At 64.1% G+C, this 56,320-nt stretch carries 53 protein-coding genes and 1 rRNA gene (1 of these 54 cut by a window edge); 23 read left to right on the top strand and 31 right to left on the bottom strand.

Annotated features, from left to right (window positions below; translation table 11 throughout):
* The 3 genes in view from CCOS865_RS00360 to CCOS865_RS00350 are tightly spaced (each overlapping or abutting the next) and all read left to right on the top strand, a layout consistent with a single transcriptional unit that may run on beyond the window.
* Positions 1-468, top strand: the 3' end of a protein-coding gene (locus CCOS865_RS00360; RefSeq protein WP_119137016.1) for a COX15/CtaA family protein. Its footprint begins 600 nt before the window's first position; the window shows 468 of its 1,068 coding nt (coding positions 601-1,068); its start codon lies beyond the left edge, outside the window; its stop codon occupies positions 466-468.
* A complete protein-coding gene (cyoE, locus tag CCOS865_RS00355; protein ID WP_119137015.1) occupies positions 453-1,352 on the top strand; it encodes a heme o synthase in 900 nt (299 codons plus the stop codon). Before CCOS865_RS00360 ends, cyoE begins: the two co-directional genes overlap by 16 nt.
* A complete protein-coding gene (locus CCOS865_RS00350) occupies positions 1,349-1,981 on the top strand; it encodes an SCO family protein (protein ID WP_119137014.1) in 633 nt (210 codons plus the stop codon). The genes cyoE and CCOS865_RS00350 overlap by 4 nt, the downstream gene beginning before the upstream one ends.
* A 117-nt stretch (positions 1,982-2,098) precedes the next feature.
* Here the strand turns inward: CCOS865_RS00350 and CCOS865_RS00345 are convergent, their stop codons facing one another.
* From CCOS865_RS00345 to CCOS865_RS00335, 3 genes are all read right to left on the bottom strand, one after another.
* Positions 2,099-2,869: a MetQ/NlpA family ABC transporter substrate-binding protein gene (locus tag CCOS865_RS00345; protein WP_119137013.1), complete on the bottom strand. Its 771-nt coding sequence runs from the start codon at positions 2,867-2,869 to the stop codon at positions 2,099-2,101.
* A gap of 64 nt (positions 2,870-2,933) precedes the next feature.
* On the bottom strand, positions 2,934-3,605 hold the full coding sequence (locus CCOS865_RS00340) for a methionine ABC transporter permease (RefSeq protein ID WP_119137012.1): 672 nt from the start codon (positions 3,603-3,605) through the stop codon (positions 2,934-2,936).
* The gene (locus tag CCOS865_RS00335; RefSeq protein WP_119137011.1) at positions 3,605-4,612 is read right to left on the bottom strand and encodes a methionine ABC transporter ATP-binding protein; all 1,008 of its coding nucleotides are present in this window, start codon (positions 4,610-4,612) and stop codon (positions 3,605-3,607) included. The genes CCOS865_RS00340 and CCOS865_RS00335 overlap by 1 nt, the downstream gene beginning before the upstream one ends.
* 223 nt (positions 4,613-4,835) lie before the next feature.
* Between CCOS865_RS00335 and katE the strand changes: the two genes are divergently transcribed.
* Positions 4,836-6,980, top strand: coding sequence for a catalase HPII (gene katE / locus CCOS865_RS00330; protein WP_119137010.1), 2,145 nt, complete (start codon positions 4,836-4,838; stop codon positions 6,978-6,980).
* 32 nt (positions 6,981-7,012) lie between these two features.
* Here katE and CCOS865_RS00325 read toward each other — a convergent pair whose 3' ends face one another.
* The 4 genes from CCOS865_RS00325 to zur form a co-directional block, all read right to left on the bottom strand.
* Positions 7,013-7,720, bottom strand: a complete 708-nt coding sequence (locus tag CCOS865_RS00325; protein ID WP_119137009.1) for a PA5502 family lipoprotein — start codon at positions 7,718-7,720, stop codon at positions 7,013-7,015.
* A 126-nt stretch (positions 7,721-7,846) separates the two neighbouring features.
* Positions 7,847-8,629 (bottom strand): zinc ABC transporter permease subunit ZnuB, encoded by a 783-nt coding sequence (gene znuB / locus CCOS865_RS00320; protein ID WP_119137008.1) that lies wholly within the window; start codon positions 8,627-8,629, stop codon positions 7,847-7,849.
* Entirely contained in the window at positions 8,622-9,395 is a 774-nt protein-coding gene (znuC, locus tag CCOS865_RS00315) for a zinc ABC transporter ATP-binding protein ZnuC (RefSeq protein WP_119137007.1), read from the bottom strand. The genes znuB and znuC overlap by 8 nt, the downstream gene beginning before the upstream one ends.
* On the bottom strand, positions 9,392-9,877 hold the full coding sequence (gene zur / locus CCOS865_RS00310; RefSeq protein WP_119137006.1) for a zinc uptake transcriptional repressor Zur: 486 nt from the start codon (positions 9,875-9,877) through the stop codon (positions 9,392-9,394). The genes znuC and zur overlap by 4 nt, the downstream gene beginning before the upstream one ends.
* Positions 9,878-9,895: 18 nt before the next feature.
* On the opposite strand from zur, the gene znuA reads away from it, so the two are divergent.
* Positions 9,896-10,870: a zinc ABC transporter substrate-binding protein ZnuA gene (gene znuA / locus CCOS865_RS00305; RefSeq protein ID WP_119137005.1), complete on the top strand. Its 975-nt coding sequence runs from the start codon at positions 9,896-9,898 to the stop codon at positions 10,868-10,870.
* Between the two features lie 48 nt (positions 10,871-10,918).
* Here znuA and CCOS865_RS00300 read toward each other — a convergent pair whose 3' ends face one another.
* Positions 10,919-11,869: a homoserine kinase gene (locus CCOS865_RS00300; protein ID WP_119137004.1), complete on the bottom strand. Its 951-nt coding sequence runs from the start codon at positions 11,867-11,869 to the stop codon at positions 10,919-10,921.
* 69 nt (positions 11,870-11,938) lie between these two features.
* On the bottom strand, positions 11,939-12,226 hold the full coding sequence (locus tag CCOS865_RS00295; RefSeq protein WP_119137003.1) for a DUF2782 domain-containing protein: 288 nt from the start codon (positions 12,224-12,226) through the stop codon (positions 11,939-11,941).
* 75 nt (positions 12,227-12,301) lie between these two features.
* Between CCOS865_RS00295 and polA the strand changes: the two genes are divergently transcribed.
* The gene (polA, locus tag CCOS865_RS00290) at positions 12,302-15,067 is read left to right on the top strand and encodes a DNA polymerase I (RefSeq protein WP_167468993.1); all 2,766 of its coding nucleotides are present in this window, start codon (positions 12,302-12,304) and stop codon (positions 15,065-15,067) included.
* A 339-nt stretch (positions 15,068-15,406) separates the two neighbouring features.
* On the opposite strand, the gene yihA is transcribed toward polA, so the two are convergent.
* Complete coding sequence (yihA, locus tag CCOS865_RS00285; protein WP_119137001.1) at positions 15,407-16,039, bottom strand: ribosome biogenesis GTP-binding protein YihA/YsxC; 633 nt, start codon at positions 16,037-16,039, stop codon at positions 15,407-15,409.
* 211 nt (positions 16,040-16,250) lie between these two features.
* Between yihA and CCOS865_RS00280 the strand changes: the two genes are divergently transcribed.
* The 7 genes from CCOS865_RS00280 to CCOS865_RS00250 all read left to right on the top strand — a co-directional run bounded on the left by CCOS865_RS00280 (position 16,251) and on the right by CCOS865_RS00250 (position 23,539).
* Positions 16,251-16,526 (top strand): c-type cytochrome, encoded by a 276-nt coding sequence (locus CCOS865_RS00280; RefSeq protein WP_244216051.1) that lies wholly within the window; start codon positions 16,251-16,253, stop codon positions 16,524-16,526.
* Between the two features lie 31 nt (positions 16,527-16,557).
* Entirely contained in the window at positions 16,558-17,175 is a 618-nt protein-coding gene (locus CCOS865_RS00275) for a c-type cytochrome (RefSeq protein WP_119136999.1), read from the top strand.
* 172 nt (positions 17,176-17,347) lie between these two features.
* Positions 17,348-17,983 carry a thiol:disulfide interchange protein DsbA gene (gene dsbA, locus CCOS865_RS00270; RefSeq protein ID WP_119136998.1) on the top strand — a complete coding sequence of 212 codons (636 nt, stop codon included), beginning with the start codon at positions 17,348-17,350 and terminating at the stop codon, positions 17,981-17,983.
* A gap of 11 nt (positions 17,984-17,994) precedes the next feature.
* Entirely contained in the window at positions 17,995-18,849 is an 855-nt protein-coding gene (locus tag CCOS865_RS00265) for an endonuclease/exonuclease/phosphatase family protein (protein WP_119136997.1), read from the top strand.
* A 27-nt stretch (positions 18,850-18,876) separates the two neighbouring features.
* Complete coding sequence (locus tag CCOS865_RS00260; protein ID WP_119136996.1) at positions 18,877-20,919, top strand: GGDEF domain-containing protein; 2,043 nt, start codon at positions 18,877-18,879, stop codon at positions 20,917-20,919.
* 115 nt (positions 20,920-21,034) lie between these two features.
* A complete protein-coding gene (locus CCOS865_RS00255) occupies positions 21,035-21,811 on the top strand; it encodes an N-acetylmuramoyl-L-alanine amidase (protein WP_119136995.1) in 777 nt (258 codons plus the stop codon).
* A 108-nt stretch (positions 21,812-21,919) separates the two neighbouring features.
* Positions 21,920-23,539, top strand: a complete 1,620-nt coding sequence (locus CCOS865_RS00250; protein WP_119136994.1) for an EAL domain-containing protein — start codon at positions 21,920-21,922, stop codon at positions 23,537-23,539.
* Between the two features lie 6 nt (positions 23,540-23,545).
* Here the strand turns inward: CCOS865_RS00250 and CCOS865_RS00245 are convergent, their stop codons facing one another.
* Both CCOS865_RS00245 and algB read right to left on the bottom strand, forming a co-directional pair.
* Positions 23,546-25,324 (bottom strand): KinB sensor domain-containing domain, encoded by a 1,779-nt coding sequence (locus tag CCOS865_RS00245; protein WP_119136993.1) that lies wholly within the window; start codon positions 25,322-25,324, stop codon positions 23,546-23,548.
* Positions 25,321-26,667: a sigma-54-dependent response regulator transcription factor AlgB gene (gene algB / locus CCOS865_RS00240; protein ID WP_119136992.1), complete on the bottom strand. Its 1,347-nt coding sequence runs from the start codon at positions 26,665-26,667 to the stop codon at positions 25,321-25,323. Before algB ends, CCOS865_RS00245 begins: the two co-directional genes overlap by 4 nt.
* 209 nt (positions 26,668-26,876) lie before the next feature.
* Here algB and CCOS865_RS00235 point away from each other — a divergent pair, with 209 nt between their 5' ends.
* The 6 genes from CCOS865_RS00235 to CCOS865_RS00210 all read left to right on the top strand — a co-directional run bounded on the left by CCOS865_RS00235 (position 26,877) and on the right by CCOS865_RS00210 (position 32,270).
* Positions 26,877-27,698 (top strand): BON domain-containing protein, encoded by an 822-nt coding sequence (locus CCOS865_RS00235; protein WP_119136991.1) that lies wholly within the window; start codon positions 26,877-26,879, stop codon positions 27,696-27,698.
* A 175-nt stretch (positions 27,699-27,873) separates the two neighbouring features.
* Positions 27,874-28,161, top strand: a complete 288-nt coding sequence (locus CCOS865_RS00230) for a hypothetical protein (RefSeq protein ID WP_119136990.1) — start codon at positions 27,874-27,876, stop codon at positions 28,159-28,161.
* A gap of 43 nt (positions 28,162-28,204) precedes the next feature.
* The gene (locus tag CCOS865_RS00225) at positions 28,205-28,366 is read left to right on the top strand and encodes a DUF1328 domain-containing protein (RefSeq protein WP_003252966.1); all 162 of its coding nucleotides are present in this window, start codon (positions 28,205-28,207) and stop codon (positions 28,364-28,366) included.
* Positions 28,367-28,369: 3 nt separating this feature from the next.
* Positions 28,370-28,840 (top strand): inhibitor of vertebrate lysozyme family protein, encoded by a 471-nt coding sequence (locus CCOS865_RS00220; protein ID WP_119136989.1) that lies wholly within the window; start codon positions 28,370-28,372, stop codon positions 28,838-28,840.
* A 746-nt stretch (positions 28,841-29,586) separates the two neighbouring features.
* A complete protein-coding gene (gene gltP, locus CCOS865_RS00215) occupies positions 29,587-30,921 on the top strand; it encodes a glutamate/aspartate:proton symporter GltP (protein WP_119136988.1) in 1,335 nt (444 codons plus the stop codon).
* A gap of 119 nt (positions 30,922-31,040) precedes the next feature.
* Positions 31,041-32,270 carry a nucleoside recognition domain-containing protein gene (locus tag CCOS865_RS00210; RefSeq protein WP_119136987.1) on the top strand — a complete coding sequence of 410 codons (1,230 nt, stop codon included), beginning with the start codon at positions 31,041-31,043 and terminating at the stop codon, positions 32,268-32,270.
* Here the strand turns inward: CCOS865_RS00210 and CCOS865_RS00205 are convergent.
* The 9 genes from CCOS865_RS00205 to CCOS865_RS00165 all read right to left on the bottom strand — a co-directional run bounded on the left by CCOS865_RS00205 (position 32,252) and on the right by CCOS865_RS00165 (position 42,474).
* Positions 32,252-32,872, bottom strand: coding sequence for an ABC-type transport auxiliary lipoprotein family protein (locus CCOS865_RS00205; protein WP_119136986.1), 621 nt, complete (start codon positions 32,870-32,872; stop codon positions 32,252-32,254). The genes CCOS865_RS00210 and CCOS865_RS00205 overlap by 19 nt on opposite strands.
* Positions 32,869-33,810 carry an MlaD family protein gene (locus tag CCOS865_RS00200; protein ID WP_119136985.1) on the bottom strand — a complete coding sequence of 314 codons (942 nt, stop codon included), beginning with the start codon at positions 33,808-33,810 and terminating at the stop codon, positions 32,869-32,871. Before CCOS865_RS00200 ends, CCOS865_RS00205 begins: the two co-directional genes overlap by 4 nt.
* A gap of 3 nt (positions 33,811-33,813) precedes the next feature.
* Positions 33,814-34,599 carry an ABC transporter ATP-binding protein gene (locus CCOS865_RS00195; RefSeq protein WP_415842581.1) on the bottom strand — a complete coding sequence of 262 codons (786 nt, stop codon included), beginning with the start codon at positions 34,597-34,599 and terminating at the stop codon, positions 33,814-33,816.
* Between the two features lie 5 nt (positions 34,600-34,604).
* Entirely contained in the window at positions 34,605-35,738 is a 1,134-nt protein-coding gene (locus tag CCOS865_RS00190; protein WP_119136983.1) for an ABC transporter permease, read from the bottom strand.
* 85 nt (positions 35,739-35,823) lie between these two features.
* Positions 35,824-36,846 (bottom strand): DUF5924 family protein, encoded by a 1,023-nt coding sequence (locus CCOS865_RS00185; protein WP_119136982.1) that lies wholly within the window; start codon positions 36,844-36,846, stop codon positions 35,824-35,826.
* A gap of 148 nt (positions 36,847-36,994) precedes the next feature.
* Positions 36,995-38,401 carry a M16 family metallopeptidase gene (locus CCOS865_RS00180; RefSeq protein ID WP_119136981.1) on the bottom strand — a complete coding sequence of 469 codons (1,407 nt, stop codon included), beginning with the start codon at positions 38,399-38,401 and terminating at the stop codon, positions 36,995-36,997.
* A 31-nt stretch (positions 38,402-38,432) separates the two neighbouring features.
* Complete coding sequence (locus CCOS865_RS00175) at positions 38,433-40,091, bottom strand: Na/Pi cotransporter family protein (RefSeq protein WP_119136980.1); 1,659 nt, start codon at positions 40,089-40,091, stop codon at positions 38,433-38,435.
* Positions 40,092-40,329: 238 nt separating this feature from the next.
* Positions 40,330-41,100, bottom strand: coding sequence for a TerC family protein (locus CCOS865_RS00170; protein ID WP_119136979.1), 771 nt, complete (start codon positions 41,098-41,100; stop codon positions 40,330-40,332).
* A 66-nt stretch (positions 41,101-41,166) separates the two neighbouring features.
* The gene (locus tag CCOS865_RS00165; protein WP_119136978.1) at positions 41,167-42,474 is read right to left on the bottom strand and encodes a CitMHS family transporter; all 1,308 of its coding nucleotides are present in this window, start codon (positions 42,472-42,474) and stop codon (positions 41,167-41,169) included.
* Between the two features lie 267 nt (positions 42,475-42,741).
* On the opposite strand from CCOS865_RS00165, the gene CCOS865_RS00155 reads away from it, so the two are divergent.
* Positions 42,742-43,143 (top strand): GFA family protein, encoded by a 402-nt coding sequence (locus CCOS865_RS00155; RefSeq protein WP_119136976.1) that lies wholly within the window; start codon positions 42,742-42,744, stop codon positions 43,141-43,143.
* A gap of 97 nt (positions 43,144-43,240) precedes the next feature.
* Here the strand turns inward: CCOS865_RS00155 and CCOS865_RS00150 are convergent, their stop codons facing one another.
* From CCOS865_RS00150 to CCOS865_RS00105, 10 genes are all read right to left on the bottom strand, one after another.
* Positions 43,241-45,202, bottom strand: a complete 1,962-nt coding sequence (locus CCOS865_RS00150) for a DUF7844 domain-containing protein (protein ID WP_119136975.1) — start codon at positions 45,200-45,202, stop codon at positions 43,241-43,243.
* A complete protein-coding gene (locus CCOS865_RS00145; RefSeq protein WP_119136974.1) occupies positions 45,199-45,519 on the bottom strand; it encodes a DUF2388 domain-containing protein in 321 nt (106 codons plus the stop codon). The genes CCOS865_RS00150 and CCOS865_RS00145 overlap by 4 nt, the downstream gene beginning before the upstream one ends.
* 36 nt (positions 45,520-45,555) lie before the next feature.
* A complete protein-coding gene (locus CCOS865_RS00140; protein ID WP_119136973.1) occupies positions 45,556-45,849 on the bottom strand; it encodes a DUF2388 domain-containing protein in 294 nt (97 codons plus the stop codon).
* Between the two features lie 87 nt (positions 45,850-45,936).
* Positions 45,937-46,254: a DUF2388 domain-containing protein gene (locus tag CCOS865_RS00135; protein WP_119136972.1), complete on the bottom strand. Its 318-nt coding sequence runs from the start codon at positions 46,252-46,254 to the stop codon at positions 45,937-45,939.
* A 295-nt stretch (positions 46,255-46,549) separates the two neighbouring features.
* Positions 46,550-46,762: a DUF1127 domain-containing protein gene (locus tag CCOS865_RS00130; protein WP_119136971.1), complete on the bottom strand. Its 213-nt coding sequence runs from the start codon at positions 46,760-46,762 to the stop codon at positions 46,550-46,552.
* Positions 46,763-47,164: 402 nt separating this feature from the next.
* Positions 47,165-48,658, bottom strand: coding sequence for an acetyl-CoA hydrolase/transferase family protein (locus CCOS865_RS00125; protein ID WP_119136970.1), 1,494 nt, complete (start codon positions 48,656-48,658; stop codon positions 47,165-47,167).
* Between the two features lie 186 nt (positions 48,659-48,844).
* Positions 48,845-50,281 (bottom strand): NAD(P)(+) transhydrogenase (Re/Si-specific) subunit beta, encoded by a 1,437-nt coding sequence (locus CCOS865_RS00120; RefSeq protein ID WP_119136969.1) that lies wholly within the window; start codon positions 50,279-50,281, stop codon positions 48,845-48,847.
* Positions 50,282-50,283: 2 nt separating this feature from the next.
* Positions 50,284-50,598: an NAD(P) transhydrogenase subunit alpha part 2 gene (locus tag CCOS865_RS00115; RefSeq protein ID WP_119136968.1), complete on the bottom strand. Its 315-nt coding sequence runs from the start codon at positions 50,596-50,598 to the stop codon at positions 50,284-50,286.
* Positions 50,599-50,609: 11 nt separating this feature from the next.
* Positions 50,610-51,731, bottom strand: a complete 1,122-nt coding sequence (locus CCOS865_RS00110; RefSeq protein ID WP_119136967.1) for a Re/Si-specific NAD(P)(+) transhydrogenase subunit alpha — start codon at positions 51,729-51,731, stop codon at positions 50,610-50,612.
* Between the two features lie 437 nt (positions 51,732-52,168).
* Positions 52,169-53,077 carry a LysR family transcriptional regulator gene (locus tag CCOS865_RS00105; RefSeq protein WP_119136966.1) on the bottom strand — a complete coding sequence of 303 codons (909 nt, stop codon included), beginning with the start codon at positions 53,075-53,077 and terminating at the stop codon, positions 52,169-52,171.
* A 164-nt stretch (positions 53,078-53,241) separates the two neighbouring features.
* Between CCOS865_RS00105 and CCOS865_RS00100 the strand changes: the two genes are divergently transcribed.
* The 3 genes from CCOS865_RS00100 to CCOS865_RS00090 form a co-directional block, all read left to right on the top strand.
* Positions 53,242-54,423, top strand: coding sequence for an acyl-CoA dehydrogenase (locus CCOS865_RS00100; RefSeq protein WP_119136965.1), 1,182 nt, complete (start codon positions 53,242-53,244; stop codon positions 54,421-54,423).
* 15 nt (positions 54,424-54,438) lie between these two features.
* Entirely contained in the window at positions 54,439-55,659 is a 1,221-nt protein-coding gene (locus tag CCOS865_RS00095; protein ID WP_119136964.1) for a CaiB/BaiF CoA transferase family protein, read from the top strand.
* A 573-nt stretch (positions 55,660-56,232) separates the two neighbouring features.
* Positions 56,233-56,320 (top strand): 16S ribosomal RNA (locus tag CCOS865_RS00090); the annotation flags it as partial.

Below are 56,320 nucleotides of genomic sequence, written 5' to 3'. Positions count from 1 at the left end.
TGTATCGACCTGCCGACCTGCCACGGCGAATGGTGGCCGGCGGCGGACTTCAGCAATGGTTTCCACCTGACCCAGCACGTCGGCCCGAACTACCTGGGCGGGCAGCTGGACAGCGATGCGCGCACGGCCATTCACCTCAGCCACCGGCTGGGCGCCTTGCTGGTGACCAGTGTGCTGCTGATGCTCAGCTGGAAGCTCTACCGCAACGGCCTCAAAGGCCTGGCCCGGCTGGTGCTGCTGGCCTTGGCGGTACAGGTGGGCCTGGGCATCAGCAACGTGGTGTTCCACCTGCCGCTGGCCGTGGCGGTGGCGCACAACGCCGGCGGCGCGCTGTTGCTGTTGAGCATGATGCTGGTCAACTACCGCATCAGGGTGGTCGACAAGGTGCGCGTAGGGCATGGCTGGCGCCTCACCCGGGTGGCCGGTGCCCATGTGCCGATGAGGAGTGATGCGTGGCGACGGTTCTGAGTGAAGGCCGGCAACAGGCCGGCTGGCGTGACTACCTGGAGCTGACCAAGCCCAAGGTGGTGGTGCTGATGCTGATCACCTCGCTGGTGGGGATGTTCCTCGCTACGCGAGCCGGCGTGCCCTGGACGGTGCTGGTGTTTGGCAACCTGGGGATCGGCTTGTGCGCGGGCGCGGCGGCGGCGGTCAATCATGTGGTCGACCGGCGCATCGACGCCGTGATGGCCCGCACCCACAAGCGGCCGTTGGCCGAAGGGCGGATTTCGCCGCTGCTGGCGCTGGGGTTCGCCTTGGCCCTGGCGTTGCTTGGCATGCTCTTGCTGCTGACATTCACCAACCCGCTGTGCGCCTGGCTGACCCTGGCCTCGCTGCTCGGCTATGCGGTGATCTACACCGGCTTTCTCAAGCGCGCCACGCCGCAGAACATCGTCATCGGCGGCCTGGCCGGCGCCGCGCCGCCGCTGCTCGGCTGGGTGGCGGTCACCGGCCACGTCAGCGCCGAGCCCTTGTTGCTGGTGCTGATCATCTTTGCCTGGACCCCGCCGCACTTCTGGGCGCTGGCCATCCACCGCAAGGAGGAGTACGCCAAGGCCAAGATCCCCATGCTGCCCGTGACCCACGGCGAGCATTACACCAAGCTGCATATCCTGCTCTACACCCTGGTGCTGCTGGCGGCCAGCCTGCTGCCCTATGCCATCCACATGAGCGGCCCGCTGTACCTGGGCTGTGCCCTGCTGTTGGGCCTGGGTTTTGTCCGCTGGGCCTGGGTGTTGTACCGTGGCAGCCGGCCGCACGCGGCGATCAAGACCTTCAAGTACTCCATCGGGTACCTGTTCGCCCTGTTCATCGCGCTGCTTGTTGATCACTACTTGTTGCTGAATCTATGACCCGAACCCAGAAAACCGTCTTCATCCTCGTCGCCGTGGTCGCGTTGATCCTCGGCCTGACCGTCAACAAGGTGCTCAATGGCCGCGGCGAGGCCAACCCCGCCGAACTGATCGACGCCGGGATCATCCTGCTGCCGCAAAGCCGCAGCGTGCCGGCGGTGCAGATGCACGACCAGAATGGCCAGGCGGTGGCGCTCGATGAGCTCAAGGGCAAATGGTCGCTGCTGTTCTTTGGCTACACCTACTGCCCGGACATCTGCCCGACCACGTTGGCGCAGTTGCGCCAGGTCAAGAGCGAGCTGCCCAAGGAGGCACTCGATCGCCTGCAAGTGGTACTGGTCAGCGTTGACCCGCACCGCGACACGGCGACTCAGCTGAAGCAGTACCTGGGTTACTTCGACAAGGATTTCGTCGGTTTGGCGGGGTCGATCGAGGATACCCAGAAGCTCGCGAATGCCTTGAGCATTCCGTTCATCCCGGCCGATACCAGCAAGCCGGGGTATACCGTCGATCACAGTGGCAACCTGGCCATTGTCGGGCCGGACGGGCGCCAGCGCGGGTTCATTCGCGCGCCGTTCAACAACCAGAAACTGCTGGCGCAGCTGCCGGGGCTGGTAAAGCGCGATTGAGTTGAGCGCAAAGCATCGCGGGCAAGCCCGCTCCTACAGGATCCTGCAGCGCTCTAGGCCTGCACAAATTCTGTAGGAGCGGGCTTGCCCGCGAAAAGCACAGCGATGGTCTACAGCTTAAAACGCCGGAATCACCGCGCCTTTGTACTTCTCGGTGATGAACGCTTTGACTTCAGGCGAGTGCAGCGCCGCCGCCAGCTTCTGCATGTCAGCCGAAGCCTTGTTGTCTTCACGCGAGACCAGGATGTTGACGTAAGGCGAGTCGCTGCCTTCGATCACCAGGGCATCCTTCTCAGGGTTCAGCTTGGCTTCCAGCGCATAGTTGGTGTTGATCAGCGCCGCATCGACCTGGGTCAGCACACGCGGAATGGTCGCGGCTTCCAGCTCACGGAATTTCAGGTTCTTGCTGTTGCCGGTGATGTCTTTCACGGTGGACAGGATGTTGCTCTTGTCCTTCAGCGTGATCACCCCAGCCTTGTCCAGCAGGAGCAGCGCGCGGCCGCCGTTGGTGGCATCGTTAGGGATCACCACGGTGGCGCCGGCCGGCAGCTCGTCGAGCTTCTTGTACTTGCTCGAATAGGCGCCCAGCGGCTCCAGGTGCACGCCGGCAACGCTGACCAGGCTGGTGCCCTTGGCCTTGTTGAACTCATCCAGGTACGGCTGGTGCTGGAAGAAGTTGGCATCCAGGCGCTTCTCGGCAACCTGCACGTTGGGCTGGATGTAGTCGGTGAAGACCTTGACCTTGAGGTCGACGCCTTGTTTGGCCAGCTGCGGCTTCACGAACTCGAGGATCTCGGCGTGCGGCACGGGGGTGGCGGCGACGGTCAGGGTGTCGGCGTTGGCCGAAAAGGCCGCGACGGCGGCGACGACAGCAAGCAGTTTTTTCATCAAACACTCCTTGTGAGGGCCGCGACGGCCCCCGAACGGGTCGGCTTGGCCGACCCCATTGGGGTTACTTACGGGAAAAGTGCACGACCAGTTTGTCGCCGACGCTTTGCAGAACTTGAACCAGGATCAGCAGCAGGACCACCGTGACCACCATCACATCGGTCTGGAAGCGCTGATAACCGAAGCGGATCGCCAGGTCGCCGAGGCCGCCGGCGCCGACCACACCGGCCATCGCGGTGTACGACACCAGGGTAATGGCAGTGACGGTAATGGCTGCGAAGATGCCCGGGCGCGCCTCGGGCAGCAGTGCATTGGTGATGATCTGGCGGGTCGTGGCGCCCATCGACTGGGTCGCTTCGATGATGCCGCGGTCGACTTCACGCAGGGCGGTCTCCACCAGGCGGGCGAAGAACGGCGTAGCGCCGACGACCAGTGGCGGGATGGCCCCGGCCACGCCCAGCGAGGTGCCGGTGATCAGCACGGTGAACGGGATCATGACGATCAGCAGGATGATGAACGGCAGCGAGCGCAGGATGTTCACCACCAGCGACAGCAGCGCGTACACGCCCTTCTGCTCGAACATCTGCCGCGGCCCGCAGAGGAACAGCAGCACGCCCAGCGGCAGGCCGAGCAGCACGGTGAAGAACAGCGAGCCGAACAGCATGATCATGGTGTCGATGGTGGCCAGCCAGATTTCGGCCCAGTCGACGTTGGCGAAGAAATTCAGGGCGTCCATCAACGCAGTACCTCCATATGTACATCAGCTGCCGTGAAGCGCGCGAACGCCGCTTCCATGTCGCCGCCAGTGACGGCCAGGGTCAGCTGCCCATAGGGCACGTCCTTGATGCGGTCGATACGCCCGGCAAGGATGCTGTAGTCGACACCGGTCTCGCGGGCCACGGTGCCCAGCAGCGGCGCATAGGTGGCCTCGCCCTGGAAGGTCAGGCGCACGATGCGCCCCGGCACGTGGGCAAAGTCGTCACGCTGCTCGCCTTCGTCGACCTGCTCGTCTTCCTGGACGAAACGCTTGGTGGTCGGGTGCTGCGGGTGCAGGAACACCTCGGCCACCGGGCCTTGCTCGACGATATGGCCGGCATCCATCACCGCCACGCGGTCACAGACGCGGCGGATCACGTCCATCTCATGGGTGATGAGGACGATGGTCAGCTTCAGCTCGCGGTTGATCTCGGCCAGCAGTTGCAGCACCGAGGCGGTGGTCTGCGGGTCGAGGGCGCTGGTGGCCTCGTCGCAGAGCAGGATCTTCGGCCGGGTGGACAGCGCGCGGGCAATGCCGACGCGCTGCTTCTGGCCGCCGGAGAGCTGCGCCGGGTACTTCCTGGCGTGGTCCGAGAGGCCGACGCGGGCCAGCAGCTCGGTCACGCGCTTGTCGATCTCGGCCCGCGACAGGTTGCCGGCCAGGGTCAATGGCAGGGCAACGTTGTCGGCAACGGTCTTGGAGGCCAGCAGGTTGAAGTGCTGGAAGATCATCCCGACCTGCTGGCGGAAGCCGCGAAGCTGGTTGGCGTCGAACGCGGTGACGTCTTCGCCATCGACGATGATCGTGCCGCCGCTGGGCGCTTCAAGGCGGTTGATCAGGCGCAGCAAGGTGCTTTTGCCAGCGCCGGAATGGCCGATCAGGCCGAACACCTGGCCATTTTCAATGGTCAGGCTGGTCGGGTTGAGGGCGGGGATGTCCCTACCGGCGACGCGGTAGGTTTTATGTACCTGTTGAAACTCGATCACGTAGCGAACCTTGTGGGGCGCATGAAAATTGGGGCAGCGGTTAGCCGGAGGCGCATTTTAGCCTTTTCCCTTAGCTGTTCTTAGCATTTATTTCGTAACGGACTCAACGTTTGGGCATAACGCGACGGTCGGTAAAGCTTATTGAACGCCTGTCATCCGCCTTCAGTCACTACTAGAACAAGCCCCCAAGGGCGGCCTGAAGACCTGATGAGGAGAGCCGAAGATGCCCAGCAAGAAGACCGACGCGCCCCGAGAAAGCCAAATGGCCGGTACCCAGACCCCCGACAAGGCCAACACCAACGCCAAGCTGCAGAGCCTGGAAACCTTTCGCGCCGATGCGACCGGCGAGGCCCTGCGTACCAATCACGGGGTGAAGATAGCCGACAACCAGAATTCCCTCAAAGCCGGGCCGCGCGGGCCCTCGCTGCTGGAAGACTTCATCATGCGCGAGAAGATCACGCATTTTGACCATGAGCGCATTCCCGAACGCATCGTGCATGCCCGCGGCACCGGTGCCCATGGCTATTTCCAGAGTTATGGCGACCACGCCGCGCTGACCAAGGCCGGCTTCCTGCGCGATCCGGAAAAGATCACGCCGGTGTTCGTGCGCTTTTCCACGGTGCAGGGGCCACGCGGTTCCGGCGACACCGTGCGCGATGTGCGCGGCTTTGCCGTGAAGTTCTACACCGACGAGGGCAACTTCGACCTGGTCGGCAACAACATGCCGGTGTTCTTCATCCAGGATGCGATCAAGTTTCCCGACTTCGTCCACGCGGTGAAGCCCGAGCCGCACAACGAGATCCCCACCGGCGGCTCGGCGCATGACACCTTCTGGGACTTCGTCTCGCTGGTACCGGAGTCGGCGCACATGGTCATCTGGGCCATGTCCGACCGGGCCATCCCGCGCAGCTTGCGGATGATGGAAGGCTTTGGCGTGCACACCTTCCGCCTGATCAACGCCGAAGGCGTGGCCAGCTTCGTCAAGTTCCACTGGAAGCCCAGCCAGGGCGTGCACTCGGTGCTGTGGGACGAGGCGCAGAAGCTGGCCGGCAAGGACGCGGATTACCACCGCCGTGACCTGTCGGAGGCGATCGAGACGGGCAACTACCCGGAATGGGAGCTGGGTGTGCAGATCGTCCCTGAAGAGGACGAGCACAAATTCGACTTCGACCTGCTCGACCCGACCAAGATCATCCCTGAAGAGCTGGTGCCGGTGACGCCGCTGGGCAAGATGGTGCTCAACCGCAACCCGGACAATTTCTTTGCCGAGGTCGAGCAGGTCGCCTTCTGCCCGGGGCACATCGTGCCGGGCATCGACTTTACCAACGACCCGCTGCTGCAAGGCCGGCTGTTCTCCTACACCGACACGCAGATCAGCCGCCTGGGCGGGCCGAACTTCCATGAAATCCCGATCAACCGGCCGGTGGCGCCCAACCACAATGGCCAGCGTGATGCCATGCACCGCATGACCATCGACAAGGGCCGTGCGGCCTACGAGCCCAACAGCATCGATGGCGGCTGGCCGCAGGAGACCCCGCCAGCGGCGCAAGATGGCGGTTTCGAGAGCTATCAGGAGCGCATCGACGCGAACAAGATCCGCCAGCGCAGCGAGTCGTTCGGCGATCACTTCTCGCAGGCGCGGCTGTTCTTCCAGAGCATGAGCGCGAACGAGCAGCAGCACATCATCAAGGCCTACAGCTTCGAGCTGGGCAAGGTCGAGCGCGAGCACATCCGGGTGCGTGAGGTGAACGAGATCCTCGCCAATATCGACCTGCAGCTGGCGGCGGCGGTGGCGGCCAACCTCGGCCTGCCGGCGCCGAAGAAGGGCACGGTGCAGGTCAAGGGCTCAAGCCTGGCGAAATCGCCGGCGTTGAGCCAGATGAACCTGCCAGGCAGTGTCGGCATCAAGGGCCGCAAGATTGCCCTGCTGGTGGCCGATGGGGTTGATGGGGGGGATGTCGACAGGCTGGTCAAGGCGCTGGAAGCGCAGAGCGCCCGGCCGCTGCTGCTGGGGCCGAGTTCGGCGCCGGTGAAGACCGCGGACGGCAAAGCGTTGGCGGTGGATGCTTCGATGGAGGGCATGCCCTCGGTGATGGTCGACGCGATTGTCGTGCCGGCCGGCAAGGCTTCGTTGCAGGCGCTGGGCGCCAATGGGGTGGCCAAGCATTACCTGCTCGAGGGCTACAAGCACCTCAAGGCGATTGCGGTGGCGAAGGATGGCAAGGCGCTGCTGGATACGCTGGGGTTGAAGGAGGACAAGGGGTTGCTTGTAGGGGATGACCAGAAAGTGGTCGATGCCTTCATCAAGGCTATCGAGGGGCATCGGGTCTGGGAGCGGGAAGCCGCTGCCGAAGCTATTCCAGCTTGAGATTTTGGGGCCGCAAAGCGGCCCCAACACTCTCAACCCTGATGCGGTACCAGCACCACCTGCGCCGGCAGCGAACGCTGAATTTCATGCCGCTGCTTCAACTCGAAGCCACTGTCGAGCTTGCGCACGCGCTTCTCGAGCAAGGTCTTCAGCCACGGCGCATCGTCGGTGCGCGGCACCTGGAACACCACCTCGCACTGATAACTCAGCACATCGGCGGCAATGTCATCGAGCTGACGGCGCAGTGCACGGCTGTCGGTGGTTTTCAACGCCACCACGGTGCTCGGCGCAGTCGGGTCGATCAGCCGAGCCCTGGGCTTGGCCTCGGCCGCTTTCAGCGCCGCCTCGGCCCGCTCCAGCTCGGCCTTACGGGCCAATGCCACGGCATCACCCCCGGTCAGCGCCGGGGCCTGCGGCATCAATGCCCGGGCCCGTGCCAGGGCGGTGGCGGCAGCATTCACATCGCCCTTCTGTAGGACGATCTGGCTGCGCAGCAGGTAGGCTTCGGCCAGCTGGCGCTGGAACTGCTCTACCCGCGGCTCATCCGGCGTCTGCGCCTGCAAGGCGGTCAATTGATCTTCAGCGGTGGCCAATTCGTTGCTAGCGATGGTCTGCTGCAGCTCAGCCCACGGGTCGTGCTGGGCAGGCGCGGTCGACTGCTCGACCGGGGCGCTGGAACAAGCGGCCAGGAACAACGAAAACGCGACAACAAGCAGATAACGGGAGGCGAACGGCTTCATTCCTGCGACTCTCTATTTGCGCAAAAAGCGAGCAAGTCTACACCCAGGTGCGCACGCTCGAAAACAACACTTACAGACCTTTTACCGGCGAAAAGGTTGCAGGATGCGCCAGGGCGCACCCCCTGTTCAGCGCTTTGGCAGGGCCAGGCTCAGCAAGAATAGCACCGCCGCGCAGACCACGATCGACGGCCCGGCCGGGGTGTCCTTGAACCACGACAGCGCCAACCCGCCGCACACCGCCACAACCCCCAGCAGGCTGGCGCCCAGGGCCATCTGCTCCGGTGAGCGGGCGTGACGCTGCGCCGCGGCTGCCGGAATGATCAGCAGCGAGGTGATCAGCAGCACACCGACGATCTTCATCGCCACGGCGATCACCACGGCGATCAACAGCATCAGCGCCATGCGCAGTGCCGCCACCGGCAGGCCTTCGACCATCGCCAGCTCTTCGTGCACGGTGACCGCCAGCAGCGGCCGCCACAGGGCGGCGAGCAACACCAGCACCAGCGCGCTGCCGCCGAGGATCCAGCCCAGGTCACCCGGGCTGATCGCCAGCAGGTCGCCGAACAGGTAGGCCATCAGGTCGATGCGCACATCGTGCATGAAGCTCAGCACCACCAGGCCCAGCGACAGGGTGCTGGGTGCGAGGATGCCGAGCAGGGTGTCGGAGGCCAGCGGCTGGCGTTGCTGCAGGGTCACCAGGAGGATCGCCAGCAGCAGGCAGCCGACCGTTACCGCCAGCGCCGGGCTGACATCCAGGACGAAGCCCAGGGCCACGCCGAGCAATGCGGCGTGCGACAGCGTATCGCCGAAATAGGCCATCCGCCGCCACACCACGAACGAGCCCAGGGGGCCGGCCACCAGCGCCAGGGACAGACCCGCAAGCAGGGCATACAGAAGAAAATCAGCCATGCTTGCAGTGCTCTCCGTGAACATGGGCGCCAGGCGCGACGACTGAGCCGTGCAGGTCGTGGCTGTGGTCGTGGTGGTGGTGATAGACGGCCAGGCTGGCGGCGTTCTGGCCGAACAGCTCGACGAATGCCGGGTCGCCGCTGACCTGCTCCGGATGGCCCGAGCAGCACACGTGGCGGTTCAGGCAGACCACCTGGTCGGTGGTGCTCATCACCAGGTGCAGGTCGTGCGACACCATCAGCACGCCGCAGCCGTGGCGGTCGCGCAGGCGGGTAATGAGGTTGTACAGCTCGCTCTGGCCGACCACGTCGACGCCCTGTACCGGCTCGTCGAGCACCAGCAACTGGGGTTCACGGAGCAGCGCGCGAGCCAGCAGCACACGCTGCATCTCGCCACCGGACACCGTCTGGATGGGGCTGTCGATGACCTGTTCGGCACCCACTTCCTGCAGCGCTGAGAGCGCTGCGGCGCGGTCTACGCCGGGCACCAGGCGCAGAAATCGGAGTACCGACAGCGGCAGCGTGGCATCGACCTGAATCTTCTGCGGCATATAGCCGATGCGCAGCTTGGGCTTGCGCCAGACCTTGCCTCGGTGCGGCTTGAGCAGGCCGAGTACGGCGCGCACCAGGGTGGTCTTGCCGGCCCCGTTGGGGCCGATCAGGGTGACGATCTGGCCCGGTGCGACGGCCAGGTCGATGTTGTCCAGCACCGCCTCGCCGGCAAACGTGACCCCGACCTGTTCGAGGCGGATCAGCGCATCGCTCATGCCGCGCTCCGGCAGTTGCCGCACAGCCCGACCACTTCGACGGTCTGTGTCTCGACGCTGAAACCGACTGCCTTGGCGCTGGCGACGATCGCCCCGCTGATGCTCTCCTGCTCCAGCTCGATGGCCACGTGGCACACGCGGCAGATCAGGAACTGGCCCTGGTGCGCATGCTCCGGGTGGCTGCAGCCGATAAACGAGTTGAGCGAGGCGATGCGGTGCACCAGGCCGTTTTCCAGGAGGAAGTCCAGCGCCCGGTACACGGTCGGTGGCGCCGCGCGGCGGCCGTCCTGCTCGCTCAGTACGGCGAGGATGTCGTAGGCGCCCAGCGGCTTGTGGCTCTGCCAGACCAGCTCCAGCACCCGGCGGCGCAAGGCGGTCAGGCGCAGGCCCTGGCGGATGCAGATGGCATCGGCTTCGGCCAGGGCGCTGTGCACGCAATGGGAGTGGTCATGGGGACGGTGAGCCAGCGGCGTGATGGACATGGGCGGCGACGGTTCTGAATGGAGACGTTATTATGTTACCTGTTTCTGACAAGTCGAGTATTCACCGTGCCCCGTTTCCTTGTCCTTTTTGTCGCTTTCATCGCCTTCTCGGCCCAGGCCGAGGTCCGCGTGCTGACCAGTATCAAGCCGTTGCAGCAGATTGCCGCGGCGGTCCAGGACGGTGTCGGCAGCCCTGACGTGCTGCTGCCGCCCGGCGCCTCGCCGCATCACTATGCCCTGCGCCCTTCCGACGTACGGCGGGTGGGCGACGCCGACCTGTTGTACTGGATCGGCCCGGACATGGAGAACTTCCTGCCGCGGGTGCTCAACACGCGCAGCAAGCCCAGCGTGGCCGTGCAGTCGCTGGCAGGCCTGCAGCTGCGTCACTTTGGCGAGGACAGCCGTTCGCATGAAGAAGCCGAGCATGACGATCACGCCGATCATGACGAGCATGACCATGATCACCGCCCAGGCAGCCTGGATGCGCACCTGTGGCTGTCGTCGGTCAATGCCCGGGTGATTGCAACGCAGATGGCCGCAGACCTGGCCAAGGTCGATCCGGCCAATGCGGCGCGTTACCAGAGCAACCTCAAGGCCTTCGTCGGCCGGTTGGACGCGCTCGATCAGCGCATCAAGACGCGCGTGGCGGCGGTCGCCGACAAGCCGTACTTCGTCTTCCATGAGGCGTTCGACTACTTCGAGGCGGCCTACGGCCTGAAGCATACCGGGGTGTTCAGCGTTGCTTCAGAGGTGCAGCCGGGGGCGCAACATGTCGCCGCCATGCGCAAGCGCCTGCAGGAAGTGGGCAAGACCTGTGTGTTCAGCGAGCCGCCGCTGCGCCCGCGCCTGGCCGAGACGCTGACGGCCGGGCTGCCGGTGCGTTTGGCCGAGCTGGATGCGCTGGGCGGGACCGATCCGGTGGATGGCAAGGGCTATGAGCGCTTGCTGGAGAAGCTGGGCAGCGACCTGGTGGGGTGCCTGGAGCACCTCTAGGGCTGAACCGACCTCTTCGCGGGGTTGCCCGCGAAGAGGTTCAGGTGATCAGAGGGCGAACGGCAGCTTCAGCGCTACCTGCTGACGCTGTGCCAGACGCACTTCGAACTCGCTCGGGTCATGGATCATCACGTCCATCCCGGCAAACGACTCGGCCGCGATCAACCGCGACAGCCAGAAGCGCACGCAAGCCACGCGCAGCATCACCGGCCACAGCTCGGCTTCGGCCGCAGTGAACGGCCGCAGCCCTGCATAGGCACCCAGCAACGCCTGGGCGCGCGGCAGGTCGATGCCCGCCTGTTCGTCCAGGCACCAGTCATTCACGGTGATGGCGATGTCGTACAGCATCGGCCCCGAGCAGGCGTTGTAGAAGTCGATCAACCCGGTCAGGTGAGTGCCTTCGAACATCACGTTGTCGCGGAACAGGTCGGCGTGCAGGTTGGCCCGTGGCAGCGCCAGCATCTGTGCCTTGTGCACGGCAATCTCCTCCAGCGCCGGCTGCAGCAGCGCCTGTTGCTGCTCGCTGAGGTGCGAGATCAACTCGGCGCCAGACTCGAGCATCCAGTCCAGGCCACGGTCGGTCTTGCGCTCGAGGGTATGCTCGCGGGTGGCCAGGTGGATGTGCGCCAGCAACTCGCCGACCTGGGCGCAATGCTGGTTGTTCGGCGCCTTGATGTGCTTGCCCGACAGCCGCGGCTGGAGCAACGCAGGCTTGCCATTGAGTTCGCGCAGGGCATTGCCGTCGCGGTCACGCAGGGCATAGGGCACCGGCATGTCGGCATCGTGCAGCACGTCGAGCAGGTCGATGAAGAACGGCATGTCCTCGCTCGGGCCGCGCTCGACCAGCGTCAGGACGAACTCACCCTGTTCGAGGCTGACGAAGAAGTTGCTGTTCTCGGTACCGGCGGCAATGCCCTGGAAATCGAGCAGACGGCCCAGCTCATACGGCGCCAGAAAGGTTTCCAGCTCGGGCCGGGACACAGGGGTGAAAACTGACATGATGAAAAGTTGCCCATGCGGGCACTTCCGCCGGGAAGTGCCAGGTTGATGTGAACGGTACGCGTCAGGTTACCACTCGAAGATCTTCCAGGACGGAATCAGCATGTCCGGCTGGTCGGATCGAATGAAATTGCCTTCGGAGCCGTCGGCGCGTACCAGAAAATAAGGTTTGCCGTTTTTTGGCGTGATCTTGATCGCATACAGGAAGCCGTTCTGCCGGTACTCCTGGATGGTCTTGTCGCCTTCCGTGCGAATGGTCACATCGGGATCTGCCGATGGGGCTTCGTCCGCGGCCAGGGTGACGATCGGCATGGTTGCCAGAAGGCCGAGCAGTAACAGGCGATTGGGTGTCCGCATGATAACCTTGTCCCTTTGTCGTCAATGACTCTGGCTATTCTAGCGCCGGACCCGTCGAAAAGGTTGATTCTCCTCATGAGCCTAGCGCCCCTCGTCCTGGTGGACGGTTCCTCCTACCTGTACCGCGCCTTTCACGCGCTGCCGCCGCTGACCACCTCCAAAGGTCTGCCCACCGGTGCGGTCAAGGGCGTGCTGAACATGCTCAAGAGCCTGCGCAAGCAATACCCCGACAGCCTCTTCGCGGTGGTCTTCGACGCCAAGGGCGGGACCTTCCGCGACGCCATGTACGCCGACTACAAGGCCAACCGGCCGAGCATGCCGGACGACCTGCGGGTGCAGGTCGAGCCGCTGCATGCCAGCGTCAAGGCGCTGGGCTACCCACTGCTGTGCGTCGAAGGGGTCGAGGCCGATGACGTCATCGGTACCCTTGCCCGCAGCAGCGCGGCGGCAGGCCGGCCGGTGATCATCTCGACCGGCGACAAAGACATGGCGCAGCTGGTGGACGGCCACATTACCCTGGTCAACACCATGACCGGTAGCGTGCTGGACATCCCTGGCGTGCACGAGAAATTCGGCGTCGGCCCGGAACACATCATCGACTTCCTGGCCCTGATGGGCGACAAGGTCGACAACATTCCCGGCGTCCCCGGCGTGGGCGAAAAGACCGCGGTCGGCCTGCTGACCGGCATCGGTGGCGGCCTGCGCGATGTCTACGCCAACCTCGACAAGGTCCCCAGCCTGCCTATCCGTGGCGCCAAGGGCCTGCCGGCCAAGCTCGAGGAACACCGTGACGCGGCGTTCCTGTCCTATGAGCTGGCGACCATCAAGGTCGACGTGCCGCTGGACATCGAAGTCGATGCGCTGGTCTGCGCCGAGCCGGACCGCGACGCCCTGGTGGCGCTGTACACCGAGATGGAGTTCAAGAGCTGGATCGCCGACGTGCAGCGTGACGCGGTCAAGGTGGGCGAGGTGATCGCGCCGGTCGAAGCGCCGGTGGCCAAGGTCGAGCCGCAGTACGAGACGATTTTCGAGCAGGCGCGTTTCGATGCCTGGCTGGAAAAGCTGCGCCAGGCCCCGCTGTTTGCCTTCGACACCGAAACCACCGGCCTCGACGCCCAGCAGGCGCAGCTGGTCGGTGTGTCGTTCGCGGTCGAGCCGCATGTGGCGGCCTATGTGCCACTGACCCACGACTATGAAGGCGCACCGGCGCAGCTCGACCGCGACAGCGTGTTGCTGGCGCTCAAGCCGCTGCTGGAAGACCCGAGCAAGGGCAAGATCGGCCAGAACGCCAAGTACGACATCAATATCCTGGCAAATTGCGCGATCGGCGGTGATCAGGCGAACGGCATCGAGATGCGCGGCGTGGCCTACGACACCATGCTCGAGTCCTACGTGCTGAATTCCACCGCCAGCCGTCACGACATGGACAGCCTGGCGCAGAAGTACCTCGACCACAGCACCATCACCTTCGAGCAGATTGCCGGCAAAGGCGCCAAGCAGCTGACCTTCAACCAGATCCACCTGGACAAGGCCGGCCCCTACGCCGCCGAAGACGCCGACATCACCCTGCGCCTGCACCAGGCGCTGCAGGCCCAGCTGGCGAAGACCCCGAGCGTGCAGCCGGTGCTGATGGACATCGAGATGCCGCTGGTGCCGGTGCTGGCCAAGATCGAGCGCCAGGGCGCGCTGGTCGATGCCAACCTGCTGGCGATCCAGAGCGGCGAGCTGGGGGTGAAGATGGCCGAGCTCGAGCGCGAGGCGTTTGCCCTGGCCGGTGAAGAGTTCAACCTCGGCTCGCCCAAGCAGCTTGGCGTGATCCTCTACGACAAGCTGGGCATGCCGGTGCTGAGCAAGACCACCAAGGGCCAGGCGTCCACCGCCGAAGCGGTGCTCGCCGAGCTGGCCGAGCAGGACTACCCGCTGCCCAAGGTGCTGATGCAGTACCGTACCCTGAGCAAGCTCAAGAGCACCTACACCGACAAGCTGCCGCACCAGATCAACCCGCGCACCGGGCGCATCCACACCTCGTACCAGCAGGCCGTGGCCGCCACTGGCCGTCTGTCGTCCAGCGACCCGAACCTGCAGAACATCCCGATCCGCAGCGCCGAAGGCCGGCGCATTCGCCAGGCCTTCGTCGCCAGCCCGGGCTACACGCTGATGGCGGCCGACTACTCGCAGATCGAGCTGCGCATCATGGCCCACCTGGCCAAGGACGAAGGCCTGCTGCACGCCTTCCGCAACGACCTCGACGTGCACCGGGCGACCGCCGCCGAAGTATTCGGGGTTGACCTGGCCGACGTCACTATCGACCAGCGGCGCAGCGCCAAGGCGATCAACTTCGGCCTGATCTACGGCATGAGTGCCTTCGGCCTGGCCAAGCAGATCGGCGTCGACCGCAAGCAGTCGCAGGACTACATCGACCGCTACTTCACCCGCTACCCAGGCGTGCTGGCCTACATGGAACGCACGCGCGCCCAGGCCGCCGAGCAGGGCTTCGTCGAGACGCTGTTCGGCCGGCGCCTGTACCTGCCGGACATCAACGCGAAGAACCCGGCGCTGCGCAAAGGCGCCGAGCGCACGGCGATCAACGCGCCGATGCAGGGCACCGCAGCCGACATCATCAAGCGCGCGATGGTCGCGGTGGATGGCTGGCTGAGCAGCAGCGGGCTGGAGGCCCGGGTGATCCTGCAGGTGCACGATGAACTGGTGCTGGAGGTGCGCGAGGACCTGGTCGAGCAGGTCAAGGCCGAGATCCGTCAGCACATGAGCGGTGCCGCGCAGCTGGATGTGCCGCTGCTGGTCGAAGTCGGTGTCGGCTCGAATTGGGACGAAGCTCACTAAACGCATTGCGCGAAAAGCGTAGGATCTGTGGCGTGGTGCCGTGGATCCGCTGCTGGCTCCAAGCCATTAGTTGCGCTGTTTCATGAAACTATCGCAAATAGTTTCCAGGGCGTCGGAACTAAACCGGTGAAGCGGGACTCAGAGGTACTGAATGGCTGGTGAAGCCCTTCGATGCTCCTATGTTGTGTTAAGTGTTGGCAGATACCTGGACCCCGCCCTAGCGGTCCAGACTTGAACCCCGAACTTCCCCCTCCCCATACGAAGTCCGGGGTTTTTTTTGCCTGCGATTCGAGTATCCGGATCGCTGGGGCCATCGCGCAGCCCCAGCACGGCAACGGCTTACTCGGCCGGCTTGTCTTCCAGCGCCATCCAGCCCGCCAACACCGCATAGGCCTCTTCCAGGCCCTGGCGCTTGGGCGCCGAGAACAGCTGGATCGACGCGGTATCACCCCAACCCTTGCGGATTTCGGCCTGCACCTTGAGCAAGGTGTTCTTCGCCGCGCCAAAGGTCAGCTTGTCGGCCTTGGTCAGCAGGATGTGCATGGCCATGCCGCTGGCTTTGGCCCAGTCGAGCATCATCTTGTCGAAGTCGGTCATCGGATGGCGCACGTCCATCATCAGGATGATCCCGCGCAGGCACTCACGCCCGCCCAGGTAGGCCTCGAGGTGGCGCTGCCAGTGCTGCTTGAGCGGGATCGGCACTTTCGCATAACCGTAGCCCGGCAAGTCGACCAAACGCCGTTCATCGTCCAGACTGAAGAAATTCAACAGCTGGGTGCGCCCCGGGGTTTTCGAGGTTCGCGCCAGGCTGGCATGGGTCAGGGTGTTGAGGGCGCTGGATTTACCGGCGTTGGAACGGCCGGCGAAAGCCACCTCGTAACCCTGGTCTTCCGGGCATTGTTCGACCTTGGCGGCGCTAAGGGCGAATGTGGCTTTCTGGCAGAGGCCGAGGATGGGGTTCTTGACTTGCATGGGATATCCGATGTGGGTGTTGCCTAATCCAGGCAGTGTCGTTTCCGTTTGGAGGACGGAAGTATATAATGCCCCAGTTTTTGTGTGTGCATTCTCCCAGCGAAGGAGAGCGCACATGGGGTGTCGAACATTAGCTCGCGCAATAGAACGCAGCGCGGCCCCCAACCCTGAAAGGTCGTTCCGCAAGGCGAAATGGCTACTGGCTTTCGGTATGTTCCTACCGTTTTTCAGCGCACAGGCTACACAGGATCCCGAGGCGTTGTACAACCGCAGCTGTGCGGCCTGTCACGCCGGGCAGTTGCCGCAGGCACCCAAACGGGGTGATTCCGCGGCCTGGGAGCCAAGGCTGGCGCAAGGTGTGGATGTATTGGTCGCGCATGTTACACAGGGTTTCAAGGCTATGCCGCCGCGTGGATTGTGCAGGGACTGCAGTACCGAGGACTACCGTTTGGTCATTCTCTGGATGAGCGGCAGTCCCGATACATAACATTTCACCCTTAGCCGTGTTGGATTAGCTGATGAACAAACTATTCGTGAGTCTGCTGTTGACCATGGGGGTTGCAGGTGCGGCCAATGCTGCGGACCCTATCAAAGGCGATGCTGCCGCCGGTCAGGCGAAGACCGCCATCTGTGGTGCCTGCCACAACCCTGACGGAAACAGCCTGGCGCCAAACTTCCCGAAACTCGCCGGCCAGGGCGAGCGCTACCTTGAAAAACAGCTGCATGACATCAAGTCCGGCAAGCGTACCGTGCTGGAAATGACCGGCATGCTCGAGCCCTTCAGCGAGCAGGACCTGGCGGATATCGCCGCCTACTTCTCCAGCCAGAAGGGCAGTGTCGGCGCCGCTGATCCCAAGCTGGTCGAGCGCGGCCGGGCCCTGTTCAATGGCGGCGACCTGGAAAAAGGCATGCCCGCCTGCATTGGTTGCCACTCGCCGAACGGTGCCGGCATTGCCTTGGCAGGCTTCCCCCACCTGAGCGGGCAGCATGCCACCTACGTCACCAAGCAGCTGACCGACTTCCGTGAGGGCGAGCGGACCAACGACGGTGACGCGATGACCATGCGTACCATCGCCGGCAAGCTCAGCAACAAGGATATCGAGGCGCTGGCCAGCTATATCCAAGGCCTGCACTGAGGCGCCGAAGCGGCTTTAACACTCAGTTAATGGTCGATGACCGAAGATGAAAGGGCGGCCCGGACCGCCCTTTTTTCTGTCCGTAGCCGTTACACTACAGAACTCGAGCCCTTCCCGACCGGTCACAGCACTGGTCGCGTCGAGGCGACCAATGACTGCTCAGGAGTAAAGCATGCGTAAACTGATTCTCAGCGCTGCGCTGGTCGCCGCCAGCGTATTCGGTATGACCGCCGTCCAGGCCGCCGAGCCTGCCGTAGCCGGCACGCAGTATATCGAGCTGAGCAACCCGGTCCCGGTGTCCAAGCCAGGCAAGATCGAAGTCGTCGAGCTGTTCTGGTACGGCTGCCCGCACTGCTACCACTTCGAACCGACCATCAATCCATGGGCTGAAAAACTTCCGGCCGACGTCAACTTCGTGCGCATCCCTGCCATGTTCGGCGGCCCATGGGATGCCCACGGGCAGATGTTCCTGACCCTCGAAGCCATGGGCGTCGAGCACAAGGTCCACGCTGCGGTGTTCGATGCGATCCAGAACCAGCACAAGCAGCTGGTCAAGCCTGATGACATGGCCGAGTTCCTCGCCACTCAGGGCGTCGACAAGGACAAGTTCCTCGCCACCTTCAACTCCTTCGCGATCAAAGGCCAGGTGCAAAAGGCCAAAGAGCTGGCGAAGAAGTACGAAATCACCGGCGTACCGAGCATGGTGGTCAACGGCAAGTACCGCTTCGACCTGGGCACCGCCGGCGGTCCGGACGGCGTCCTCAACGTCGCCGACCAGCTGATCGCCAAGGAGCGCGCCGCTAAGTAAGCGGCGAACCCATGGCTCGCTTGCGCTCCACCCGGGGTGTTGGCCTGCACCAGCCGCAGGTCAACGAGCATCATCTGCAGGCCCCTGGCCTGCCAGAGGATGGTCGACTGCGGCTGCTCAGTTTCAATATCCAGGTCGGCATCAGTACCGAGCGCTACCGCCATTACCTGACCCGCAGCTGGCAGCACCTGCTGCCGCACACCGGGCGGGCCGGCAACCTGCAGAAGATCGGCGCGCTGCTCAGCGACTTCGACCTGGTCGCGCTGCAGGAAGTCGACGGTGGCAGCCTGCGCTCAGGCTACGTCAACCAGGTCGAGCACCTGGCCCACCTCGGCGCCTTCCCTTACTGGTACCAGCAGCTCAACCGCAACCTGGGGCGCTTTGCCCAGCACAGCAACGGCGTACTCAGCCGGCTCAAGCCGCACCAGCTGGAAGACCATCCGCTGCCCGGCCCTGCCGGTCGTGGGGCGATCCTGGTGCGCTTCGGTGAGGGCAAGGACGCGTTGATCGTGGTGATGATGCACCTCGCCCTCGGCGCCAAGACCCGCGCCCTGCAGTTGAGCTACATCCGCGAGCTGATCGGCGGCTATCGCCACCAGGTGCTGATGGGCGACATGAACACCCATGCCAACGACCTGCTCGAGCACTCCCCGCTGCGTGACCTGGGCCTGATCGCGCCGCAGGTCGAAGCCACCTTCCCCAGCTGGCGACCGCAGCGTTGCCTGGACCACATCCTGCTCAGCCCGAGCCTGACCCTGGAGCGGGTCGAGGTCCTGGCCCAGCCGATTTCCGATCACCTTCCCGTTGCCGTCGAGATTCGATTGCCTGACGCCCTGACTGTGGATACGCTGCCGGCTTTGAGCTAATTGCCATCACCCTCAGTGGATCCGGGCATGACAGACGACGCCGATCGTTGGAAGGAAAAATACCTTAAAAGCATCGAACAGCAGGAAAAGCTCGAGCGTCGTTGGGACGCCCGGCTCGACCTGCTGCGTCGTGGCCTGGTGCGCAGTACCCTGGCGGCCGAAGGCAGCGACAAGGCGGTCGACCAGTGCATGAAGGAAATGCGCGAGGTCATCCGCGGCGACAACATGGACGCCGGGCTGGCCAACCTGATCCCGCGCCTGGAAAAGGCCGTGCTCGACTCCGAGCAGCGTCGCGAAACGCGGATGAACCAGGTCAGCGATGCCTTGACCTCGCTGGTCGCTCAACTGCAAGCGCTGCCGCTGTCCGGTGAAGTCGCGCGGCCGCTGAAGAAGCTGGCGAAGAAGCTCGACGGTGGCGTCAGCCAGTCGCGCGACCTGCCGCCGTTGCTGGGCGAGCTCAGTGGCTTGCAGGGCAAGGCCCTGACCCTTCTGCAACAACCCGAGGAAGGCGAACGCCCCGGCTTCCTGCAACGGTTGTTCGGCAAGGCCGACAGCGATCCGCGCGCGGATGCCGATGAAGCCAAGCCAGCGGCCGCTGCTGCGCCAGCGCCTGGCCAGGTGAGTGACCGCGCTGCCGAGTCAGACGAGCTACAGCCCCTGCCCGCTTCGCCCGTGGCCAGCACCCCTGCCCCTGCGGTTGCCAACGAGGCACCGCCCGCGCCGGTGACTCAGGCCGAGCAGCCCGCTGCCGCTGCAGTGGCAGAGCCGCTGGCCCTGGCACCCGAGCCAGCTGAGGAGCCTTCGGGGCCGGCGCTGGTCGAGGCTATCGAGCCCGAGCCGCCGCGCGTCACCGTTGTTGAAGAGGCTATCGAGCCAGAAGCGCCGGTAGCGGCCGACGTCGAGCCGGACGCGCTCGCGCCTGACGCGCCCGATGAGCCTCAGCCGCTAGCAGCGACAGACACCGACAGCGAGTTGCTGGACGGCGAGGATGGCCCCTACGCCCTCCCCGATGCCGTCGAGCCGCCCTACAGTCAAGTGGCCGTGCACATCGAGCACACCCTGATCGGCCTGCTCGACGACCTGAGCCTGCCCGAGCGGCACAAGGCCCAGGCCCTGGAGATGCGCGAGCGGGTGGCCCGTGGGTTGAACTGGTATGAGCTGATCCCGGTACTGGATGACCTGGCGGTGCTCATGCTGGCCATCACCGACAGCGGCCAGCACGAGTTCGAAGCCTATCTGCAGCAACTCAACGAACGCCTGGAAACCTTCCAGAGCCACCTGCACGAAGCCAGCGCCGGCCATGCCGACAACAGTTGCGCCGCACGTGAGCTGGACAGCCAGCTGCGCGAACAGGTCGATGGCCTGCAAAGCAGCGTCCAGGGCGCTGCTGACCTGGACAGCCTCAAGCACATCCTGGACAACCGCCTCGAAGGCCTGCTGGTGACCATCGACGACCACCAGCAGGAGCGTGACCGCCGCGAGCAGGAGCTGGCCGGGCGCCTGCACGGTTTGGCCGAGCGGGTGGCGAACATGGAGCAGGAGGCGCTTGGCTACCGCGAGCACCTTGAAGAGCAGCGCCAGAAGGCCCTGATCGACCCCTTGACCGGCCTGCCCAACCGCGCCGCATGGTCCGAGCAGGTCGAGCGCGAAGTGCTCGACTGGCAAGAAAATGGCGGCCATCTGTCGATGGCGATCCTCGACCTCGACCACTTCAAGCGCATCAACGACAGCTACGGTCATCTCGCCGGGGACAAGGTCTTGAAGATCGTTGCCGACCAGTTGCGCAAGCGCCTGCGCGGCCGTGATTTCATCGCCCGCTTTGGGGGCGAGGAGTTTGTCCTGCTGTTGCCGCAGACGTCACCGGCTGCTGGTAGCCAGGTTGCCGAAGTCCTGCGCGCCGCGATCGAAGCCTGCCCGTTCCACTTCAAGGGCGAGCGGGTGGTGATCACCGCCTCGATCGGCCTGAGTGCGTTCCGCGCCGGGGAGCGGGGTGACCAGGTGCTCAAGCGTGCCGACGCCGCGCTGTACCGCGCCAAGGACCTCGGCCGCAACCGCGTGGAGCAAGGCTAGCGCGTGCGGCTGGCCAAGGCCCGCAACACTTTGCGGGCCTTTCCTGCAAGCGTTCGTGGGGCAGCACGTTATACTGTAGCGACAATGTCGGCCTCTCATGACGTGCTCTCTTTTGATGAAAACACTCTTCACAGCGTTGCTCCTGGTGCTTTTGAGCGGATGCAGCAGTGGCCCGCGGATCGACCGCAGCCAGGTCTCGGCCAATCAGGACGAGCGTATCCAGTTCGTCGTGCTGCATTACACCAACGCGTCACTGGAACGCTCCCTGGCGTTGCTGACGCATGGCGAGGTGAGCAGCCACTACCTGATCGGCGATGGCCCGGCCAAGGTCTATCAACTGGTCGATGAAAGCCGGCGTGCCTGGCATGCCGGCGACAGCCAGTGGGATGGCCGCACTTGGCTCAACTCGACCTCGATCGGCATCGAGATCGTCAACCCGGGCTTCACCGATACGCCCAGCGGCCGCGTCTGGCACCCTTACAGCGAGGCGCAGATACAGGCGCTGATCGTGCTGCTCAAGGACATCGTCCAGCGTAACCACATCCAGCCGCGCTACATCATTGGCCACAGCGACATCGCGCCGCTGCGCAAGCTCGACCCTGGGCCGATGTTCCCCTGGAAACGCCTGGCTGACGCGGGCCTGGGGGTCTGGCCAGAGGCCAACGCAGTGGCGCGGCAGCGCGCGTACTTCGAGGTCAACCCGCCGAGCGTGTCCTGGTACCAGCAACAGTTGGCGCGGTTCGGCTATGCCATCGAGCAGACCGGTGAACTGGATGTGGCGACCCGGCATGTGCTGGCCGCGTTCCAGATGCGCTTCCGCCCGCAGCGCTTCGATGGCCAGCCGGATGCACAAAGCGCCGCGCTGCTGCAGGTCCTCAACCAGAGGCGCTGAGGCGCCGCCGCGGGGCTGAGCCGCGGCCCGCGGTGGGCGATGCGCCCAACGGCGATGCCGAATCGCCATTCAGTTGCTATACCTTTGGTAATCAACTGGATGTGTTAGATGTCAGCCTTCCTCGCTGGGTTGCGCCAAATTTTCCACCGTCCCTGGCTACTGGCCGCATTCGCTGCCCTGGCCAGCGCTATCCTGCTGCTCACCGGCAGCGTTGGCGTCGCCCTGCAACAGATGAAAGAAAGCGAGACCGCGCAGATGAATGCCCAGGGCGAGCGCTTTTTGGAGCGCCTCGAGCAGGTGTTCGGCCAGCTGCGCGAAGGCGTCGACCAATTGCAGGCCCTGCCCTTGCGCGGCTGTGACCCGGCCATGCAGGAAGCCCTGCAGCAGGTCAGCATGAACTCGCGGTTCATCTACGAGGCGGCGTTCGTGGGCGGCAGCGTCGCCTGCTCCAGCCGCGGCGGCGAGCGCGCCCTCGAGCCTTTGCGGCCGCCGGACATCCGCGGGCCGACCTACAGCTACTGGCTCAACACCACCACCGAACCTGACGAGAACCTCGCTGCGCTGATGCTCGGACGCGGCCAGTTTCTGGTGTCCACCTCACGCGGCCACCTGACCGATGTGGTCGACCTGCCCCCCGGCGGCAGCCTGTTGGTGGTGCTCGACCACGGTACCCGGGCGATCCCCGTGCTGGGGCCGGCCCAGCCGTGGCCTCCGGCTGCCAACTGGCCGCCGCCTTCGGCCAAGGACCTGCTCGAGCTGAGTGATCGGCTGATCTACCGCATGCCGACCAAGTCGCCGGACTACCAGCTTGTCCTGATCGCCCCGCGTGCCAGCCTGCCGTTGAAGATGAACGGCCTGCTCTGGTTGCTGTTCCCCGGCAGCGTGCTGGTGGCGATCTGTATCGGTTGGCTGGTCCTGCAGTTGATCCTGCAGCGCCGCTCGATGAGCTCCGAACTGCAGAACGCCCTCAAGCGCGGCGAGCTGCAGGTGCTCTATCAGCCGATCTTCGAGCTCGACAGCCGGATCTGCGTTGGGGCCGAGGCGCTAGTGCGCTGGCGGCGCCCGGACGGGACCCTGACCAGCCCCGACCTGTTCATTCCGCTGGCGGAAAACACCGGGCAGATTCGCCAGATCACCGACTTCGTCCTGCAGCGCGTGCTCGAGCAGCTGGGCCACTTGCTGCGGGCCAACCGCCAGCTGTACATCTCGGTGAACCTGGCCGCTTGCGACGTGATGGTGCCGCGCATCGGCCCGGTGGCGGCGCGACTGCTCGCCTACCACCGGGTGCCCGCGAGCCAGATCGCCTTCGAGGTCACCGAGCGTGGCCTGATCGATGTGGTGGTGGCCCGGGACAACCTGCAAGCGTTGCGCGCGGTCGGCCATCAGGTGCTGATCGACGATTTTGGTACCGGCTACTGCAGCCTGGCGTACCTGCAGACCTTGCCGGTGGACTGCCTGAAGATCGACAAGGCGTTCATCGATGCGCTTGGCCACGATGCCGCCAGCAGCGGCGTGGCCCCGCACATCATCCGCATGGCCCACGACCTGCACCTGCGGGTCATCGCCGAGGGCATCGAGTGCGAGGACCAGGCGGAGCTGCTCAACAGCGAAGGGGTCAATTACGGGCAGGGCTGGTTGTTCGCCCATCCGCTGAGTGCCCGGCAGTTCGTCGAGTTGATCACCCGCGGGCGCCGGGTGCGCTCAAGGCGCATCGACGATGAGCCTTGAGGGGCCTCAGACCGGCAGCGCCATGTAGAACTGCGTGCCCTGGCCCGGCCGGGAGAACACGCCCATCCGGCCACCGTGCAACTGGACGATCTCCTTGCACAGCGCCAAGCCCAGGCCTGCGCCGCCTTTCTTGCGGCCGACCTGGACGAACGGTTCGAAGATCCGCCCCTGCTGCCCATAGGCAATCCCTTCGCCGTTATCCTCGACACTGACGATCACCCGCTCGCCATGACGCCGCGCATGCAGGCGAATGCGCCCGCCGCTTGGGGTGTGGCGCACGGCGTTGTGCAGCAGGTTGTCGAGCACCCGGTCGAGCTGGGAGACGTCCGCCTGGATCCGCGGCAGCGGCTGTTCGAGTTCGATCAGCAGGTCGATGTGTTTGTCCGCCACCTGCCCGGCCACCCGCGCCTGGGCCCGTTCGAGCATTTCGTCGACGGCACAGTGGGCCAGTTCGAGCTTCTGCAGGCCGCTCTGGTAGCGGGAGAAGTTGAGCAGGTCGTTGATCAGCTGGGTCAACCGCTGCATCTCTTCGCCAATGGTCTCGAGCAGGTCGGTTTCGCGGGCTTCAGGCGGGAACTTGACCCGCTCGCGGAGCAGGCCGAAGGCCATGTGCATGCCGGTTACCGGGGTGCGCAGCTCATGCGAGGCGCGCAGCACGAACTCGCTGCGCACGCGCTCGAAGGCCCGCTGCTCGGTGACATCGTGAAGGACCATCACCGCGCCCAGGATCGGCCCTTGCGGGTGGCTGACCGGGGTCAGGCTGTAGGTCAGCAGGCGGGTTTCTTCGTCGACCTCGATGCTCAGGTCGTCCGGCGGCCGATCCAGGCTGCCGCCGCGCAGCACCTGGCGCAACTGCTGTTCGAGCTCCGGGCGTTGCAGCGCCTCGGCCAGGCCTGCGCCGAGGCGGCTGCTGTCCCAGCCCAACTGGCGCTGGGCGACCGGGTTGAGGTGTTCCAGGTGGCCTTGGCGATCGATGATCAACAGGCCGTCGTCGATACTGTCGAGCACCGCCTGCAAGCGCTGCTGGCCGGCCAGCACTTCGTCGATGTTGGTCGCCTGGTGCTTGCGCAGGGCATCGGCCATCAGGCCGAAGCGTCGGGTCAGCTGGTTCAGTTCGGCGGCTTGGGTGACGGGCAGGGTGACGTCGAAATTGCCTTGGCCGACTTCATCGGCGGCCTTGGCCAGGGCTTCGATCGGCTGGCCGAAGCGCCGCGCAATGTTGTGCGCGGTGACAAAACCGAGGACCAGCACCGCCAAGGCGATCAGGCCCATCAGGCCACTGACCAGCAAGGCCCGCTCACGGGTGCGCTGTTCGCTGCGGGTGATGTAGTCCAGCGCCTGTTTTTGCGAGTCGATCAGGTCGGTGCGCACCTGATTGAAGGCCGCCCCCAGCGGTTGGTCGGTACCCATGCTGCGCGCCGGCGTGCGGCTGTCGCGGTACGCCTGGAGAAAACTCTGGTAGTTGCTGCTGGCCTTGCTGAAAGCCGTCTGCTCGTCGCCCTGCGCCAACCCCTGGTTGAGCAGCAACTGGAATTGATCCTGCAAGGCCACCAGGCTGTCCGGGTCGGTGTCCTCGTCGAGGATCAGGGTCAACTGCTCCCCGAGGTTCTGCCGCAGCTTGAGCCCCACGTCCAGGGTGTGCGCGGTGTCGCGGACCAGGCGTTGTTGCACACTGGCCATCTGCATCACGCTGACCAGCCCCACCAGAACCCCCACCAGCGCCACCGTGACCAGTGCCGAGATGCTCAGGAAAAGCCGCGTGCGCAGCTTCATCGGCCACTTCATAGGTTGAATTGCTTGCGCTTGCGGTACAGCGTCGAGGCGTCGATGCCGAGCGTCTTGGCCGCCTGGTCGAGGGTATCGCTGGCCGCCAGCACCGCGCCGATGTGGGCCCGCTCCAGCTCATCCAGGCTCAGCGCGGCGCCGATCCGTGGGGCGTTGTTGGTGGTCGTTTCGGCCATGCCCAGGTGGGTGATCTCGACCCGCTCCTGCGGGCAGATGATGCTGGCCCGTTCGACCACGTTGCGCAGCTCGCGGATGTTGCCCGGCCAACGGTAATTGAGCAGCGCGGCACGGGCTTCGTCGCTGAACACCCGCGCAGGTCGCGAATACTCTTTGACGAAGCGTGCGAGGAAGCGCTCGGCGAGGGTCAGGATGTCATCGCTACGCTCACGCAGGGGGGGCAGGTGCAGGGTGATGACGTTGAGCCGGTAGAGCAGGTCTTCGCGGAAGCGGCCGTCGCGGACCATGTCGTCGAGGTTGAGGTTGGTGGCGGCAAGGATGCGCACATCGGCCCGGCGGGTCACCGGGTCGCCGACCCGCTCGTATTCCTTGTCCTGGATGAAGCGCAGCAGTTTTGGCTGCAAGGTCAGCGGGAAATCGCCGATCTCGTCGAGGAACAGCGTACCGCCGTCTGCCTGGCTGACGCGCCCCAGGGTACTTTCGCTGGCCCCGGTAAAGGCGCCGCGGGTATGCCCGAACAGCTCGCTCTCCATCAGCTCGGCGTTCAGTGACGGGCAGTTGATGGTCACGCAGGCCTTGCGCGCGCGCTTGCTCCAGCCGTGGATGGCGCGGGCCAGTTCGCCCTTGCCGGTACCCGACTCGCCGAGGATGAGAATGTTGGCGTCGGTGGTCGCCACCTGGCGTGCGGTTTCCAGCACCGCCATCATGGCCGGGCTGTGCGAGTCGAGGCCGTCCTTGGGCTTGCGCACTTCGCCTTCGAGCGCCTCGAGGCGGGCCGACAGCTGGCGTACTTCGAGCTGCTTGGCGGTGGCCAGGCGCAGCTGGTCGGGGCTGCACGGCTTGACCAGGTAGTCGGCTGCGCCGGCCTGGATGGCGTCTACCGCGGTATCCACCGCCGAGTGCGCGGTGACGATGACGACGCGCATCCAGGGGGCCTGGATACGCATCTGCGCCAGCACGTCGAGGCCGTTGTCCTCGCCCAGGCGCAGGTCGAGAAAGCACAGGTCGAACACCTGACGCTGCAACAGCGATTCGGCCTGCGCGGCGCTGTTGGCCGTGGCTACGCTGTAGCCCTCATCTTCGAGGCAGTAACGAAAGGTTCGCAGGATGGCGGACTCGTCATCTACCAGCAGAATGCGGCCTTGGTTGTCCTGGGCAGACTCCATTTTCCTACGCTCCTTTAGGATTGATCTCAGTTAGTGTCGGAAAGATCGGGCAAGTTGCATGGTCAATTCTGAAGGATTCTGTCCTTTGCATGCTAGCTGCTCGCCCGTTGTTTAGCTAACTAGCTGAAATATCGTGCTTTTTTGGCAAAAAAACGGCTGGCACGGCGCTTGCGAAGATCTTTGGATTTGTAACAAGAGGAGGTGCAGTCATGCCCTTATCCCCCCGTATGGCCGTATTGGCCGCCGGCTTGCTGTCGCTAATGCCACCGGCGTTCGCCGATTCGCAGCAGGACGCCCGTCTGGAAGGCGCCCTGCAAACCGCCCTGTCCCTCAACCGCCTGCTCAACCCGTTTCGCATCGACGTCGATGTCGAGGGGCCGCAAGCGCGCCTCAGTGGTGAAGTCGAAAGCCCGGTAGAGCGTCAGTTGGCCGAGCACGTCGCCTTGGCCACACGCGGTATCGAGCAGGTCGACAATCAGTTGCGGGTCAACCCCGAGCTGGTCGAGCGACCGCTGGAACTGCGTGCCTACGCGCAACGCCTGGAGGACGCGACCCTGGCCGCCATCGTGCGGGCGCGACTGTCGTGGAGCCAGGTCACCGAGCAGGCGCCGATCGAGGTCGAGAGCCGTGAAGGCGTGGTGACCCTGCGCGGTCGGGTCGACAGCGTCGAGGCCAAGGAACTGGCCGGGGTGCTGGCGCGCACCACTGACGGCATCCATCTGGTCAACAACCTCGTCAGCCTCGACACAGCAGCCATGGCCAAAGCCCGTGACAAACCGGTCGGCGCCCCCCGCGGCGCGCAGCCGAGCGACGGCTGGATCATCGACAAGATCCAGAGCAGCTACCGCTTCAGCCGCAACCTCGATGGCCTGAACATCAAGGTGGCGAGCCAGGAGGGCCTGGTGCGGCTGTCCGGTGAGGTGGTCAGCAGTGAGCAGAAGACCATCGCCGTCGAGGTCGCCCGGCAAATCGTTGGCGTGCGCGGCGTAGACGCCGACCTGCTGAAAATCGCCACCAAGGTTGAAGGCTGATTCGTGCAAATCGCACGACGCCACGGACGGCATCGTGCAGGATACGTCCTCAATGATCTCGGGCCTAATAGCTAAGTCATTGTTTTATAAGGATTTTATCAGGTTGGCAAGACTGGCATGCAGGCTGCAATTACTTGTTCATAGATTGAATAAGAACATTGCAGGAGGAGCCGGCATGAACCGCCAATCCGTCAACAGCCTTCAGTCCACCGCGTTGCCAGTACGCCAGTTCCTCTTTGCAGGCCTCGCGGTGCTGCTGACTCTGGCCGCCGGCCTGTTCTATTACAGCTGGCAGACTGCCCGGCTCGCTGAGCAAGTGGCTGCGCAGACCGCGCTGTTGACCCAGATTCAGGCCACCCGTGCCACGAATTTAGTGAGGGCGGCAGACCCGCTGCCTTCGCCAAAGGCCTCTTCACCGGCCACGTTGGAAAACGTCGTACCGCAGGACCGCTGGGTTTTCTAGGGGTCTGAGCGGCTCGATTTCAAAAAAAGAAAGGAGAACCATCATGCTTAGTTGGGCTATCACTTTCCTGATCATCGCCATTGTCGCTGCCGTGCTGGGCTTCGGTGGTATCGCCGGCGCCGCCACGGGGATTGCGAAGATCCTGTTCATCGTCTTCCTGGTGTTGTTCGTGGCGTCCTTCTTCTTCGGACGCGGCAGGGGTTGACCCATGAGCCGGATGCTTTGCAAAGCCCTGGCTACCGCCCTGCTGTTGGGCGGTAGTGCGGCGGCGATGGCGGCCAATGACGGCCAGGTCCGGGTCAACCAGCTGTTGGGCTCGGACCCCGAGTACCGGGAAGCCTGGCAAGACGCCCTCGAGGGCGAGGAGCGTTTGCCCGACTGGGTGATCAACCTCAACGGCAGTTCGCAGGAACAGATGTCAGCCGTAGCCGAGGATGGCGACCAGTACCTGGTCGGGCCCTTGTGTGAGTCGGACGACAACTGCACCTACAAGCGGCTGATCGTTGCGTTCAGCTGGGACAAGGATGATGCCTACGGGATGCTCGTGGAGGTACCCGAAGGACTGCCGAGCGACAAGTCGCCCACCCGCCACGCGCAGTACCGCTGGCTGGGCGAGCCTGACGACGGCATGAAGGCACTGCTGCAGGAGCAGCTCAAGCGTGATCCGAAGTGGTACTGAGTGCTCAGGCACCGCACAAACTTCACGCAACTGTAACGCTATGGAAGCTGAACCTTTCTATCGTTCTGGCTTCTATGATGCGCCGCCCCGAGGAGGGACGGCACATGACCAAGGGGCTGGGCTGTTCTGATTGTTGCAGGATCGGAGTGGCCTAGGGGTACAGGGAGTACCTCCGAACACGGGCCGGGTCAGGAAGGTAGCATCGGAAGTACCAGGTCGGTCGTGTCGGAAAGATACGAAACCTGACCTGACTTCCGGAGCGCCTATATAAAGAAAGATTTCCGCACTTTGTAGGAATTTGCCTCCAAGACACATTTTGTCTCGACCGTACATCGAATTATTTCCTCCGCGTCCCACCCCCCTTCCTGGCACGCTCCTGACCATTCGGATTGTCGAACAAGGCGTTCGGAGCGGCCACTGGGTGCCTCCAAATCGGCCGAAAAATGGCGGTTTGGTCTTGTTCGGAAATCCGAACGGCGAAAATCCAACCCCTTCTGATGCGACTTATTGCCTCAAGGTCTCATGCCGAATCGGCATAGGGTATTCGTTTCCGGCATTAGACTGACCCCGCCCACGTCGCAATAGTTGCCGCCTTTTTCGCTAGCCAGAGCGCCGAAACGCTCGCTTGCGCTGACCTTCGATGGAGTCGTCGTACGGATTAACTTCGCTGCCCAGCATGCTTCTAATGGCTCTGGAACGCGCATTTCCGCTCGTCGCCCCTGACCACTAGAAGAAAAGGTAACGACATGAAGAAGGCAAAACTAAGCCTCGCCTGGCAAATCGTAATCGGACTTGTCCTGGGCGTTGCAATCGGCGCGCTGCTGAACCATTTCAGTGCAGAAAAGGCATGGTGGATCAGTAATGTTCTGCAGCCTGCCGGTGACATCTTCATTCGCCTGATCAAGATGATCGTCGTCCCGATCGTGATTTCGTCGCTGATCGTGGGCATCGCCGGGGTTGGCGACGCGAAAAAGCTGGGCAGCATCGGCCTCAAGACCATCATCTACTTCGAGGTGGTGACCACCATCGCCATCGTCGTCGGCCTGGGCCTGGCCAACCTGTTCCACCCAGGTGTCGGCATCGACATGAGCACCCTGGGTACCGTGGATATCTCCAAGTACCAGGCTACCGCTGCCGAAGTGCAGCATGAGCACGCGTTCATCGAGACCCTGCTCAACCTGATCCCGTCGAACATCTTCGCAGCGCTGATGCGTGGCGAGATGCTGCCGATCATCTTCTTCTCTGTACTCTTCGGTCTGGGCTTGTCGAGCCTGCAGTCGGACCTGCGCGAACCGCTGGTACGGACCTTCCAGGCCGTATCGGAAACCATGTTCAAGGTCACCCACATGATCATGAACTACGCCCCGATCGGCGTGTTTGCCCTGATCGCGGTGACCGTCGCCAACTTCGGCTTCTCGTCCCTGCTGCCGCTGGCCAAGCTGGTGGTACTGGTGTACTTCGCCATCGCCTTCTTCGCCTTCATGGTGCTCGGCCTGGTGGCGCGGATCTTCGGCTTCTCGATCATCAAGATCATGCGCATCATGAAGGACGAGATCATCCTCGCGTACTCCACCTCCAGCTCCGAGACCGTGCTGCCGCGTGTCATCGAGAAGATGGAAAAGTACGGCGCGCCGAAGTCGATCTGCAGCTTCGTGGTGCCGACCGGCTACTCGTTCAACCTCGACGGTTCGACCCTGTACCAGAGCATCGCGGCGATCTTCATCGCCCAGCTGTACGGCATCGACCTGTCTTGGAGCCAGCAGCTGCTGCTGGTGCTGACCCTGATGGTCACCTCCAAGGGTATCGCCGGTGTGCCTGGTGTGTCGTTCGTGGTCCTGCTGGCGACCCTGGGCAGCGTGGGTATCCCGCTGGAAGGCCTGGCGTTCATCGCCGGTGTCGACCGCATCATGGACATGGCCCGTACCGCCCTGAACGTGGTCGGCAACGCCCTGGCGGCCGTGGTCATCGCGCGCTGGGAAGGCATGTACGACTCGGCCAAGGGCGAGCAGTACTACAACTCGCTGCCGCACATGGCCGGCAGCCAGGCCGCTGCGGTGGCTGGCGAGACCGCCAAGCAGTAAGCCGCTGGCGTTGAACAGAAAGCCCCGACCTGTCGGGGCTTTTTGTTGTCTGTAGGAACGCCATCGCGGGCCAGCCCGCTTGCGCTATCATTCGAGGCATTTTTCGGGGGAACACACGGATGCTCAACGGCCTTTGGCTCAGCTTTTTCCTGGTGGCGGCCGTCTCCGCCATGGCCCAATGGCTGGTCGGCGGCAACGCGGGGATCTTTGCCGCGATGGTCGAGAGCATTTTCGCCATGGCCAAGCTGTCGGTAGAGGTCATGGTCCTGCTGTTCGGCACCCTGACCCTGTGGCTGGGCTTCCTGAAGATCGCCGAGCAGGCCGGTATCGTCGAATGGCTGGCCAAGGTGCTCGGCCCGCTGTTCGCCCGCCTGATGCCCGAAGTGCCGCCTGGCCACCCTGCCCTCGGCCTGATCACCATGAACTTCGCTGCCAACGGCCTGGGCCTGGACAACGCCGCCACGCCCATCGGCCTCAAGGCCATGCGCGCACTGCAGGAGCTCAACCCGAGCAGCAGCACGGCGAGCAACGCGCAGATCCTGTTCCTGGTACTCAACGCCTCGTCGCTGACCCTGTTGCCGGTGACCATCTTCATGTACCGCGCCCAGCAAGGCGCGCCCGACCCGACCATGGTCTTCCTGCCGATCCTGCTGGCGACCAGTGTCTCGACCCTGGTCGGCCTGCTGTCGGTGGCGGTGATGCAGCGCCTGCGCCTGTGGGACCCGGTGGTGCTGGCTTACCTGATCCCCGGCGCGCTGCTGCTGGGCTGTTTCATGGCGTTTCTCGGCACGCTGTCAGCGGCGGCGCTGGCCAGCCTGTCATCGATCCTCGGCAACCTGACCCTGTTCGGCATCATCATGCTGTTTCTGGTGGTCGGGGCGCTGCGCCGGGTAAAGGTCTACGAGGCGTTCGTCGAGGGCGCCAAAGAGGGCTTTGACGTCGCCAAGAACCTCCTGCCCTACCTGGTCGCCATGCTCTGTGCAGTCGGTGTGCTGCGTGCCTCGGGCGCGCTCGAACTGGCGCTGGACGGTATCCGCCACGCGGTGCAGTGGATGGGCCTGGACACGCGCTTCGTCGAAGGCCTGCCGACCGCGCTGGTCAAGCCGTTCTCGGGCAGTGCGGCGCGGGCGATGCTGATCGAGACCATGCAGACCCAGGGCGTCGACAGCTTCCCGGCGCTGGTTGCCGCGACCATTCAGGGCAGCACCGAGACCACCTTCTACGTACTGGCCGTGTATTTCGGCGCGGTCGGCATCCAGCGCGTGCGTCACGCCGTGGGTTGCGCGCTGCTGGCGGAGTTGTCCGGGGTGATCGCGGCGATCTTCGTCTGCTACTGGTTCTTCGGCTGAGCCTGAGCGGCCTGGGCGACCGTCCAGTCCACCAGTTGCGCCACCAGCTGGTCACTGGCCGCGCCAAAGCCGGTGACCACTGCGGCCACCTCGCTGGCGGCCAGTGGCTGGCGAACTTCGAAGCGCCGGCTGGCGAGGATGCGCTGGCTGCGGCCCTGGACCAGGCGCGCGTCATAACGGATCACCACGTCCACCGCGCCGGCGCGGTATTCGCTCTGGAACGCCTGCAGCTCGCCGGCCAGTTCATAGTCGGCCTGCAGGTTGCTGTCATCGGCGCTCAGGCGCTGCACCCGGCCATCGCGCTGGAAACCATCGAGCAGGCGATTGCGCACCAGCAGCGGTACCGGATCGCTCCAGCGTGCGCCCTGGTAGCCACTGATGATATCGCCCTGCGCGATCACCGCGATGCGCGGCCCGGCCAGCACTTCGCTGGCCAGCGGCTTGTTCAGGCGCAGCGACCAGTCCAGCGGCGTGGCGCTGCGGCTGGCCTGGTTGACCGGCAGCCGATAGGTGTCCAGCGGCGCACTCTGCGGCAGGATCGAGCAGGCGCTGGTCAGGCTCAATGCAGCCGCCAGGGCCAACAGACGCGGCGACGCGGTCATGGCTGGAACTCCTTGATGTTGTTGTCACGGCCCAGCAGGTAACCACTGGGGTCGGCCTCCAGGCGCCGCGAGATGCCCTTCAGGGCATTGAGGGTTTCGCGCAGCTCGCGGATCGCCGGGGCCAGCTGGTTGAGGCCCTGGGCGCCGTCGTCGAGCGCTTCGCGGTTGTCCTTGAGCAGGCTGTTGATGGTCGCGGTGCTCTCGGCCAGGGCGTTCATGGCCTGTTCGGCGCTGCCGAAGGCTTGCTTGCCCTGGGTGCCGAGCAGGCCGTTGGCGTTGCGCATCAGGGCCTGGGTTTCGGCGAGGGTGGCGTTGGCCTGCTTGCCGACCTCGGCCAGTTGGCCAATGGCATCGGCGATGCCGCCCTTCTGGCTGGCAAAGGCGCCGGTGGTCTGCTCGAGGTTGGCCAAGGTGTTGCTCAGGTGGCCGATGTTGTCTTCCGAGAACATCTGGTTGGCGTTGTGCAGCAGCAGGTTGATGTTGGTCACCAGGTCGCTGCTGTCATTGAGCAGGCGCGAGATCGGCGAGGGTGAAGCGACGATCACCGCCAGCTTGCCGTCCTTGCCCTTGAGCTCCGGGCTCTGCGGCGTGCCGCCACTGAGCTGGATGAATGCGTTGCCGGTGACCCCGGCCAGGGTCAGCTTGGCCTGGGTGTCCTGCTTGACCGGCGTGTCGGCGCTGAGGCGGATGCGCGCGAGCACCCGGCGTGGGTCTTCCGGGTCCAGGCGCAGGGTGGTGACGTCGCCGACCTTGATGCCGTTGTACTGCACCGCGCTGCCGCGGGACAGGCCCGAGACAGCTTCGTTGAACACCACTTCATAGTCCTTGAAGGTGTCGTCGATGCTGGACTTGGTCAGCCACAGGCCGAACAGCAACGCGCCGGCCACCACCACGACGGTGACCAGGCCGATGAAGACATGATGAGCTCGGGTTTCCATGGTTCAGCGCTCCTGACGGACACGGGCGGCGGCCTGTTCGGCCGCCCGCCCGCGCGGGCCGTGAAAGTATTCGTGGATCCAGGCGTCGTCGGTGTGCTCGACCTCGGCCAGTGGGCCGGCGACCAGGACTTTTTTCTGCGACAGCACGGCAATGCGGTCGGTGATGGTGTAGAGCGTGTCGAGGTCGTGGGTGATCAGGAACACGCTCAGGCCCAACGCGTCGCGCAGGGTCAGGATCAACTGGTCGAAGGCCGCGGCGCCGATCGGGTCGAGGCCGGCGGTGGGTTCGTCGAGGAACAGGATGTCCGGGTCGAGCGCCAGGGCTCGGGCCAGGGCGGCGCGCTTGATCATGCCGCCGGACAGCGAGGCGGGGTATTTGTCGGCGGCGGAGATCGGCAAACCGGCCAGGGCCAGCTTGACCCCGGCCAGGTGCTCGGCGTCGGCGCGCGACAGCCCGGCGTGCTCGATCAACGGCAGCGCGACGTTCTCGGTGATGGTCAGCGAGGAGAACAGCGCGCCCTTCTGGAACAGCACGCCAAAGCGCCGTTCGACCCGTGAGCGCTGCTCGTTGTCGAGCTGGGCGAGGTCCTCGCCGAACACCTTGACCTGGCCTTCGTCGGGCCGGCGCAGGCCGACGATGCTGCGCAGCAGCACCGACTTGCCGCTGCCCGAGCCGCCGACCACCGCAAGGATCTCGCCCTTGTGCAGGTCGAGGTCGAGGTTTTCGTGCACGCTTTGCCGGCCAAAGCGGTTGCACAGGCCGCGCGCCTCGATAACGATGTCGCTCACGCCATTCACCAGCCCATCTCCATGAAGAACAACGCCGCCACGGCATCCAGCACGATCACCACGAAGATCGACTGGACCACCGCAGAGGTGGTGTGGGCGCCTACCGACTCGGCGCTGCCACTGACCTTGAAGCCTTCCAGGCAGCCGATCGCGGCGATCAGGAAGGCGAAGAACGGTGCTTTGACCAGGCCGACCAGGAAGTGCTGCACGCCGATATCGCTCTGCAGCAGCGACAGGAACATCGCCGGCGGGATATCCAGGGTCAGCGCGCAGACCACGCCGCCGCCGACGATCCCGCAGATCATCGCGATGAAGGTCAGCAGCGGCAGCGAGATCAACAGCGCGAGCACCCGCGGCACGACCAGTAGCTCGATCGGGTTGAGGCCCAGGGTGCGGATGGCGTCGATCTCTTCGTTGGCCTTCATCGAGCCGATCTGCGCGGTAAAGGCGCTGGCAGTGCGGCCAGCCATGAGGATCGCGGTGAGCAGCACGGCAAATTCGCGCAGGAACGAGAACGCCACCAGGTCGACGGTGAAGATCGTCGCGCCAAAGGCGGCCAGCACCGTGGCGCCCAGAAACGCCACCACCGCGCCCACCAGAAAGGTCAGCAAGGCGACGATTGGCGCGGCATCGAGGCCGGTCTGCTCGATGTGCGCGACCACCGGCGTGACCCGCCAGCGGTGCGGCTGGAGCACACGGCGCAGGAGCGTTTCGATGATCAGGCCGATGAAGCCGAGCAGTTGCAGGGTATCTTGCCAGAGGGTATCGACGGCGCGGCCGATGCGCTCGAGCAATAGCATCAGGATCGGCCGTTCGGCTTCTTTGACCGGGATGCAGTAGTCCTGCACCGAGCGGTAGACGTTTTGCAGCAGTGCGCGGTTGGCCTCGGCGAGGTCCTGGGTGCAGTGCGACAGGCGCTCTGCGCCGAGCAGCTCGGCCAGCAGTGAGGCACCGGCGGTGTCCAGGCGGCCGAGCTGGCTGAGGTCGGCGATGGCATCGCTGCCGTACTGGCTGCGCAGGCGCTCGCTGTCGCGCTTGAGGCGGGCGTAGTGGGCCAGCGTCCAGTCGCCGCTGATGCGCAGGCAAACCGGCTGGCTGCTGGTGTCCAGAGTAGCGCTGGGTGTGGTCATGGGCTCCATGCTTCTGACGGACGCCGGAGGCGGTCGGCTCAGATCATAGCGCATCGCCGCAGGCTGTATTGCACCCTGGTGCTGTCCAGTTAAATCAGCCCGCAGGGGCGTCGTTGACCACCTTGAAGCGCAGCACGCCGATCACCTGGCCGTCCTCGGTCAGTACCCGCACCTGCCACTTACCCACCGGGTTGGGCGGGAAGTTCTGCTTGTGGGTCCAGGCCCGGTAGCCTTCCTTGCGCCCGCCATGAATGTCCAGGGCGATCCGGTCGACCTCTTTGCCGTCCAGCTGCCACACGTGATAGATGCGCTCGTTGAGCCCGCGCGGGGCGTTGATCGCGGTATAGGCGTACAGCCCGGTGCCACGGATGCGGCTGGCGGGCACTTCGTCCAGCGACTCGCCGGGCTGGCGGTTGAGCACCTCGGTGCTGACCGCCACTTCGGTCAGCCAGAGCGTCGCAGGCGGCACCCACGAGCGCATCAGCCAACCGCCGGCACCCACCGACAGGGTCACCAGTACCAGGGCCACGGCGCGCCGCCAGCTGTTGATCGGGAAGCTGCTGGCCAGGCTCGGGAACGACAGCGCCATGGCGGCGATCAGCGCCAGCTTGAAGCTCTGCGCGGTGGTCAGGTGGAGGATGATCGGCAGCGCGGTCAACAGCGCGGCGAACAGGGTCAGGGTGTGTAGTGCGAGGAACAGCCAGCGCCGCGGGGCCAGCCAGCGGTAGTACAGCGGGTCGATGATCGAGACCAGCCCGGCACCGGCGAGCAGGCCGGTGAAAATCAGCTGGCCGCTGTTCCAGGTGGTGGTGATGAAGAAGAACGGCAGGACGAAGAACAGGCTTTCCTGGTGGATCATCTGCGTCGCGTAGCGCAGCACGGGCTGGGGAATCTCGCGCTTGAAGGCGCGGGTGAACAGCCCGGTCAGGGTGTTCTCGAGCATCAGCCAGACCCAGCTGACCAGCATCAGGATGGCGACCCAGCTGGCCAGGCCGGCCTGGCGGTCGACCAGGATGAAGCTGCCGATCCCTGAAAGGAAACCGCAGAGCGCGATGATGCCGGGGTAACGCTTGAGCAGTTCGATCACGCGCTGGATGAAATGGGGGATTGGAGGCATGAGTGGCTACTGAAAGGGGCTATGAACGCTGCAGGGCTGGCCTCATCGCGGGCAAGTCGGAACGCCGCACCGCCGCTCCTACAGTGGACAAATCGTCCTTGTAGGAGCGGGCTTGCCCGCGATGAGGCCGCTACAGGATACCGCCTAATCAGCGCTGGCGTGTAGCGCCGCTGGGCCGGCTGGGCGGCTGGCGACGGCGGCGCAGCAGGCCAATGGCAAGGATCAGCCCCAGCAGCAGGGCTGCCAGCCCGTACAGCTCGTCATAGCCGAGCAGCGGCTTCTCGATGCGCAGGTAGCCTGGGTCCTTGAGCAGCTCGCGCAGGGCGTCGTCGGCCTGCTTGAGGCTGACCTGGCGCAGCTTGCGGATCGGGTCGGTAAAGCGCCCGTCGTTGTAGTTGTTCAGCGCACCCCAGTAGTAGTCGGCCAACGCGCTGTTGCCCTGGCTGGTCCAGCTCTCGCGGGCGATGGTCGCGTCCTTGATGCGGTTGAACGTGTCGGGGTCCAGGCCGTTCTTGCGCAGGTGCTCGAACAGGTCCTGCAGCACGCCCACCGCGGCGTCGATGTCGTCGCGCTCGAGGTCGGCATTCAGGCTGAGCATGCCGCTGTCGCCAAAGCTCTCGCGTTGCACCGACGGCCCATAGGACAAGCCGTGGCGCAGGCGCAGCTGGTCATACATGGCCCAGTCGAGGTAACGCGAGAGCAGGTCGAGGGTCTGCTCGTGGTCGCTGTCCAGCACCGGCTCGAGGAACAGCCAGTGCAGTTTGACGCTATCGCCCAGCCAGCCGCGGGTCAGCTCGCGGCGTTGTTCGGCCTGCTGGCTGATGCTGTCGAGGTTGCGTCGCTCGCCGGGCTCCACGGGCGGCAGCTCGCCGTAGCTGCGCTCCAGGTAAGCCGGCAACAGCCGGTCGAGGCCGCCGACCATGATCAGGGTCATGTTGTTGGCGGCGTACCAATGCTCGCGCAGGGCCTGTACCTGCTCCAGGGTCATGTCCTCGAGGTCGGAGCGGGCCGGGCATTTCAGGCCCAGCTCGACGGCCAGCTGGTCGCTGGCACGGTGGCCGATGTCCTGGCGGTCGAGCCAGCGCTGCAGGTGGCCGTAGTGGCCGCCGTCTTCGCGCTCGATGATCTTTTTCGCCGTGGCCAACGCCTTGGCGTCGATGTGCGTGTCGCGGATCGCCGCCAGCAGCAAGTCGAGCACCTTGCGCTGGTTGCGCGCCGGCGCCTCGATGACAAAGGTGGTGTCGGCGCTGCTGGTGTAGGCGTTCCATTCGCCGCCCAGGGCCTGCATGCGCTCTTCCAGGCCGCCTTCACCGGTTTCGTCGATGCCGCTGAACAGCAGGTGCTCGAGCAGGTGCGGCAGCTCGCGCTGGTCGCAATCGAAGTCATCGAGGCCGACTCCGACCACCAGGCGGATCGCCACGTGGTCGCGTTCATAGCCGGATTTGAGGATCACCTGCAGGCCGTTGGGGAGCAGGTACCCTTCGACCTTCGAACGGTCGAGGGCCAGCGACGGCAGGCTGCAGATCAGTAGGCAAACGAACATCAGGCTGCGCATGGGCGAGCTTCGGTCTCCTGGTCGTGCGGGTTCAGGGCTGGCGGGCTTCGTCCGGCACACTGTCGAGCATCAGCCCGCCGGTGTCAGAGCCGCCCAGTACCACATAGGCACTGCTGCAGAACAAAGAGTTCAAACGCTTCATGTCGGCGATCAGCTCCAAGTGTAGCGAACTGGTCTCGATACTTTGCACCACCTTGCGTTGCAAACGGCTGACATGGGCGTGGGCGAGGCGCCGTTCCTGGGCGCGAAAACGGCGTTTTTCCCGCAGCAGCAGGTGCGCGCTCTGTGGGTCGGCGCTGAGAAACACCGACAGGCCCAGGCGCAGGTTGGCTTGCAGCTGCTCTTGCAGGCCGGTCAGTTCCTCCAGGCCGATCTGGGAAAATTCGCGGCGCTGCGAGGTCTTCTGCTGCTGCACCTTGCGCAGCATGCGCTCGATCAGGTCGCTGGAGAGCTTGAGGTTGATCGCCAGTTCGATGATCTCGGCCCAGCGCCGGTTGTCCTGCTCGCTGAGGTCTTCGCGGGTCATCTGCGCCAGGTACAACTTGATGGCGCTGTACAGTGCCTCGGCGTCTTCGCCGAGGGCGCGAACCTGCTGTGGCAGCGCGGTCTGGGTGCCGCGCAAGGCGCCAAGCATGGCCTCCAGCAGGCTGTCGACGATATCGCCCAGGCGCAGGGTCTCGCGGGCGGCGTTGGCCAGCGCCAGGCTTGGCGTCTGCAGGGCAGAAGGGTCCAGGTGACGCGGGCGGATCTGGCCGTTGCCGTTGTCGCGCTCGGGCAGCAAGCGGTTGCATGCCCGGCCCATGAGCTTGGTGGTGGGCAGCATGATCACGCAGCGCAGGGTGTTGTAGAGCAGGTGGAAGCCAATCACCAGCTCCTGCGGGCTGAAGTTCAGGCTGTCCATCCAGTCCACCAGCGGGTGCAGCACCGGGATGATCAGCAGCAGGCCGATCAGCTTGTACAGCAGGCTGCCCAGCGCCACCCGCCGGCCCGCGGCGTTCTGCATGCTGGTGGTGAGAAACGCCAGCAGGCCGCTGCCGATGTTGGCGCCGACCACCAGGCCGATGGCCACCGGCAGGCTGATCAGCTCGGCGCCGGCGAGGGTCGCGGTGAGCAGCACGGCCGCCAGGCTGGAGTAGGAAATCATCGCGAACAGCGCGCCGACCAGGGCGTCGAGGAGGATATCGCCGGTCAGCGAGGCGAACAGCACCTTCACCCCTTGCGCCTGGGTGATCGGCGTCGCCGCCTGGACGATCAGCTGCAGGGCCAGGATGATCAGGCCCAGGCCAATGGCCACGCGGCCCATCTGGCCGAGGCGGGTCTGCTTGCGCGAGAGGAAGAAGATCACCCCGATGAACAGCAGCAGCGGCGACAGCCACGACAGGTCGAAGGTCAGCACCCGCGCCATCAGTGCAGTGCCGACATCGGCGCCGAGCATGATCGCCAGGGCCGGGGTCATGGCCATCAGGCCCTGGCCGACGAACGAGGTCACCAGCATGGCGGTGGCGTTGCTGCTCTGCACCATCGCGGTCACGACGATGCCGGCGAGAAACGCCAGCGGGCGCTTGTTCATGTTCTGGCCGAGCACGCGGCGCAGGTTCGAGCCGTAGACCCGCAGGATGCCGGTGCGCACGATGTGCGTGCCCCACACCAGCAATGCCACGGCGGAAAGCAGGTTGAGCAGAGTCAGCATGTTCGAGGCCCCCCTTGTCGCGGTTGCCCCAAGCGCGGGGCCAAATGGGTGAAGCCGTGAGCCTGGGCCTGGGGTGGGCGGTTTTTTCCAGTGCTCACTCAAGCTTTAGTTGTATTACGCAGCTGGCGCCAGCTTGGCATGGGTGAAACCTATTTGAAACACTTGCCCCGCCTTCGCCCTGCCGGAACGGCCATGAAAAAAGGCCCCGAGGGGCCTTTTTGTGCTGCGCGTCCCAGTCTTACTGACCCGGGATGTCCTTGCGCAGTTTCACCGCATCGTGCTCGGTGCCCTGCTTGCGAGCCCGCGCCGTGCGCATGCGGATGTTGATGGCTTCGACGGCCAGCGAGAACGCCATGGCGAAGTAGACGTAGCCTTTTGGCACATGCACGTCGAAAGATTCGGCGATCAACACGGTACCGACGACGATCAGGAACGAAAGCGCGAGCATCTTCAGCGACGGGTGCTTGTCGATGAAGTTACTGATGGCGCCGGCGCAGAGCATCATCACCAGCACTGCGACGACGATCGCGGCGATCATCACCGGCACGTGCGAGACCATGCCCACGGCCGTGATCACCGAGTCCAGCGAGAACACGATGTCGATGATGGCGATCTGGATGATGGTGTAGATGAACTTGCCGCCGGCACCCTTGGGTGCGTCGGCGTTTTCGTCTTCGCCTTCCAGGCCGTGGTAGATCTCTTGCGAGCTCTTCCACAGGAGGAACAGGCCACCAAAGAACAGGATCAGGTCGCGGCCCGAGATGCCCTGGCCGAACACTTCGAACAGGTCGGCGGTGAGGCGCATGACCCAGGTGATCGACAGCAGCAGGAGGATCCGCGTGACCATGGCCAGGGCCAGGCCGAAGATCCGGGTGCGCGGCTGCATGTGCTTGGGCATGCGGCTGACCAGGATCGAGATCATGATGATGTTGTCGATACCGAGCACGATCTCAAGCGCGGTGAGGGTGAAAAAGGCAACCCAGATTTCCGGGCTGGTCAGCCATTCCATGTGTCTTCCTTCGAACGTAAAAGGCGATGCGCCCGGGCAGGGCGCATCGCGGTGGGGCGTCAGTAATTACAGACTGCTGAACAGCGGGAAAGTCCCCAGCAGCAGCGCGGCGAGCATTATGCACATGCACACCAGCACTGCCCACTTGAGCGTGAAGCGCTGATGGTCGCCGAATTCGATGCCGGCCAGCGCTACCAGCAAGTAGGTCGAGGGTACCAGCGGGCTGAGCAGGTGTACCGGTTGTCCGACGATCGACGCGCGGGCCATTTCCACCGGGCTGATGCCGTAGTGGCTGGCGGCTTCGGCCAGTACCGGCAGCACGCCGTAGTAGAACGCGTCGTTGGACATGAAGAAGGTGAACGGCATGCTGACGATCGCGGTGATCACCGCCAGGTATGGGCCGAGCGCGTCCGGAATCACCGCCAGCAGGCTTTTCGACATGGCTTCGACCATGCCGGTGCCGGACAGGATGCCGGTGAAGATACCGGCGGCGAAGATCAGCCCGGTCACGGCCAGGACGCTGCCGGCGTGGGCCGAGATGCGGTCCTTCTGCTGCTGCAGGCACGGGTAGTTGACGATCATGGCGATACTGAAGGCCACCATGAACAGCACCGGCAGTGGCAGCAGGCCGGCGATCAGCGCGACCATCAGGGCCAGGGTCAGCGCGCCGTTGAACCAGATCAGCTTCGGCCGACGGGCTTCAGGGAACTGCGAGACGCTGATTTCGCTGTGGTCGATGTCGTCGGTCGGCAGGTGCAGCTCGCCGAGGCGGGCACGCTCGCGCTTGCCGTACATATAGGCGATGGCGAGGATGGCGATCACGCCAAAGGCCATGGCCGGGATCATCGGCACGAAGATGTCCGACGGGTCGACGTGCAGGGCGCTGGCCGCGCGCGCGGTCGGGCCACCCCACGGGGTCATGTTCATCACCCCACCGGCCAGGATGATCAGGCCGGCCATGATCCGCGGGCTCATGCCCAGGCGGCTGTACAGCGGCAACATGGCCGCACAGCAGATCATGTAGGTGGTCGCGCCGTCACCGTCGAGCGAGACCACCAGGGCCAGCACCGCGGTACCGACCGAGACTTTCAGCGGGTCACCCTTGACCGCCTTGAGGATCAGCCGCACGGCCGGGTCGAACAGGCCGGAGTCGATCATCAGGGCAAAGTACAGAATGGCGAACATCAACATCACGCCGGTCGGCGCGAGCTTGCTGATGCCTTGCAGCATCATCGGCCCGATGTCGGAGGAGAAGCCCCCGAACAGGGCGAACAGGATCGGTACCAGGATCAGCGCGATCAAGGCCGACAGGCGCTTGGTCATGATCAGGTACATGAAGGTGATGACCATGGCAAAGCCGAGGAAGGTCAGCATGGCGATACTCCAGGCGTGGCGCGGCGAATGGGAAAAGACGATTCGGGCGGATCAGCGCGTTGGGCGCTGTGCTTGGAATAGCGCGGGGGGGACTGCGAGAAGGCGGGCACAGGAATACATCAGAATCACCATTGTTGTTGTTGATTGGGCCGGGCGCGGAAGATTCCGGGTGCCCTGGCTGACCGGTCTTGTGCCGGTAGTGCGGCTATCCTATGGGCGCAAGCTTTCAGCCAGCTTTCGCTGCGACAAAGGTGACGAGAGGTAATCATGTCTGAAGTTTTCGAAGGTGGCTGCCATTGCGGCGCCATTCGCTATCGTCTGGAGGGTGATCTGAGCGACATCGCCCATTGCCATTGCTCGATCTGCCGGCGGGTCAGCGGCGGCCTGGTGGTGACCTGGTTGACCCTGCCCAGGAGCGGCTTCCGCTGGCTCAAGGGCCGGCCCCACCTGTATGTGGCGCCGGCCAGCTGCAGTCGGTTTTTCTGTGGCGACTGCGGTGCGCACCTGGCGTTGAGCACACTGCACAGCCCGCAGAGCATCGATGTGACGGTGGCGACGCTGGACCATCCCGAGCGGGTGCGGGCCAATCGGCATATCTGGACCAGCAGCCGGCTGCCTTGGCTGCACCTGGATGAGGACCTGCCTGGAGAGCCCGAGGAGAGCCTCTAGGGCCTCTTCGCGGGTAAACCCGCTCCCACAGGGTTGGCGGTGATCCCTGTGGGAGCGGGTTTACCCGCGAAGGGGACTTGGAAGTTGCCTGAAACCGTCAGGGCAACTGCAAGCCGCCCGCCGCCTTGTGCAGCGTACGCAGGTGTTCGCCCACCTGCTTGACGTTGGCCTCCACCGCCGCAATCGCCCTGCCCCGCGCCGGGTCGAGCAGTGCCCTCACCTCTTTGTCCAGGTCAGTGCTCAAGCGCAGCAGTTGCGCCTGGCGCTCGCTGCTGACCTTCTCCAGGTGCTTGCGCTCGTCAGGCTGCGGCAGCCCGTAGCCATCCGTCCCCAGCAGCTCGGCCGGGCGGCTGAGGAAGCCGCTGTTGGCGAGCATCTGCTGCAGCGTCTCGTTGGCCTTGTCGACCGTGCCGTCCTTCAACGCCGTGGCATTCAGGTAGCGCTGCTTGACCTCGTCCTGGGCCAGCAGCAGTTGCCGCCTCAGGGCCGCCTGTTCAAGCAGCAGCAGCGCCGCACTGGTGCGCAGGTTGGCCTGCTGGAACCACGGCCGGCGCTGCTCGGCATCTTGTGCCAGCCAGTCTTCGACCTGCACCTGCTTGATCGGCAACTGCTGGCGCAGCACGTCGAACATGGCCTGGTAGCGGTCGCGGTAGGAGTCGAAGCGGTAACCCAGCCGCAGTGCCTCGCGCGGGTCGTCAAGCACGCTGGTGTCGGCCAGGCCACGGCCTTTGAGCACCGCCAGCAGGCCGTTGGGCATGATGCTGTCGAGGTCGTTGAGGAGTGGGTTGGCGGTGCCGCTGCGCAACAGCTTGAGGCCCTCGACCGCACAGTTGTTGGAGAGGAACCAGTAGTTGCCGTCGTAGCTCCAGTGCATCTCGGCGGCCTGACGCACCAGGTTGTCGACTTCGTCGCGGCTTAGCCTGAGCGGCACCGACGCCAGGCTGCGCAGTTCGGTCTTGGTGTACTCGTCGATCACCTGGCCCAGTGGCAGCACGAACAAGCGTGACGGGTAGGCGCCCACCAGGCCATCCCAGCTGGACAACTGCACGTCATTGACGAAGGCCCGGTACGACAGCACCAGGTGCTGGTCGAGGTCGAGCCGGCAGTCGGGGCCGCGCGGCCGACCCGGCGCGCAGATCACCAGGCGCAGCATGCTGTGGCCCCAGCGGCTGACCAGGTTCTGATTGGCCTCGGCCAGCAGGTAGTCGACCTCATAGACCCGCTCGGGGTCGATCTCGCCCAGCGGCTGGCGGGCGAAGTCATTGCCGGCATTGAGGAACGGCAAGCCTTTGGCACATTCGGCCTGTTGCGGCGCCCAGTCGAAATGATCGTGCAGGTAGCGGTTCAGCGCCGGGCGTCGGCAGGCGTAGCTCGGGTCGAGGAGAAAGTACTCCATGTTGACCGCGATGAATTCCTTGGGGCTGCTCAGCTCATAGGGGTCGGGGCTGCGCACCAGCTGGCGGTTGTGCTGCTCGCGCACGCCACGACGGCCGACGTACTGCGGCCAGCCGGCCAGGTCGAGCAGGCGTGGGTCATCACTGAGGGTGAAGCGGCGCTCGGCCTCACCACGGCACTCTCCAGGCAGGCCGATCAGGCCGAGGCTGTCCTGCTGGCGTTTGCAGCGGGTGATCAGCCGTCGGGTCGGGGTCGGCCACAGGCGGGCGCGGTCGTAGATGTGGGTGACTTCGTGCAGCACAGTGGCCAGCAGCTCTTGGCGAACCGTGCCATGCGGGCGGTCGGTGCGCTCAAGGGCGGCACTGCCGTCGACCAGGCCAGGCAACAGCCGACGGTTCAACGCCAAGGTCGAGACCAGCGACGCCTGACCGTAGGCATCCGCCGGCATGTGCTCACTCCAGCTGACCTCGATGCGTCGGTCGAGCCGCTGTTTGAAGCTGGGCGGGAGTTTTGCCAGTGCTTCGTCGAGCAAGGCCTGGGTGGCCTGCTGTTGTGGCTGATCAAGGCCGCCAGCCTGCAGCTCGAGCTGCAGGTCGGCCAATGCGGGCGTGCCGAGCAGCGTCAGGACGCAGCCCAGCAGCCAGGCACGCGCGCGGGTCTTCACAGGGCGAGGATAGCTTCGGCCAGCATCTGGTCGCTGGCATCACGCGCTTCCGGCACGCGCTGGCGCACGGTGTTGAAGGCCGCTTCGAGCTGCGCGCCGCGGATATCGCCATTGCTGGCGACAAAGCTGGCGGCATCGTCATGCGCGTCCTGCACCACTTTGGAGTCGCGGATCGAGGTGGTGGTGTCCGAGGTGAAGTCGATCGAACGGCCAAAGGCGCGGACGATGATGTTGCTGGTGGCCACCAGGGTCTGCGCATGGGCCAGGTCGGCCAGCAACAACATGCCGAGGGTAGCGGCGATCAGCGATTTACGCATGGAGCATCTCCGAAGGAATACAGGGAGTGAAGTGTTTTATTGGACGAGGATTGCTTGCGCCAGTTCAAGGTCGCCGACAGATTGATAGCGGTGCCCATGGCGCAGCGAGTCCAGCGCCGCCTGCAGGCGTGCGCCGCGGGCCAGGCCGTCGGTGGCGACGAACACCGCAGCATCGTCGCGGGCTTGAAGCACCAGCTTGCGATCGAACGGCGCGGTGGTCACTTTGCTGGTGACATAGCCACTGGCAACCAGGCCTTGAGTGGTGACGTCCATGGCATGGGCGGTGCCCATGCCGGCGAGGGCAAACAGCAGTGGCAGCAGATAACGCATGGAGGTCTGAGGGCTTTTGCTCGGGAGGCGGAGGCTACCCCGCACCCACTGGCCAGTGCCAGTGGGTGCGGGCATGAAGCGTGCGGGTCAGAGCGCGAGGATGGCTTGTGCCAGTTGCGCGTCGCTGGCCTGCAGGGTCGGTGCCTGGTGACGGATGTGGTTGAACGCGCTTTCCAGCTTGGCACCGCGGATCTCGCCTTGGCTGCCGACAAAGCTGGCGGCGTCGTCGCGGGCGGCCTGGACGATCTTGTCGTCACGGAACGACGACGACACGTCGGAAGTGGCGTCAGTGGAAGCGGCAACCGCACCCACCACCGCGTCGGTGGTCACGATGAAGCTGGTGGCATTGGCGGTGCCGGCCAGGGTCAACAACAGGGCGGCGCCAAGCAAGTGGTTACGGGACATGGTCGGAGACTCCTGCAGATAAGGGCGGGGTGTTTCTGGTTATCGGACGTTCGCGCGGCCTGTCACGGTACTTTATTTGCCGAGCGGTTCAAGCAAGCGTAACACGCGGTGCTGTTAGCAGATGTGACCAAGAGGTCATGCTGTAACTGTACCTGTTGTTTTATAGATTTATAAAACTGTACCTATAGTGGCTTCAGGCGCTCTACATCAGGCGTTTGAAACAAAAAACCCGTCGCAGTTCCCTGCGACGGGTTTTTGGAATTCGCGGTGCCGGCCGCAGCCGGCAAGCCGGAGCTTAGCGCCAGAAAGGCTTGCTCAGCTCTTCATAACGCTGCGACTCGCTGATGCCGGCGTCTGCCAGGAGGCGACCGTCCAGGCGGGCCAGCTGACGACGGCTGGCAATGCGGCGTTGCCACAGCAGCAGGGTGGAGATAGCGCGCAGTGGCAGCGAAGTGTTGGACTGAGCGTTGCTTTCAAAAACCAGACCGGAACTGAGGGTGCGTTCCATGATGTGTCTTCCTTCCGCTTATGGCGGCATTAGGTAGTGATTTAACTGATGCCAATGATCCTCCTCTCTCGTCCAGAACAGTAGGTACAGTTCACCTGTATTGCGATGGCTCAGTTAACTGCGTAACCGGACTGTTGCACTCAAAATTGGCGTAACTGTACTGGTGTGCTCGATAGTGGTGCGTTTTTCTATCGGCGCTCGGGGGAATGTTGTCAGGAGCGCGATATTTACCAGTACAGTAGTACAGTTTGATTGAGTGCCTGTCTAAAAGTGTATTAGCCGTGGTGCGTGTTGCCATTGCGGACTCAGTACAGGGCCCAAAAGCATCGCGGGCAAGCCCGCTCCTACGGGGGCGTAGGAGCGGGCTTGCCCGCGATGAGGGTGTAACAGCCGCTGTTGGAATCAGCTGGCGAGCATGCGCCCGCTTTCTTCCAGGTTCTCGTGCCAGCTCAGCGCTTCCCGCAGGATATGCGGGGTGTGCCCGCCACGCTGGCAGGCGCGCTCGAAGTAGTCGTCGAGCGCGGCGCGGTAGTCCGGGTGCACACAGTTGTCGATGATCGCCCGGGCGCGCTCGCGCGGCGCCAGGCCACGCAGGTCGGCCAGGCCTTGCTCGGTCACGAGGATATCCACGTCATGCTCGGTATGGTCGACATGGCTGACCATCGGCACCACGCTGGAAATCGCCCCGCCCTTGGCAATCGACTTGGTGACGAACACCGCCAGGTGCGCATTGCGGGCGAAGTCGCCGGAGCCGCCGATGCCGTTCATCATCCGCGTGCCGCAGACGTGGGTCGAGTTGACGTTGCCGTAGATGTCGAACTCCAGCGCGGTGTTGATGCCGATGATGCCCAGGCGGCGGACCACCTCAGGGTGGTTGGAGATTTCCTGCGGGCGCAGCACCAGCTTGTCCTTGTAGCGCTCGAGGTTGCCGAACACATCGGCGTTGCGCCGGCTCGACAGGGTGATCGAGCTGCCCGAGGCGAAGCTCAGCTTGCCGGCGTCGATCAGGTCGAAGGTCGAGTCCTGGAGGACTTCGGAGTACATGGTCAGGTCTTCGAACGGCGAGTCGATCAAACCGCACATCACCGCGTTGGCGATGCTGCCGATGCCGGCCTGCAGCGGGCCGAGTTTGTTGGTCATGCGCCCTTCTGCCACTTCACCCTTGAGGAAGTTGATCAGGTGATCGGCGATGCCCTGCGTCTCATGGTCCGGCGGCAGCACGGTGGACGGCGAGTCGGGCTGGTCGCTGATGACGATGGCGACGATCTTGGCCGGGTCGATCGGGATCGCGCCGCTGCCGATGCGGTCGTCCACCTTGACCAGCGGGATCGGTGTGCGGGTTGGGCGGTAGGTGGGGATATAGATGTCGTGCAACCCTTCCAGGTTCGGGTTGTGCGAGAGGTTGATCTCGACGATCACCTGCTTGGCAAAGATCGCGAAGCTGGCCGAGTTGCCCACCGAGGTGGTCGGCACGATATGGCCCTCTTCTGTGATCGCCACCGCTTCGATGACCGCGATGTCCGGCAGGGTCAGCTGCTTGTTGCGCAGCTGCTCGACGGTTTCCGAGAGGTGCTGGTCGATGAACATCACCTTGCCGTCATTGATGGCCTTGCGCAGGGTGCTGTCGACCTGGAACGGCATGCGCCGGGCCAGTACACCGGCCTCGGTCAGTTGCTTGTCGAGGTCGTTGCCCAGGCTGGCGCCGGTCATCAGGCTGATTTTCAGCGGCGAGACTTTGGCCCGCTCGGCGAGGGCATGCGGTACGGCCTTGGCTTCGCCGGCGCGGGTAAAGCCGCTCATGCCGACGGTCATGCCGTCCTCGATCAGGCCAGCGGCATCGGCCGCACTCATTACCTTGCTGTGCAGGGAGGACAAGCGGATACGATCACGGTACATGGATTGTTATCTCAGGCTACTCAAGCTAGATGCGCAGTCTAGTGTGTTCGCCTTGCTCCGTCCCACGACCATGGTCGTATGAGAAGGCCTGCGATAGAGCCGTTGATCTGGATCAGCCAGATGCAAAAAGCCCCCGGGAATACATCGCCGGGGGCTCATGACGCGCGCGCTCTATATATAGAGGCGTTATTCGACAGCCTTGACCATGTCTTCGATGACCTTCTTGGCATCACCGAAGACCATCATGGTCTTGTCCAGGTAGAACAGCTCGTTGTCCAGGCCCGCATAGCCACTGGCCATGGAGCGCTTGTTGACGATGATGGTCTTGGCTTTGTAGGCCTCGAGGATCGGCATCCCGGCGATCGGCGACTTCGGATCGTTTTTCGCCGCCGGGTTGACCACGTCGTTGGCGCCCAGCACCAGCACCACGTCGGCCTGGCCGAACTCGGCGTTGATGTCTTCCATCTCGAACACCTGGTCGTAAGGCACTTCGGCCTCGGCCAGCAGCACGTTCATGTGCCCAGGCATGCGCCCGGCAACCGGGTGGATCGCATACTTCACGGTCACGCCGTTGTGGATCAGCTTCTCGGTCAGCTCCTTCAGCGCATGCTGCGCGCGTGCCACCGCCAGGCCGTAGCCAGGGACGATGATCACGGTGTCGGCGTTGCTCAGGAGGAAGGTCGCATCGTCGGCCGAACCGGACTTGACCGGGCGCTGCTCCTTGGTACCGGTCGCGGCACCGGTGTCGGCTTCGCCGCCGAAGCCGCCGAGGATGACGTTGAAGAACGAGCGGTTCATCGCCTTGCACATGATGTACGAGAGGATCGCACCGCTCGAGCCGACCAGCGAACCGGCAATGATCAGCATCGAGTTGTTCAGCGAGAAGCCGATACCCGCCGCCGCCCAGCCCGAGTAGCTGTTGAGCATCGACACCACCACCGGCATGTCGGCGCCGCCGATCGGGATGATGATCAGCACGCCCATGATGAACGCCAGGGCGAGCATCAGGGTGAAGGCGCTGTAGTGACCGGTAAAGGTGAACAGCAGGCCCAGGGCGATGGTGGTGATGCCGAGGATCAGGTTCAGCTTGTGCTGGCCGGCGAACTGTACCGGTGCGCCCTGGAACAGGCGGAACTTGTACTTGCCCGACAGCTTGCCGAAGGCGATCACCGAGCCGGAGAAGGTCACCGCACCGATGGCCGCACCGAGGAACAGCTCCAGGCGGTTACCGGTCGGGATCGGGTCGCTGATCGCGGCGACGATACCCATCGACTGCGGCTCGAGCACGGCGGCAATGGCAATGAACACCGCTGCCAGGCCGATCATGCTGTGCATGAAGGCGACCAGCTCGGGCATCTTGGTCATCTCGACGCGCTTGGCCATGATCGAGCCGGCCGTGCCGCCGATCAGCAAGCCGAGCAGCACGTAACCGATGCCGGCGGTGGCCAGTTCGGAGCCGAGCTTGTAGATCAGGCCGACCGTGGTGAGCATCGCGATGCCCATGCCGATCATGCCGAACAGGTTGCCCCGGCGCGACGTGGTCGGGTGCGACAAGCCCTTCAGTGCCTGGATGAAGCAGATTGAAGCGACCAGGTAGAGCAGCGTTACCAGATTCATGCTCATGGTTACTTCTTCGCCTCGTGCTTGGTTTTCTTCTTGAACATTTCCAGCATGCGCCGGGTGACCAGGAAGCCACCGAACACATTGACTGCGGCCAGGGCCACGGCCAGCGTGCCCATGACCTTGCCGGCCGGGGTCACGGTCAGTGCCGCGGCGAGCATGGCGCCGACGATGACGATCGCGGAAATGGCGTTTGTCACCGCCATCAGCGGCGTGTGCAGCGCTGGGGTGACGTTCCAGACCACGTGGTAACCGACATAGATGGCCAGCACGAAGATGATCAGGTTGTAGATGCCGTGGGAAATCAGCATGTCTTCCATAGCCGTGCTCCTTAACCGTTGGTGCGGATGACGTGGCCGTCGCGGCACATCAGGCACGCGGCAACAATGTCATCTTCGAGGTTGATCACCAGTGCGCCGTCCTTGTCGAACAGCAGCTTCGTGAAGTCCAGCAGGTTGCGCGCGTACAGCGCCGAGGCATCCGCGGCGACCTGGGCCGGCAGGTTGGTCGGGCCGACGATGGTCACGCCGTTCTCGACCACCACCTGGTCGGCCACGGTCAGCGGGCAGTTGCCGCCTTGCGCCGCCGCCAGGTCGATGACCACCGAGCCGGGCTTCATCTGAGCCACGGTTTCGGCGCTGAGCAGGGTCGGTGCCTTGCGGCCCGGGATCAGCGCGGTGGTGATGACGATGTCGGCCTGCTTGGCGCGCTCGTGCACGGCCTGCGCCTGGCGTTGCATCCAGCTGGCCGGCATCGGCCGGGCGTAACCGCCGACCCCTTGCGCGCACTCGCGCTCTTCATCGGTCTCGTAGGGCACGTCGAGGAATTTGGCACCGAGCGATTCGATCTGCTCCTTTACCGCTGGGCGTACGTCCGACGCTTCGATCACCGCACCCAGGCGCTTGGCCGTGGCGATGGCCTGCAGGCCGGCAACGCCCGCACCGAGAATCAGCACGCGGGCGGCTTTCACCGTACCGGCGGCGGTCATCAGCATGGGCATGAAGCGCGGATAGTGATGCGCTGCGAGCAACACCGCCTTGTAGCCGGCGATGTTGGCCTGCGACGACAGCACATCGAGGCTCTGCGCCCGCGAGGTCCGCGGCGCGGCTTCGAGGGCGAAGGCGGTAATGCCGCGTGCGGCCATCTTGGCGATGGTTTCGTTGTTGAACGGGTTGAGCATGCCCACCAGCAGGCTGGCGCTGTTGATCAGGGCAAGCTCCTGGTCAGTGGGCGCGACGACCTTGAGCACCAGTTGCGCGCCGAAGGCATCGGCGGCGCTGCCAAGGGAGGCACCCACGGCTTCATAGGCACTGTCCGGAATGCTGGCGTTGAGCCCTGCCCCCCGTTGGACGGTGACCTGATGGCCTTGGGCAATCAGCTTCTTGAGGGTTTCGGGGGTCGCAGCGACCCGCGTCTCGCCCGTCTGCGTCTCGAGAGGAACACCAATCTGCACGACTTTTCTCCTGCGGTGACCTTCTTATCTTTATGAAGCCAGCATTCGCGGGGGTGAATCCGCGGCACTTCGCCAGCACGGCCGTAAGGCTCGAACCCGCCGGATCCCGGGCGGGCGGAGCATTTTGCAGAGGAACACCCAGACCTTCAACCGGTTATGGAGTGATACCAGGGTATTACTACAAGTCACCCTGTGACTCTATGTCGCAAGGGGTGGGGCGCAGCCCGTCAACCATGGGCTATTGGCAGATTAGGGGAGGATTTGGATTTTTTTTGAGAAAATTCGCTGGCAGACCGGTGAATGTCGTAAATCGGCCTGAAACCCGCGCAGTATGCAGGGTTAAGCGGGTTATTCAGGTGTTTAAAATAATTTACTTAAATGCGACAAAACCATATATCTGTAGGTGTTGTAAATAATTGACTACGGAGTCAGGTTGCTCATTCGGCTGCATGCTGCGTGACGTACAGCTGGGCCTCGGCAACCAGCCAGTCGCGGAAGGCGCGCAGTGATGCAGACTCGACCTTGCGCTCGGGAATCATCAGATAGTAGGCCTTGTCGCTCGCCAGCGCATGCCTGTTGGCGACCACCAACCTACCCTGTTGCAACTCGTGCTGGATCAGAAACGGCGGGATCAGGGCCACGCCCATCTCGTGCATGGCGGCCTGGGCGAGCATTGAGAATAGCTCATAGCGTGGGCCGGTCATGTCGCCTTCGATGCTCATGCCGAGGCTGTCGAACCACTGTCGCCAGGCGTACGGGCGAGTGGTCTGCTGCAGCAGGGGCAGTTCGCCGAGGCGCCTGGCGTCGAGCTCGCCCTGCCCCTCCAGCAACGCCGGGCTGCACACCGGCATGGGGTTTTCGCTCATCAGGCGATGGGACTGGGTGCCTGACCAGTCGGCGTCGCCAAAATAGATCGCGGCGTCGAACGGGGTGTCGGCAAACAGGAACGGCCGGGTGCGGTTGGTCAGGTTGACCGTGACCTCCGGATGGCGCTGCTGGAAGCCCTTCAGGCGTGGCAGCAGCCACTGGGTGCCGAAGGTCGGCACTACAGCCAGCTCGATCACGTTGGCGCCTTGCTGGCGCATCACCGACAAGGTGTCGCGCTCTACTGCATCCAGCTGAGCGGATACCTGTCGGCTGTACGACAGGCCCGCTTCGGTGAGCTTTACCCCGCGCCGCGAGCGGCGGAACAGTTCGACGTTGAGAAAGGCCTCCAGCCCGCCGATCTGGCGACAGACGGCGCCCTGGGTCAGGGCCAGCTCGTGGGCAGCCTTGGTAAAGCTCTCGTGGCGCGCCGCGGCCTCGAAGCAGACCAGGGCGGTAGTGCTGGGGATCTTGCGCCGCATGTACGTCAACCTCACTTGTCAGGCGTTATATCTGGCGTTCTGCACCTTCATGGAGTGAGAAAATATCACTAAACAGTGCGCAATCCTCGTTTGTCGCGACGGCCGATCAGGCCTAGGATCAATCCACAAGCATATTGCCCTGCCCTATTTCGAGGATTGCACTCATGGCCGCCAAAGCAAGCTTCAACTGGATCGACCCCCTGTTGCTCGACCAGCAGCTCACTGAAGAAGAGCGCATGGTGCGTGACAGCGCGTATCAGTTTGCCCAGGACAAGCTGGCGCCGCGTGTGATCGAGGCGTTTCGCCATGAGCAGACTGACCCGAAGATCTTCCGCGAGATGGGCGAAATCGGCCTGCTGGGTGCGACCATCCCTGAAGAGTACGGCGGCAGTGGCCTCAACTACGTGTGCTATGGCCTGATTGCGCGTGAAGTCGAGCGCATCGACTCGGGCTACCGCTCGATGATGAGCGTGCAGTCATCCCTGGTGATGGTGCCGATCAACGAATTCGGCAGCACCGAGCAGAAACAGAAGTACCTGCCCAAGCTCGCCACGGGCGAGTGGATCGGCTGCTTTGGCCTGACCGAGCCCAACCACGGCTCCGACCCGGGCGCGATGATCACCCGGGCACGCAAGGTCGACGGTGGCTACCGCCTGAGCGGCAGCAAGATGTGGATCACCAACAGCCCGATCGCCGATGTGTTCGTGGTCTGGGCCAAGGACGATGCCGGCGATATCCGTGGCTTCATCCTCGAAAAAGGCTGGCAGGGTCTAAGTGCCCCGGCGATTCACGGCAAGGTCGGCCTGCGGGCTTCGATCACCGGCGAGATCGTCATGGACAACGTGTTCGTCCCTGAGGAGAACATCTTCCCTGAAGTGCGTGGCCTCAAAGGCCCGTTCACCTGCCTCAACTCGGCCCGCTATGGCATCTCCTGGGGCGCTCTGGGCGCAGCGGAAGCCTGCTGGCACACGGCGCGCCAGTACACCCTGGACCGCCAGCAGTTTGGCCGCCCCCTGGCCGCCAACCAGCTGATCCAGAAGAAGCTGGCCGACATGCAGACCGAGATCACCCTGGGCCTGCAGGGCTGCCTGCGCCTGGGGCGGATGAAGGACGAGGGCACTGCGGCCGTCGAGATCACCTCGCTGATGAAGCGCAACTCCTGTGGCAAGGCCCTGGATGTCGCTCGCCTGGCGCGTGACATGCTCGGTGGCAACGGTATCTCCGACGAGTTCGGCGTGGCCCGTCACCTGGTCAACCTCGAGGTGGTCAACACCTATGAAGGCACCCACGACATTCACGCGCTGATCCTCGGCCGTGCCCAGACCGGCATCCAGGCGTTCTATTAATAGAGGAGCCAGGCCATGGGGGCGTTATCTCATCTGCGCGTGCTGGACCTGTCGCGTGTACTGGCCGGGCCATGGTCCGGCCAGATCCTCGCCGACCTTGGGGCTGACGTGATCAAGGTCGAGCGTCCGGGGGCGGGTGACGACACGCGCGCCTGGGGGCCGCCCTTCCTCAAGGATGCCTATGGCGAGAACACCAGCGAGGCGGCCTACTACCTGTCCGCCAACCGTAACAAGCGCTCGGTGACCATCGACTTCACCCAGGCTGAAGGCCAGCGCCTGGTGCGCGAGCTGGCAGCGAAGTCGGACATCGTCATCGAGAACTTCAAGGTCGGTGGGTTGGCCGCCTATGGCCTGGACTACGCCAGCCTGAAAGCGCTCAACCCGAAGCTTATCTATTGCTCGATCACCGGCTTCGGTCAGACCGGGCCGTACGCCAAGCGTGCCGGCTATGACTTCATGATCCAGGGGCTGGGTGGCTTGATGAGCCTGACCGGTCGGCCGGAGGGCGACGAAGGTGCTGGCCCGGTGAAGGTCGGTGTGGCCCTGACCGATATCCTCACCGGCCTGTACTCGACGGTGGCGATCCTGGCCGCCCTCGCCCACCGTGATCAGGCCGGGGTTGGTCAGCATATCGATATGGCCTTGCTGGATGTGCAGGTGGCTTGCCTGGCCAACCAGGCAATGAACTACCTCACCACCGGTACCCCGCCACGGCGCCTGGGTAATGCGCACCCTAATATCGTGCCGTATCAGGACTTCCCCACTGCCGATGGCGACTTCATCCTCACGGTGGGTAACGATGGCCAGTTCCGCAAATTCGCCGAAGTGGCCGGGCAGCCGCAGTGGGCGGATGACCCGCGCTTCGTGACCAACAAGCTGCGGGTGGCCAACCGTGCCGAGCTGATCCCGCTGATTCGCCAGGCCACGGTGTTCAAGACCACGGCGCAGTGGGTCAGTGAGCTGGAGAAGGCCGGGGTGCCGTGTGGGCCGATCAACGACCTGGGGCAGATGTTCCAGGACCCTCAGGTGGTGGCCCGCGGGTTGGCGCTGAGCATCCCTCATCCATTGGCTGGCAGCGTGCCGCAGGTGGCGAGCCCTATTCGGCTGTCCGAGACGCCGGTGGAGTATCGCCAGGCGCCTCCTCTTCTAGGCGAGCACACCGAAGCCGTGCTGGCTGAGGTGCTGGGGTTGGATGCGCAGGCGGTGCAGCGTTTGCGTGGTGCGGGGGTGCTCTGACTTTTCCCTTCTATATAGAAGCGCCGGCGAGGCACGCTTATGGCGCCCTCTGCCGCTCATTTCAGCAATAGTGCGGTTTATTGAAATTAACGGTTGACGCCCTCTCAGATCCCCTTATAATGCGCCCCACTTCCAGCGTAGTTGGAACGGAAAACTCCTTGAGTTTCAATGAGTTAGAAGTTTTAGGCAGTATGGAGGTGCTTCGATCGTCTGATCGGCAGCGGTGAAAAAGGCAGTTGACAACAGCGTGTAACGCTGTAGAATTCGCCTCCCGCTACGAGAGATCGCAGCGAGCCAAGTGTTTGAAGTTGAACGAGATTCTCGCAGAAAACTTCAAAATAAACGCTTGACAGGCTCTGAGGAAAGCGTAGAATGCGCGCCTCGGTTGAGACGAAAAGTTCTTAACCAACCGCTCTTTAACAAATTGAATCAAGCAATTCGTGTGGGTGCTTGTGAGTATGGTTTGATAGTCGCCAAGATTATCAGCATCACAAGTGGCCACATGAGAAATCATAGTAGTCATTTGAGATTGCTGAGCCAAGTTTAGGGTTTCTTAAAAACCCAAGCAGTATTGAACTGAAGAGTTTGATCATGGCTCAGATTGAACGCTGGCGGCAGGCCTAACACATGCAAGTCGAGCGGATGAGAAGAGCTTGCTCTT

This window comes from Pseudomonas reidholzensis, assembly GCF_900536025.1.
Taxonomy (GTDB): Bacteria; Pseudomonadota; Gammaproteobacteria; order Pseudomonadales; family Pseudomonadaceae; genus Aquipseudomonas; species Aquipseudomonas reidholzensis.
The sequence above is the reverse complement of the archived record's forward strand: the minus strand, read 5'-3'. Positions and strand labels throughout refer to the sequence as shown.

Coding starts and splice junctions, on each gene's coding strand:
- CCOS865_RS00350 (WP_119137014.1), top strand. CDS start 1,349: ATGACCCGAACCCAGAAAACCGTCTTCATCCTCGTCGCCGTGGTCGCG.
- CCOS865_RS00345 (WP_119137013.1), bottom strand. CDS start 2,869: ATGAAAAAACTGCTTGCTGTCGTCGCCGCCGTCGCGGCCTTTTCGGCC.
- CCOS865_RS00340 (WP_119137012.1), bottom strand. CDS start 3,605: ATGGACGCCCTGAATTTCTTCGCCAACGTCGACTGGGCCGAAATCTGG.
- katE (WP_119137010.1), top strand. CDS start 4,836: ATGCCCAGCAAGAAGACCGACGCGCCCCGAGAAAGCCAAATGGCCGGT.
- CCOS865_RS00325 (WP_119137009.1), bottom strand. CDS start 7,720: ATGAAGCCGTTCGCCTCCCGTTATCTGCTTGTTGTCGCGTTTTCGTTG.
- znuB (WP_119137008.1), bottom strand. CDS start 8,629: ATGGCTGATTTTCTTCTGTATGCCCTGCTTGCGGGTCTGTCCCTGGCG.
- znuC (WP_119137007.1), bottom strand. CDS start 9,395: ATGAGCGATGCGCTGATCCGCCTCGAACAGGTCGGGGTCACGTTTGCC.
- zur (WP_119137006.1), bottom strand. CDS start 9,877: ATGTCCATCACGCCGCTGGCTCACCGTCCCCATGACCACTCCCATTGC.
- znuA (WP_119137005.1), top strand. CDS start 9,896: ATGGAGACGTTATTATGTTACCTGTTTCTGACAAGTCGAGTATTCACC.
- CCOS865_RS00300 (WP_119137004.1), bottom strand. CDS start 11,869: ATGTCAGTTTTCACCCCTGTGTCCCGGCCCGAGCTGGAAACCTTTCTG.
- CCOS865_RS00295 (WP_119137003.1), bottom strand. CDS start 12,226: ATGCGGACACCCAATCGCCTGTTACTGCTCGGCCTTCTGGCAACCATG.
- polA (WP_167468993.1), top strand. CDS start 12,302: ATGAGCCTAGCGCCCCTCGTCCTGGTGGACGGTTCCTCCTACCTGTAC.
- yihA (WP_119137001.1), bottom strand. CDS start 16,039: ATGCAAGTCAAGAACCCCATCCTCGGCCTCTGCCAGAAAGCCACATTC.
- CCOS865_RS00280 (WP_244216051.1), top strand. CDS start 16,251: ATGTTCCTACCGTTTTTCAGCGCACAGGCTACACAGGATCCCGAGGCG.
- CCOS865_RS00275 (WP_119136999.1), top strand. CDS start 16,558: ATGAACAAACTATTCGTGAGTCTGCTGTTGACCATGGGGGTTGCAGGT.
- dsbA (WP_119136998.1), top strand. CDS start 17,348: ATGCGTAAACTGATTCTCAGCGCTGCGCTGGTCGCCGCCAGCGTATTC.
- CCOS865_RS00265 (WP_119136997.1), top strand. CDS start 17,995: ATGGCTCGCTTGCGCTCCACCCGGGGTGTTGGCCTGCACCAGCCGCAG.
- CCOS865_RS00260 (WP_119136996.1), top strand. CDS start 18,877: ATGACAGACGACGCCGATCGTTGGAAGGAAAAATACCTTAAAAGCATC.
- CCOS865_RS00255 (WP_119136995.1), top strand. CDS start 21,035: ATGAAAACACTCTTCACAGCGTTGCTCCTGGTGCTTTTGAGCGGATGC.
- CCOS865_RS00250 (WP_119136994.1), top strand. CDS start 21,920: ATGTCAGCCTTCCTCGCTGGGTTGCGCCAAATTTTCCACCGTCCCTGG.
- CCOS865_RS00245 (WP_119136993.1), bottom strand. CDS start 25,324: ATGAAGTGGCCGATGAAGCTGCGCACGCGGCTTTTCCTGAGCATCTCG.
- algB (WP_119136992.1), bottom strand. CDS start 26,667: ATGGAGTCTGCCCAGGACAACCAAGGCCGCATTCTGCTGGTAGATGAC.
- CCOS865_RS00235 (WP_119136991.1), top strand. CDS start 26,877: ATGCCCTTATCCCCCCGTATGGCCGTATTGGCCGCCGGCTTGCTGTCG.
- CCOS865_RS00230 (WP_119136990.1), top strand. CDS start 27,874: ATGAACCGCCAATCCGTCAACAGCCTTCAGTCCACCGCGTTGCCAGTA.
- CCOS865_RS00225 (WP_003252966.1), top strand. CDS start 28,205: ATGCTTAGTTGGGCTATCACTTTCCTGATCATCGCCATTGTCGCTGCC.
- CCOS865_RS00220 (WP_119136989.1), top strand. CDS start 28,370: ATGAGCCGGATGCTTTGCAAAGCCCTGGCTACCGCCCTGCTGTTGGGC.
- gltP (WP_119136988.1), top strand. CDS start 29,587: ATGAAGAAGGCAAAACTAAGCCTCGCCTGGCAAATCGTAATCGGACTT.
- CCOS865_RS00210 (WP_119136987.1), top strand. CDS start 31,041: ATGCTCAACGGCCTTTGGCTCAGCTTTTTCCTGGTGGCGGCCGTCTCC.
- CCOS865_RS00205 (WP_119136986.1), bottom strand. CDS start 32,872: ATGACCGCGTCGCCGCGTCTGTTGGCCCTGGCGGCTGCATTGAGCCTG.
- CCOS865_RS00200 (WP_119136985.1), bottom strand. CDS start 33,810: ATGGAAACCCGAGCTCATCATGTCTTCATCGGCCTGGTCACCGTCGTG.
- CCOS865_RS00190 (WP_119136983.1), bottom strand. CDS start 35,738: ATGGAGCCCATGACCACACCCAGCGCTACTCTGGACACCAGCAGCCAG.
- CCOS865_RS00185 (WP_119136982.1), bottom strand. CDS start 36,846: ATGCCTCCAATCCCCCATTTCATCCAGCGCGTGATCGAACTGCTCAAG.
- CCOS865_RS00180 (WP_119136981.1), bottom strand. CDS start 38,401: ATGCGCAGCCTGATGTTCGTTTGCCTACTGATCTGCAGCCTGCCGTCG.
- CCOS865_RS00175 (WP_119136980.1), bottom strand. CDS start 40,091: ATGCTGACTCTGCTCAACCTGCTTTCCGCCGTGGCATTGCTGGTGTGG.
- CCOS865_RS00170 (WP_119136979.1), bottom strand. CDS start 41,100: ATGGAATGGCTGACCAGCCCGGAAATCTGGGTTGCCTTTTTCACCCTC.
- CCOS865_RS00165 (WP_119136978.1), bottom strand. CDS start 42,474: ATGCTGACCTTCCTCGGCTTTGCCATGGTCATCACCTTCATGTACCTG.
- CCOS865_RS00155 (WP_119136976.1), top strand. CDS start 42,742: ATGTCTGAAGTTTTCGAAGGTGGCTGCCATTGCGGCGCCATTCGCTAT.
- CCOS865_RS00145 (WP_119136974.1), bottom strand. CDS start 45,519: ATGCGTAAATCGCTGATCGCCGCTACCCTCGGCATGTTGTTGCTGGCC.
- CCOS865_RS00140 (WP_119136973.1), bottom strand. CDS start 45,849: ATGCGTTATCTGCTGCCACTGCTGTTTGCCCTCGCCGGCATGGGCACC.
- CCOS865_RS00135 (WP_119136972.1), bottom strand. CDS start 46,254: ATGTCCCGTAACCACTTGCTTGGCGCCGCCCTGTTGTTGACCCTGGCC.
- CCOS865_RS00130 (WP_119136971.1), bottom strand. CDS start 46,762: ATGGAACGCACCCTCAGTTCCGGTCTGGTTTTTGAAAGCAACGCTCAG.
- CCOS865_RS00125 (WP_119136970.1), bottom strand. CDS start 48,658: ATGTACCGTGATCGTATCCGCTTGTCCTCCCTGCACAGCAAGGTAATG.
- CCOS865_RS00120 (WP_119136969.1), bottom strand. CDS start 50,281: ATGAGCATGAATCTGGTAACGCTGCTCTACCTGGTCGCTTCAATCTGC.
- CCOS865_RS00115 (WP_119136968.1), bottom strand. CDS start 50,598: ATGGAAGACATGCTGATTTCCCACGGCATCTACAACCTGATCATCTTC.
- CCOS865_RS00105 (WP_119136966.1), bottom strand. CDS start 53,077: ATGCGGCGCAAGATCCCCAGCACTACCGCCCTGGTCTGCTTCGAGGCC.
- CCOS865_RS00100 (WP_119136965.1), top strand. CDS start 53,242: ATGGCCGCCAAAGCAAGCTTCAACTGGATCGACCCCCTGTTGCTCGAC.
- CCOS865_RS00095 (WP_119136964.1), top strand. CDS start 54,439: ATGGGGGCGTTATCTCATCTGCGCGTGCTGGACCTGTCGCGTGTACTG.